A 57,671-nucleotide genomic window follows, 5' to 3' on the forward strand; every position below is an offset into this window, starting at 1 on the left:
TTGTAAAAAATGGATCGAATATCTTGTGCAGCACCTCAGTGCTCATCCCCGGCCCGCTGTCGGCAATTCTAATTATGACAGAATTCCTGTCAGTCACCTCTGTAGAAATTGTAATCGTAGGCTGTTGATGAGAGTTTTCCGGGCAATCTCTGGCTACGAGGAGAGCATCGATCGCATTTGTCAAAATATTCATAAATACCTGATTGAGTTGTCCGGCGTAGCATTCCACCAGGGGTAGAGAACCGTAGTCTTGAATCACCTCAATAGACGGTCGTTCCGGTCTATTTTTGAGGCGGTGTTGCAAAATCAGTAGGGTGCTGTTAATACCCTCATGGATATCCACTGCTTTAAAATCTGCTTCGTCCATCCGTGAAAAGTTCCGCAACGACAGGACAATTTGGCGGATGCGATCGGTACCCATTTTCATAGAAGACAGCATTTTGGGCAGGTCTTCTTGCAAGAACTCCAGGTCGATTTCTTCGGCTGCGAGTTGAATTTCGTCAGCAGGGTTAGGATAGTGCTGTTGATAAAGCTGCACGAACTTTAACAAATCTTGGGCGTATTGCTGTGTATGGACGAGGTTGCCGTGAATGAAGTTGACCGGGTTGTTAATTTCGTGGGCGACTCCACCAACCATTTGCCCTAAACTAGACATTTTTTCGCTATGAATTATCTGTGATTGGGTGCGTTGCAACTCACTTAGGGCGTTTTTGAGTTCAACGGTGCGGTGTTCCACCCGGTCTTCTAATTCTGCATTACTTTTTTCTAAGGCGGTAAACGATTCGCGCAGTTGTCTTGCCATCTGGTTAAAGGAGTTGGCAAGGGCGTTGAGTTCTTGAATACGGCTGTCTTCTACAGCTTGGTCGAAGTTGCCAGATGTTATTGCCTCACTCGCCCGATTCAGTCGCAGAATCGGACGCGCAATCCAGCCGGAGGTGAGAACGCCCATCCCACAAGCTACTCCCAATGCTGCTAAGCAGAGCAAGATTGTGGTGCGAGTATTGGCATCAATCTGTGCCATGAATTCGCTTTCTGGCACACTCACCACCACTAACCAATCCAATCCATATTGGTCGCGCCAAGGAGTGAGTTGCACATAGTAGAGTTCTCCCTGAAAATCAAGTCGGAGATCCGTGTCTTTAGAAATGGATTGAAACCCTTTGAAGCGTTGCTGGATTTGTTTGGCAATTCCCTGCACTATGGGATTGCCACTGTCGATCGCCTTCAAACGCCGAATCTCGTCTTTGACGGTGGTAAAGGGTTGTTCTTTCGCAGAGTTTGCGATCAACATTCCATTGCGCTCGATGATGAAAACCTGCCCTGAGCTACTGACATCTATATTCCGTAAGAAATCGCTCAGTTTCAACAGATGGATATCGGCTGCGACCATTCCTAGCAAGCGATTATTTGTGTCATAAATAGGGCGACCCGCCGAGGCAACAATATAAGGATGACCGGGATAATTCCAGGTATAGATCCGCGACCAAATAGGTTTACCTGCTCTCACGGGTTCGGTGTACCAGGTTTCAGTAAAGCTACCCCAATTAGCGACACTAACGATACCAGTACGATTACCGCGGTCATCGGTGGCGTAGGTTTGGAGATTGTTTAGAGGTTTGGGACTCGAATCATCGATCGTGACCGTTTTGCCGTCGTAGCGTCCGGCTCCGGTCCCATAACCAGTCGTCAGTCCGATGCCGATGTAAGTCAGGTCATAAGCCTGCATTTGGTGCCAAAAATACTTACCGACGGTTTGGCGATCGCGCACATCTAGCAATCCCATCTGAATCGCATCGGCGTTAATCCGAATCACTTGATGCGGAATAGATAAATAAGCATTCAGATGTTGATTCACCGTACTGCTGGTTCGATCCATCAACCGATCCGCCAGATCGTTTACCGCTTTCTGTCCATTTTTGAACGACAAATATCCCACCAGACCGACTGATCCAAAGATTTGCAAAACAAATGGCACGATCAGTATGAGCTGCAATGGGATCGCCTGACTTTTGCAGAAGTGACGTATGTTCATGCTAGAAAATTACTTTTCTTTTAGTGTGTTCTATTATCTACTGTTCCGTCGTATTTATAGACACAATATTGACTGCTTTAACTAAAAATATGACTCTTTTTATGCTTTACCGGAACATTGCCACCTCGTCGCGATCGAAAGTCCTCAGTGTGGCTGCAAAAGGGCGATCGCCCTTTTGTCGAAACCAGAGCGATCGACTTTAATGCAGAGTTTTCGCCGAGTTAAAATTGCGAATTCAAAGTTTAGTAAACGCAATGCGTGGCCGGATTGCTAATGGTTGCTAACTAGAATTGATTTGGGGATGTTGGTTAATAGTAGCGCCGATTACAAAACTTGCCTGGGGGCGATCGGAATTTCAATAATAAATTCGCTCCCCTCTCCGGGTGCAGAAACGCAAGTCAATTTTCCGCCATGAGAACTCACAACAATCGAGTGAGAAATAGACAATCCCAAACCAGTTCCCGAACCCACGGGCTTAGTTGTAAAAAATGGATCGAATATCTTGTGCAGCACCTCAGTGCTCATCCCCGGCCCGCTGTCGGCAATTCTAATTATGGCAGAATTCCTGTCTGTCACCTCTGTAGAAATTGTAATAGTAGGCTGTTTATGAGAGTTTTCCGGGCAATCTCTTGCTACGAGGAGAGCATCGATCGCATTTGTCAAAATATTCATAAATACCTGATTCAACTGAGACGCATAACAAGTAATTAGGGGTAGCGTGCTGTAATTTTTAATCACCTCAATTCCCAAACGCCCGCCCTCTTTTCTCAGGCGCGGTTGCAGCAACATCACCGTACTGTCGATGCCTTGATGGATATCTACCGACTTCATTTGCGCTTCGTCAAGGCGCGAGAAATTCCGCAAGCTTAGCACAATATCCCGGATTCTTTCCGCTCCTACTTTCATGGAATCCAGCAGCTTTTGCAAATCCTCGCTCAAGAATTCCAGCTCAATTGTTTCTATTTCTTCGAGAATTTCATCAGCAGGTTCTGGATAGTGCTGCTGGTAAAGCTCAATCAATTTTAGCAAGTCTTTAACGTATTCGCTAGCCGGATTAAGATTGCCGTAGATGAAACTTACAGGATTATTAATTTCGTGAGCTACACCAGCGACCATTTGCCCCAAACTCGACATCTTTTCCGTTTGGATTAATTGAGCTTGAGTTAGTTTAAGTTCGCGTAAAGTTTGTTCTAAACGCTCGTTTTTTTCATTTAACTCCTGCGTCCGCTCTTGCACTTTCTGTTCCACCGAATTGTAAAGTAGAGCATTTTCCAAAGAAATAGCAACTTGGGAAGAAAGCAACCTTAAAACTTCCAATCTGTGGGGAGTAAATGCTCCGACAGTCAAATTGTTTTCTAAATAAAGAATGCCGATTAGTTTGCCTTGATTGATGATGGGAGTACACAAAATAGATTGGAGTTTGTGTTTGGCGACGTAAGGATCTGCTGTAAATAGTCCCTCAGCCGCCGCATTGCTCAACACCAAATCCGAGCGAGTCCTTTCCACATAATTAATCACCGTCACAGGTAAATCCTGATAGCCTTCAACAGGCGTAAATTGCAGCACAGCTACATCTTCAGCAAATACTGAGGCTTTAGCTGAAATCAACAGTTGACCATCTCTGACTAAAATCAGAAAACCTAATTGAGCACCTGCATTTTCTAAGGATATTCTCATCAAAGAAGCGAGCAACTTATCGAGGACAATTTCGCTAGAAATCGCCAGAGATGCTTTCATTACCGTTGCCAAATCCAGGACTCTCGCATCGCTGCCAGTAGAAGTATGAATAGTTGTGGTAGTTTGATTGTTGTTAAAACTTCCGTTGATCGGCGTCATTTCCCGCAACTGCGGATACTTCTGCTCTAAATCTTCTACTTTGCGAACTGCACCCCAGCGCAAGTAGCACGAGTGAGCTTCGCGCAAGTGAATTTTGGCATATTGATACTTGCCTTTACTCAACCAAAACTTAGCTGCTAGTTCATTAGCTAGCGCTTCATTTTGGACAAACTCATTGTCTTGGGCTAAATTGATAGAAAAATCGTACAGTTCTACAGCTTCTGAATCTTTCTTGGAAATTCTGGCTATTTCTGCTTGTACTAAAAGATACTTGTGCAGAAAATTTTCGGCACAGTTGTCTGCCCAAATTTTCATCTGTTTTTGGTTTTCCTCTAACTTTTCCAAATATTCCTTTTGCTTCTCTTCTGAAACATTTGGGAAAACGGCGGCTAAAGTTAGAGAAAAGAAAAAATTCCATTCGGTAGCGGGTATGGCTCCGGTAATAAAAGATAGCTGTTTTTCTACTTCAAAAGCTAGTTGTAGCGCTTCGTTGAAGTTGCCGTACCAGTACATTACCTGGCATTTGCGAATCTGATAAAGGCACAGCGAGTACAAATTTTGATGAGCTTGGCAGTTGTGTACGTATTCAGCTTCGCTGATATCTTCGCTTTCAAATACAAACTTTTCAGGAGTTAGTTTGCTCAAGTTACGCAGGATTAACTCTACCCCTAATAAGATATCGGTTACGAGCTGATTTTTTGTTTTTTGGCTGAACTGCAAATACCTGCTCGTATCGACCAGAATTTGCGAGATTTCTTTACCTTGAAAAAATGAGTTAGCTATGCGGTTGGACAGGATATAACCCGCATACTCTAAATCTCCTGATTCTAAAGCTGCTTGATATCCTTCATTGCTGATCGCGTGGGAATCTTTGATGTGGTTGAACCAGTAATAAAAAATACTGACCAGGGATGAACAAGCTCTGCACTTCAAGCCGATATTACCAGATTTTTCGCTGAGATTCAGCGATAGCAAGCCGAATTGATAGGCAGCTTTGTAATCTCCCGAAACTGCGTTTAAGAACATACCGTAGCCAGCATAGCAAAGAGAGGCTTCGGGTACTAAACCATATTGTAGAGAAAGATTGACTCCTTTTAAAACGCTGACTTTCCACAAGTCTGGATTTTTGAGGTACGCCGATGTCAGCAAGTTTGTAATTAATTTGACTGCAACTTTTTTGTCGGGTACAGTCATTTCGGGGGCGTCAATCAGGGAAGCTATTTCTCTACCTGCTAAAATATTTGTGGCTGCTGCAAATTCTTCGGATATGACTTTTTGTAGCCCGTCTAGGGGCAAGTCAATTCCGAGCAAGTCCAAAGCTTTGATTCCGGCTTTAACGGCTTCTTCGTACTTCGCCCGCAGGGTGTACTGCACGATCAGCAGGTTGTAAATTTCTACCTTTTCTAAGGGCGATCGCGCTTTTTCCAGAGTTATATTAATAAATTCTTCAGACTTCTCGAAATAACCGTTTAAATACTCAACATTTGCCCGCTCCATGTGCAAGGCAAAGGCTAAATCGTAGTGGGCATCCCAAATATCGGCGCTCAAACCGTCCATGCCTGCGGTTAAATACTGCAAGGCAGCAACATAAGCAGTGGCATCTTTGGCTCTGCGGGCGGCGTCTAAATTCAGCGTTGCCAGTTCAATTAATTCTCGATCGTCTTTAATTAGCGATCGAGCCACATTCAAGTGATCGACTAATTCAAAAATTCTGTCAGCGCGATATTCAGCCGGGGTGTTTTCTAGGATTTGCCTGCCTATTTTCAGGTGAACTGCCTTTTTTTGCGAGTCGTCGATCAGAGCGTAAGCTGCTTGCTGTACGCGATCGTGCAAAAATTTATAATTCAGAATTAATAGCGGAAACAGCACGTAATCTAATGACTTGCTTTCCAATTCCGAAGTTGGCAGAATCAGTCCCGACTTAATCGCGGGCAACAGGTGAGAAAAAGTTTCCGAGGCTTCTTTTTCATTAATTAAAGAAAGAGTATTCAAGTCAAATTCGTTGCCCAAACAAGCCACCAACCGCAAAACTTGCTGCGTTGAGCTTGGCAGTTTTCTCAATTTTTGTACCATCAAATCTACTACATTGTCAGTGATAGCGCACTGCTCAATTTGAGTCATATCCCAATGCCAGCCGCCCTTGCTACCCGACTGTGGCGGGTGAAAAACTAGCAGGTTTTCCTGATACAATGTTTGTAGGAATTGATTGACAAAAAAAGGATTGCCGTCGGTTTTGCTGATTACCAATTCAGCTAACGGTTTGACAGATTCGCGATCGCTGTGCAAAGTCTCCGCAATCAAATGAGTTATGTTTTCCACCCCCAGCGGCGACAAAGCAATCTGATTAATGATAGCTTCCTGATTTCGCAGCGTCTCCAAAGTCATCATTAAAGGATGAGTAGGACTAACTTCATTATCCCGATAAGCACCAATTAAAAACAGATATTGCGTAGCTTCATCTGTCATCATCAATTCGATCAATTTGAGAGTAGCCGAATCAGCCCACTGCAAATCGTCGAGAAAAATGACCAGCGGATGTTCTGGCTGGCAAAATACGCGAATGAAATTTTGAAATACTAAATTAAAGCGGTTCAGAGATTCCGTCGGCCCCAATTCAGCTACAGGAGACTGAGCTCCGACAATTAGTTCAACTTCGGGAATGACATCAATAATAATTTGTCCGTTTTGACCGAAGGAAGTGCGGAGTTTTTCGCGCCAAACTGCTAATTGAGCCTCACTTTCAGTTAACAGTTGCCGCACCAATTCCGAAAAAGCGCTGACAACGGCAGAGTAAGGAATAGTCCGCTTGTACTGGTCAAACTTTCCCCAAATAAAATATCCACGTCTGCGGGTAATAGGTTTGTCTAAAATCTTCACCATTGCAGATTTTCCAATGCCGGAATAACCGGCAATCAGCATCATCTCGCTGCGGGATTTATGTTGTCCTCTCGCTAGGACTGACAAGGGAACTTCTTTTTTTGATTTGAACTCTTTTTTGATGACTGAAATTTGAGAATCGTCGGTGCGGTAGCCTCGATTATTTGTTGCTGCTACCCGTTCAAATGCCGCTAAAAGAGTTTCAACTTCTCGCTGTCTGCCGTAAAGTTTTTGAGGTATTTGAAATTTGTCGGAAATATCTTGGCTGCCGAGAGTAAAATCGGAAACAAACCCAGATGTTTGCCACTGAAACAGGCAGGATTCCAAATCTGCTTTTAGTCCCCAAGCACTTTGATAGCGCTCCTCAGCGGTTTTTGCTAACAATTTCATCACAATATCTGAAACAGCTTTAGGAATTTCTGGGGCTATTTCAGCGAGAGGTACTGGCTGTTTTGCGATGTGACAGTGAACTAACTCCATAGGATCTGTAGTGGGAAAAGGGAGTTGTCCTGCCAGGATTTCATAGAAGGTCACGCCGAGGGAATAAAAGTCGGTGCGGTAATCGACTACCCGGTTCATTCTACCGGTTTGTTCGGGAGACATATAGGCTAAGGTGCCTTCTAAAAAATTGGGATTTTTACTGGGAATATTTTCCAGGTTGGATGCTGTTGAAATGCTAAAATCTATGAGCTTCACTTGTCCTGTAGCAGGATTAAAAACTATATTAGAGGGGTTTATATCTTTATGAATTACATTTTTGCCGTGAATTTCTCCCAAAGTTTCAGCAACTTTGATGGCAGTAGTCAGAAATCCTAAAAGGGTAAATTTTTGGGAACCCATAAATATTTTTAAAGATTCCCCGCCAAAATCTTCTAAGATCATTGCCAGACTATTTCTAACCTGTTGCAACTTATACACTTTCACAACTCCGTCCAACAGGCTTAAGTTGGCAGTGATCTCATATTCGCGCTTGTATCTATTCAGTTCTTCAGGAGTCGGATAGTCTTCTTTGATAAGTTTGATAATAACAGGTTGGTTGTTCTGCTCGTTGTGGCCGCGGTAAACCAGGGAAGTGCTGCTTTCATAAATGAGAGCGAGAACTGCAACGCCGGGAATTGCCATCATAGTTGGGTTCTCTCAAATTAGGTGTGCTTGGTCAATGTTACAGGACTGACGCGCGGCGGGCTAGAAACCCGGTTTCTTCGTTGCTAGTCGTTGACAAACCCAAGATTTTTTCGGGTAAATCGGGTTTATTATCCTAAATCCTATGTTATTCTTCATTATCGCTCAAGAGCTATCTTTTGGGATGTGTGGGAAAGCAGGCCTTGACAGGAATGAGCTACTGCTGACAAAAGCACGCTGGGGCTTTCGTCACCTCCGCAGTTAGGTAAACAAAATCACAAATACAGGATTTGTGCAAGCATTTACTTTAATGCTCGATCGCCATGTTGACAACTAAATCATCTCAGATTCCAAGCAATCGCTTGACTTTAGTGGAGCGTCACCACATCTCGTGAAAATACGCAAGTGCTGAAAGATTTATTTTTTCCGGCGATCGGGCACGAATTTGGGGTGCTTCAAAACAACGGCCGATGCAAATCTTAACTATAATTGGCGACCGAGGCGCGGAGGGAGTTAAGTGTTGCTTCGGAAGCTGCAAGTTCCTTCAGTTCTATCTATTTTGACCATCGATTAACAATAGTGACATACTCCTACACCAACACAAGCTGTCACCATTGGTGTAGGCTTCTCAGTGACTCCAGCTATTGCTTCGGACATTGACTGAGCTTTAAGCACGGGATGACCCACCGCCCTATTTTTGATTCCTATTGCTGCATTATGATCGCGGTCTAGACTACACCCACAGTGAGGGCAGTCATGCCAACGAATATGCAGCTTTTTTGGTACTTTTTCGCCACAACTAGAGCAATCTTGTGAAGTATTGTAGGCACTTACTGGGATTACCAACACACCAGCATTTACGGCTTTATTTGTTAGAATCGACAGAAAGCTTGACCACCCAGCATCCAACACAGATTTAGCTAATTTTGTACGAGCCAGTCCTTTAATATTCAAATTTTCAACCGCAACAACATCATATTTTTTCAACAGCTCGTTAGCCGTCTTAAAATGAAAGTCTTTACGCTTCTCTGCTACTTTCTTGTGACATTTTCCCAGTTGCTTAACTGCTTTCTGTCTCCGGTTGCTACCTTTTTTACGACGCGATACTCGCTTCTGAATAGTTCGCAGACGTTTCCCGGCTTTGCGGTAATGTTGAGGAATTGCAACTGTTTCGCCCTCAGAGGTTGTCAAGAAATTCTTTAGCCCAACATCAATTCCAGTAATCTTTTGAGGATTAAAATCTGGTTTAATCGTAGGAACTGTTGAATCTTCTAGGGAGAGCGTAAGATAGTACCCATCAGCCTTTTTAGTGATAGAGACGGTTTTGATTTTGAATCCATTAGGTATGGAACGGTGTAAAACAACCTTAACTTTTCCAAGCATCGGCAAGTTAATTAAGTTATTTTGTAAACAACCGTCTTTAACTTGAGGATAAGTGAACGTGCGATAACGACTGCGTGGTTTAAATCTCGGTCTGCCACTACGCTTTCCGTTGCTATCACCTTTTAGGAAACGATCAAAAGATACCTTAACTCGCTTAACTACATCTTGAAGAACTTGAGAGTAAATCTCAGCATACCAAGGATGAGTTTTCTTGAGTTGAGGTAACGTTTTTTTCTGACTGTAATATTCGGGATTATCCCGCAGTTCGGGTAAATGGCAAACTAGCGGACACGCATTGATGGGAGAACGGTTTTGCTCGTACCAATTGAATCTATCAGCCAACAAGTAATTGTATTGAGCCCATAGCATCGACAGCCATCTGTCGATTTCAATGGCTTGTAACTTTGTTGGACGTAATCGATATTGGTAAGAGCTTCTCATTCCTTTGGCGTGGTCGGTACATATCAATTAGTGTTACTGTACCAGAATACTTTATTTACTGTCAAGTGCATGAGTAAAGTATATTGAAGTACAAAATAGACTCGTTAAACAAAGAGTTTGTTTGTTTCGTCATCCACCCGTCTAGCAATTCAAAACATAGTTTTGAATTGCTAGACGGGTGGAATCCTCACCTCACGCGCCTTTCATCCCACACTAATCGAAGCGATATAGTGCGGGGATTCCCGTCTGTTTAGCTAACTGACCGAAAGCATCTAGGATACAAGCCCCCGGCTTCATGGGTGGAGAAATAAAAAACCTGTATCCGATAAAGGAACCCCCGAATTTATCCGTGGGGTCAGTCGATTTTAGATTTTAGATTTTAGATTTTAGATTTACCCCACAGATAAATCTGGGAGCTTGAACTAGGGTCTACAATTTTTATCTTTCCACGACTCCTGTACGTGGCAGCGTATCCGTTTTTGGGCTGGGTCAAGGCTTCAATTCTTTAATCTTTAATCGAAAATCTCAAATCGCGCAATCGATTGACCGAAAGCATCCAGGAGACAAGCCCCCGAATTCATTCCTTCGCAGACTCAGGACCCAGAAATAAAAAACCTGTATCCGATGAAACTTGCCCCCCCAATTTATCCGTGGGGTCAATGCTTCAATTCTTTAATCTAAAATCTAAAATCTAAAATCTAAAATCGATTGACCGTTTGAGCAGAGTAAATTTGACAAAAAATGCAGAATTATTGCACCTTGTCTGGTGCGCGGCAGCGAACCCTACATTAATCAAATTTGCCTAACTCTTAAGAAAATTTTAGGAAAGATTAAGAATTATTGCCATAAAACCCAGGTAAAGTTGTTTGAATTGCGAGTCAAATGCCAAGCGGGCAAAGCGTTTGAGCATTTCCCAAATGTGTAAATCCTCAGAAACTTAGTATTTCTCAAGGATTCATCCGGTGAGAAAATCAGAAACAACCTTAAAATTTAGCAGTAATCGCCCGATCGGGCAATTCTCAACCAGCACCAGGAAAAAAACTATGAAATTGGCTTATTGGATGTACGCAGGCCCAGCCCACATCGGCACCTTGCGCGTCGCCACTTCCTTCAAAAACGTCCATGCAATCATGCACGCACCCATTGGAGACGACTATTTCAACGTCATGCGTTCCATGCTGGAGAGGGAACGGGATTTCACCCCGGTAACTACCAGCGTCGTTGACAGACACGTACTGGCGCGGGGTTCGCAAGAACGGGTGGTGGACAACATCACCCGCAAAGACAGAGAAGAACACCCAGATTTAATCGTGCTCACCCCGACTTGCACCTCCAGCATTCTGCAAGAAGACTTGGAAAACTTCGTGGAACGAGCTCAATTGGATGCCAAAGGCGATGTATTGCTGGCGGATGTTAACCATTACCGCGTCAACGAACTGCAAGCAGCCGATCGCACTTTGGATCAAATCGTCCAATTTTACATTAACAAAGCCCGCAAAAAAGGCGATTTAGTAGAAGCCAAAAGCGAAAAACCATCTGTCAACATTATCGGTATGTCTACCCTGGGTTTCCACAACCAGCACGACTGCACCGAGTTGAAACGTTTGATGGCAGATTTGGGCATTGAAGTCAACGAAGTTATTCCCGAAGGTGCTTCGGTTCATAACTTAAAAAGACTGCCGCGCGCCTGGTTTAACTTGGTTCCTTATCGGGAATTGGGGATGATGAGCGGGGAGTATTTGCAAAAAGAATTCGGTACGCCGATGGTGGATATTACGCCGATGGGTGTGGTGGAAACTGCGCGCTGTATCCGCAAGATTCAGCAAGTTTTGAATGCTCAAGGTGCGGATGTTGATTACGAAAATTTTATTGACCAACAAACGCGGTTTGTGTCGCAGGCTGCTTGGTTTTCGCGATCGATCGACTGCCAAAACTTAACCGGCAAAAAAGCCGTCGTATTTGGCGATAATACCCACGCTGCGGCGATGACGAAGATTTTGGCTCGCGAGATGGGAATCCACGTTGTGTGGGCAGGAACCTACTGCAAACACGATGCTGATTGGTTCCGGGAACAGGTAAGCGAGTATTGCGATGAAGTGCTGGTGACGGACGATCACGGGGCGATCGGAGATGCGATCGCCAAAGCGGAACCTTCGGCAATTTTCGGTACGCAAATGGAACGCCACGTAGGTAAGCGGTTGGATATTCCCTGCGGCGTAATTGCTGCACCGATTCACGTCCAAAATTTCCCGATCGGCTACAAGCCATTTTTGGGTTATGAAGGCACGAATCAGTGCGTTGATTTGGTCTACAATTCCTTCACTTTGGGAATGGAAGACCACTTGCTGGAAATCTTCGGCGGCCACGATACCAAGGAAGTGATTACGAAGGGTATTTCGGCTGACTCTGATATGGGTTGGACGAAGGATGGACAGGCTGAGTTGAATAAAATCCCTGGTTTTGTGCGGGGTAAGGTGAAGCGAAATACTGAGAAGTTTGCGCGCGATCGGGGGATTGATAAGATTACCGTTGAGGTGCTGTACGCAGCGAAGGAATCTGTCGGCGCGTAGTTTATTGTTGGGGTGGGCATTTGCCCACCTTGCAAAGTTTTGTTTTGGAGTTAAAATAAGTTAAGTTGCGATCGGTTTATGAACTACAAACTTGATGTGCCGCTATCTCCCAAACTAGAAAAGTATCGCGATCGAATCGAATTAACTATCAAACCCTATATTGAAATTACAATTGAAAACAACGAACCTGCGAACTGGTGGCAAAGTAAATTTGGTGGGTTGCCATACTTACCTAAAGGATTCGAGTATCCTAAAACTCCTAATGGCGATTGCTTCTTATTGCTTGCCCAAATCAACTTTTCCGAAGTACCGCATCTTGAAGGTTTTCCCGATCGAGGAATCTTGCAGTTTTATCTTCCAGATGATGAATTATGTCTTTATGGCTTATCTTTCGACTCTGGTGAAGATATTTTTCAAATTTTATATTTTCCTGAACCCGATCTCAACCTTGAGAATATCATCACCAATTATGATTTTTTGCCCAAATTTGAACGCGGGCCTATTTGGGGAAGTTGCAGTTTGCAGTTTACTAAAAAGTATGCGCCAATTAGTGATTGCGATGAGGGGCTTACAAAACTTTTAGGAGAAGATTTTTATCAATTATTTAGAGAAGACGAGCAACTCGAGGATGATTATATGGATCTATGCGCCCCTGGCGGTCATAAAATTGGTGGCTATCATGATTCTTTTCAATCACACGATCCTAGACCAGATTGCGAAAGCGATCCCTATAGCCTTTTATTTCAAATGGATACCGATGGAAATGAGGTAATAGATATTATGTGGGGCGATGGTGGCGTAGGTAACTTTTTTGTCAAAGAATCAGCATTACAAAAATTGGATTTTAGCGATGTTATCTACGAGTGGGATTGCGGTTGATTGAGGGTAAAAAATGGTATTTTGAGAGTTCTGGTATGGTGCGTCGCTATAAGATTTTCGATTGAGTTCGGAGATGTTAGATAGCGACGCACCCTACGGTATCTATGATGGATTTATCACAACAGCTTACCTGAGAAAACAGCCATCATCAAATAAGCGAATTATATGGATAAAACAGTAAAGATTCTCGAAGATTCCACAACTATTACGGGTTTCTACGATAAAGAAGCGGATGTTCTATATCTCTCGCTGGGAGAACCGCGCGAAGCTGTAGCTGTGGACATTAGCGATGGCGCGATCGCCCGCTATCATGAGGATAGTGAAACTATTGTCGGCATTACTTTAATTGGGTTGCGCCAGCGGGTATTGAAGGAATTGAACCGCAAACTGCACGTAACACCTCATCCCAATGGGTGGGCGGTGACAGAGGAAAATGTAGAGTCAAGTCAAAAGGTATTTCCCACTCAGGAAGCAGCGTTTAAATATGCAGTGGGTTCTGCAAAAGCTCAATGGCTTGATGTGGTAATTCACGGTGAAAATGGAGAAGTTCAGGAAACGATCAATCCAGCCATAGATGCGCTGTTGCAGCGTAGAAAGCGGCGGGAGTTTGAGTCCGGGAAACATGAATGTTTAGATAGTGTTTAGAGGCAGGGAAATAAAAGTGCGATCGCCCACGACAAAATTTGCTATAATAATTAAAAATCGTCGCGAACAAATTGCTAGAAATGCTAGAGAAACCCTAACCGCGTTCAAAGCCGGGAATGCCAAGCGCGGTACTCTAGAACAATTGAAAGCTGATTTACTTGGTAATTACGAATGAAAGCTATTCAGTTTTTACTGATGATGCTTTGACGACTAAAACTCCACCAACATAATGAACTTCGCACTCTTCATCCATATTTGCTGGTTTGCTGTTGCCAGTTTCCTCGCGTGGTGAAGATACTTCCTGCTTCCTCCGTTGCCATAACAAAAAATCAGCAAAGTTGAGGATTTCTTGCAGTTCGATTTCAGAGAAATTTTTCAGTTTGTCAACAATTTGTTCTTGAATAGGTATCACGGCTATTTTTTCCTTGCTTAACACTACCGCTAGATTCAGTTTATACTAATTCTCAAAACTCATGCAACAGTAGCTGTAGGGTGCGTCGCCACCTGCCAATCCTAAAAAAGAGCGACAATCTCCAAGCGACGCACCTTACCTGAAGCGTGAGCGTAAACAAACCAAAAACTCATAATTGTTGCAAGAGTTTGGAGAATTGGTATTAACACCAGGCATGAGCGATCGCCCTTTTCAAACCAAGTACGCGTGCGAAGCTATCCCGTTCGCGAAGCGTTCCCCGTAGGGTAGGGTAGGGAATCGCTCTCACTCCTCATTTTGACTATCTTCTTGCTCAACTTGCTCAAAACTCACTTTCTTATAAATAGCAGATAGAGGAACTTCTAGCTGAAAGGAATTAAACACTAATGCCGTATCTTCCTCATCATACTCGCTATACAACCATCTTTTATTCTCGGTCTTAGAATACTGCTCGATTTTGATTTTTGTTTGGTCAATCAGAATGTATTCTCGAAAAGAAGGAATAGTTTTGTAAAATGTAAACTTGTCAACTCGATCGTAGTTTTTAGTAGACTTTGATAAAACTTCCACAATAACTTGAGGGTTGGTAATCGTGTCTGTGCGATTGTTGCGGTACTCAGGTAGCCCAAAAATTACCATTACATCGGGATAAGTGTACAGTCGCACTTTTGGTATCCACAGACGCACGTCACCGATGAAGACATCATACTCTTGTTCTGGAAGAGCGAAATTTAAAGCAATGTAAACGTTTCCTGCGATCCGATTGTGATTCGTAGATCCGCCTGTCATAGGAATAATTTCGCCGTCGAGATATTCGCTTTTGTACTCTGCTGTTTCTTCCAGTGCTAAATATTGCTCTTCTGTGCAGTAACGTTGCTCGGTTGTTTGCAAAGTGCCTGTCATGTTGATGTTCTCCCGCAAGGATGTTGAACAAATATTTCTTTTGAGTACGCGCGTGCGAAGCTATCCCGTTCGCGAAGCGTTCCCGCAGGGTAGGGAATCGCTCACTTAAATGATAACCCGCATTTCCAAGAAAGCGATCGCCCTTATTCCTCCCCGCTTTCTTCTGGCTCATTTTCCGCCTCAAAATCCACCTTCTCATAGACATCAGCCAGCGCTACTTCAACTTGAAAGAAATTCAAAACTAGCGCCGCATCCTCCTCATCGTACTGACTATACGACCACCGCTTGTTTGCCAACTTACAATACTGTTCTACATAAACCTGAGATTGGTCAATCAGAATATACTCTTGAAATGTCGGCAGCGTTTGATAAAACTTAAACTTATCGCTGCGATCGTAAGCTTTCGTAGATTTCGATAAAACTTCCACAATCACTTGAGGATTCATCACCGTATCCTGGCGATTATTGAAATACTCAGGTGTCCCCGGAATTACCATCACATCGGGATAAGTATAAGTTCGCTTTTTCGGCAGCCACAGACGCACGTCGCCGAAAAACACTCTATAGTCCTGTTTTTTGAGGCCAAGACTTAATGCGATATAAATATTTCCAGCGATTTGATTGTGATTCGTAGTTCCACCTGTCATAGGAATAATTACTCCGTCGCGATATTCACTTTTATACTCTGCTGCTTCTTCCAGGGCTAGATATTCTTCGGGAGTGAAGTAGCGCTGTGCTGTTGGCTGTTCTGTTGCTTGTAGAATAGCTGTCACGGTTTTTTTCCCAACTCAATTGATATTTTGCGTCCAGTTTAACATTGCCCGAAAGTAGAGGCGGGCTCTCCTGCCCAACCCCTACACCCCACAACAAAAACCATTCTTTGGGGAACAGGCCGGAAAGCCTGTTTTTGATAAGATTCCAACATCTACGATCGCCCTCTTTCAACTAAGGGCGATCGCACGCTTATCAACTCGCAACCAAAATTAATCGATTGGATCGAAAACTAAGGTCAATCGAGCCGCGGGAAGCAGTTGTTGGAGAACTCGCAAATGACCCTCTGCATCTGACCAACTGCGAAAGCGACCGATAACGACCCTTTGTAGATTTGGAAGCAAACGAACCACGATCCACGGCTTGAGACGTTTCTCATACGGCATAATAGGTGTATCTCCTTGTTAATTGGAGCCATAGCCAGTCCTGAGCCCTCGGAAAGCATCGGACTGGCTTTTGACTGAGCCTTGATGGGATTAGAGGAATTGTAACATAATAAGCCCAAATATGTGTCAGTAGATTTTTAAGAATAGGGTAACAACACGATCGGGAGCGTAAGCTTGTACCATTAAGAGCGTTGGCAAACAAACAAACATTTACATTGAGCAAGCGCGTTCACGTTACCTTTCCTGATTACGTATATGAAGCTTTGGATCGATGGGCTGACAAGCAAGGCAGATCCACGGCTAACCTGATAGCCTTTCTCGTGGAAACGGCTTTATTGGAAGCCCAACAAAGGGGAGAAGTACCCTCTGGGCCTGAAGATCCCAAAAGCGACACGTAAACAGTTCCCTCGTGGGTTACGGGGGCGTGTCGCGCGATCGCACTTATCGAAATTGATGAAAACTAGCATCAGCGCCCGCAGTTGGCGCCCAATATTTAAAATCATTCTCTGCTTTGTCCTCGCGATCGCCTGTTAGTGCATAAGTCCTATCAGCAATCGAAAGTGCCAGTTATTTAATTGTCCGCCGGCTACTCAGTTGCAGGGAAACTCCCATAAAAATATCATTCTCAGTAACCAGCTTTCGACTATACATTCAATCCTATTGTGGGGCGGGCTTCTAGCCTGCCCCTAAAAGCTTATTGAGAATAGTGCCATCTCTCAGGGGAAACGGAAATTGCATCCCAGGATTTCCTCCTTGAGGCCAATTGTGAAAACTGTACTGTTCGCTCGCCCTCATCAATCCAACTTACCTAGATTAGACGCATCAACATATTTTAAAGGAATGACTTATGAACTTCACAGCAAGACTCACACAAACCAGCTTACTCGGTTTAATGCTATTTGCCAGCAATCCAGCGGCAACCTTAGCTTTAGGACAATCGAACACAAGCACTGCACCAACAGCGTCTCGCACTCAGTCTCCGATTGAAACCATACAAATAGCTAATGTATCCACTCCCCAAAAACAGGTTAGAGATTTTTGTGCTCGCAAAAGACAGACACTGGCAAACTATTTCGAGACCAGCAACTTTCGGATTTATCTGTGCTATAACCACGCCAATCAACTATATTACTACGGCGTTAAAAAGAGTAACGGCAGCACAATCGCCCTGCGTGCTCGTACTGAAGAGGGGACTGGTTACGTGGCCACAAATGGTGCCTACGATTACATCGTTACAGGAGCTAGCCTTAGTATTTATAACAAAGGCAAACGCATTCTCGAACAACGAGTGATTCGCTCCCTTTAGTATTTAAATGCGATCGGGCTTTAGAGCCCCGACTTTTTCAAAAAGCCGGGGCTCTAACAGAATATCTGGCTTGTCTGCTGAGGCAGACGAAAGTTTGTCTAATTTAACCTCGATCTCAAATGACCGGCGCTTCGCCACATTTGAGTTTGAGGTTAATATCGTTTCCGGTTGCATCGGAATAATAAAATCGAGTCAACAGTTAACACTCAACCATTCAGTTTTTCGACTCACAGTCAACAGTCAACAGTCAACAGTCAACAGTCAACAATAATTCCGGTGCAACCGGAATTGATATAACAGGTTTCAACCGCCGAATAATCTCAAAATAAAAAAAACCTCCCCAACAAGGAGAAGGGAGGGTGAAATGACAGTGAGAAACTTAAGTTTTTGCAGAATTAACAATAAGGAGTTACATCTTCGCCGCACTCGTCAGCCAAATAACACAAAGCTCGAAAGCGCAGCCCAACCACTTGCTCGTAAAGCGGATTTAACTTGCACAGTGGCGGAATGGATAATAAAGTGCGATCGCCCACGAGAGAAATTTCTACAATATCAGATGAGCCAATCTTGCTCTCATGCAAAAAATCATGTCAACCTCTACTCCAAGGGAGCATCCCGGTCTTGTGGCGCCCGTCGAGCCTTAAAATGGTTTACCGAAGCGTCCCCAATCCAGATTTAATCATCCCGCTCTCCTGCACAATTGCGGATGCTGCTTCCCCCAAAATTTTGTGTGCGGCAGTCGTCGGATGAATGCCGTCCCAAAACAAAAATCGATCGGGACTACCACAAACACCTCCACCCGATAAACACGCACTCGTCACATTAGTCAAGCCATATTTAGCCGGGTTTGCGATCGCTTCCCGATAAAGCGCATTAGCATCCAGAGTCGCAATCTTTAAGTCAGAATGCTGTTGACTTAATACCTTAACTGTTCGCCTCAAACCCTGATTGTGTGCTTGTGTTAATGCAGTCAGCCTTGCAGAATTAGCGCCTGTTCGCGTCGCCGGTAACTGCCCCAAATCTGGTAAATTTGCCAGCAGGATATTTTTGGCACCCACATCAGCAAGAGACGCGATCGCCCTCCCCACATTTTCAACGGGAACATTCGCATTATTTACCCCCTGCAAATAGTCATTTGCACCCGCCCACAGTACATACAGCGCATGAGGATTTGCCTGTTTTTGGGATTTAGTCCATGACTGAACTTGAGCTAACACACCAGGGACAAGGCTATTGCGATCGCTCCCCGTTGTTGCACCTCCATAGGCTAAATTAGTGACTCGTTCAGGCGGCAACTTTAGGCGATCGGCAAGATACTCTACCCAAACTTTACCATTCGAGTAACGCCCTTGAAAGTAAGTCGAACGAGGCGGATATTGACCCCCGCTCGATCGAAACACCATTCCCATATCCGAAAGGCTGTCCCCAAATACATATAGTTCATTGACAGCCTCAGAACTTTGAGCTGATAGGATGAGTGCAACCATAAAAGATAAAAGCGCAATAATTACGGCAAAAAACGTTTTTTTCAACACTTTGTATTAGTTATATTCTTGAAATATTTGATAAATTGTACCCGGTAATTACCGAGTTCGTGATTTTGACATTTAGTGTTAGTTATATTCTTGAAATCGCTTAAATATTTGCCCAAATTACTAATATATCAATTTTGTAAAAAATGTGGGGAGTAAACCTGAACTTTAATTGTGGGTTGCCCCACTCCACTGCTCAACCTACATAGATTGGTGATGTCCTTGACCAAGAATTTCAAAGGTGGTACCCGCCACGTGATTTATCCGTGGAACCAATCCAAAATCGAAAATCGAAAATCCTCAAGCCCCCGCATTTATCCCTGGGGTCGCCTCTAAAATCTAAAATCTAAAATCTAAAATCGATTGACACTTTTCTAATGGTATCTAGCTCATAGCGCTGTGGCGGGGGCAGAACCGTACATCTTTTGGGAGATTACCCAATAAAGTTACGCAAGAGGCGAACCACCAAAACCTCCCAAACAACTACCCTTGAGGTAAATATCAATAAAAAAAGAAGGGATTTAAAGCTGATTTACTCGACGATCAAGAAATTGAGCGCACTTTTTATCCCGGAAAGCCTGCACAAAACAAAAACCCTCCCCAACAAGGAGAAGGGAGGGTGAAAAGACAGTGAAAAATTTAAGTTTTTGCAGAATTAACAATAAGGAGTTACATCTTCGCCACACTCGTCCGCCAAATAACACAAAGCTCGAAAGCGCAGCCCAACCACTTGCTCGTAAAGCGGATTTAACTTGCACAGCGGCGGAATGGATAATAAAGTGCGATCGCCAATTTTGACTTCTCGCTCAAACGGACACTGGCTGGGAATAAACTTACACAGCAACCGAGCCAACTTTTGACTTTTAATTGCAGTGTTATCAAGCCATTGTTTTAGCGGATGCAAGGGGTCAAAGTGTGGATTTTGACCGTAAGGTTGAGAAATTGTAGCGACATTAACGGCGGTTTCTTGTTTGCCAAATCCTACCCAATGTGGCAGAGTTCGGTAGGAGACTGTATGCTCAAATACGTTCATTTTGCTCTCTTCCTCTTTTATAACGAGGTGCCAAGAACTCTCTGTAGAGCTTGTGCGATATTATCTACAATCAGTATCTACAGCATCTCGTTTTGCTTTACCGGATTGAACTTCTTAAATTTATGACTTAGGGCGAGAAAAGTAGTTCCTGATTTTTTAAAAGACGGTGTGCGCTCTAAAAAGTGTCCTCATTTCAAGCCCAACAATTGATTGATAGGGTAAAAATTCTGTCTTCTACGTTTTAGCTTCAACCTTCGGTTGACTCTCCTTTTGTAGTTCAATTACAATTGTGACGCATCCAGGTGAATTATCCTATACGTGAAAATGCGGAACTTTTAATAAAACTTATAATATTTCTAAATAAGCTCTGCTGCAAAAAACCCTGAAACCTTGACCCAACTATCTTTGCTCGCGATCGCTCAGAAACTCATACAATGAGAAATAATCGGTATCACCGCCCTCACCACCCATGAGCAACCCAGAAACCAAAGCTATCACCCGCGAATTGCAAAGCCACGCCGCCATTCTCGGCGGCTTCGTCTCCCTCCTCTGGATTATCGAAATTGTCGATGTATTCCTGTTCCGAGGCAGGCTGAATGCCTACGGAGTCCGCCCCCGCAGCCTCGACGGACTTCAAGGCATCCTGTTGATGCCTTTTCTGCATGGCAGTTTTGCTCACTTAGCCGCCAATACCCTCCCTTTTGTGACATTGGGTTGGTTGATAATGCTGCGAGAAATTAGCGACTTTTTTATTGTGAGTGCCGTCACTGTGCTAGTCAGCGGATTCGGAGTTTGGCTGACTGGCGCGCCCTATTCCGTTCACATTGGTGCCAGCGGATTAATCTTTGGTTACTTCGGCTTCTTGCTGCTACGGGGCTATTTTGAACGCAGCTTTACATCTATTTTGGTATCTTTAATTGTCGGTTTCTTCTACGGCAGTTTAATTTGGGGAGTTTTGCCCTCGCAGCCGGGAGTTTCCTGGCAAGCGCATTTCTTTGGCTTTGTCGGCGGCGTATTAACAGCTCAACTTTTGGGGCGGCAGAAACGGCGAATTAACTAGAATAAGACTGAGGCTGCATCCTATCATCACCTTGGTTTATTGCTCATAAATTATCTAAAAGCGTAGGTTTTTTGTCAATAAACCTGGTTTCTTGTGTAAGATCAAATCCACTCTTCATCGGAATAGTAAATTCGAGTTCAGTGTTCACGGCGTTAACAGTTGACTGTTCACGGCGTCAACAGTCAACAGTCAACAGTCAACATCATTCCGGTGTTACCGGAAATGATATAACACTTGCCTCCCGGATAGCAAGACTAACTGCTGACCAATAATTCAACGCGGGCCGGCAAGCACACAGTAAAAACCGAACCGCAACCTAACTCGCTTTCAACCTGCATATCACCACCCATCATCACGCAAAAGTGACGGCTAATAGTCAATCCCAAACCCGTGCCGCCATACTTGCGGGTAGTTGATGCGTCGCCCTGCATAAATGCTTGAAATAAATGCTGCAATTGTTCGGGGGGAATCCCAATGCCCGTATCAGCTACGCGAAAAATTATTGAGTCGGAAGGTTCTGCTATTTCTTGAGTGGTTAAGCTGTCATGTTTAACTCTTTCAATGCAGAGAGTAATAGTGCCATGTTCCGTAAATTTGGCTGCATTGCTCAGCAGGTTGAGCAATATTTGACGAGTTTTGGTAATGTCCGCATACATCATTCCCAAGTCCTCAGCACAATCAACTTCAAACTTATTAGAATTTTTATCTACCAAGGGTTTGACAGTAGAAACTACCTCGTCAATTAAATTAACCGGGTTGAAAGTTTCTAAGTAAAGTTCCATCCGCCCCGCTTCAATCTTAGAAATATCTAGAATGTCGCTAATTAAAGATAGCAAGTGTTTCCCCGCTGTTTGAATTTTTTGCAAGTCGGGGATAAAATCTTCGCAGCCTAAATCCTCGGCGTCTTCTTTGAGCATATCGCTGTAACCAATAATCGCGTTGAGGGGAGTTCGCAATTCGTGGCTCATATTAGCTAAAAAGGCGCTTTTGGCTTGGTTTGCAGCTTGAGCAGTTTGAGCGACTTTTTGGAATTCTTCTGCTAATTTTCGCTGGGTAATATCTTCAGCAATACCGACGATGCGGTAAATTTCTCCGGTTTGGCTGCGGACTGGAAAAGCCCGATCGCGCACCCAGCAAACTGAACCGTCCGAGCGCACTACCCGATACTCCTCATCATAATCGCCCCGCACCTGTTTCTCAAAAGCAGCCTTGACGCGATCGACATCCTCCGGGTGAATAGCATCCCAAAAAGCCTCCGCTTCTGACTGCAAACTCTGACAGCTCACATTCCATATTTTCTCGCAAGCCGGACTCACATAAACTAGCTGCTTTTGATTGGGTTCTCTAATCCAAAATACCTCATGAATATTTTCTGCCAACTGGCGAAACCGCTCCTCGCTGGCCCGCAACTTCTCCACAGCACTGTGAAATTCAGTCACATCCTGAATCAGCGATGCCACTCCGATGATGCTGCCGTCAGCATCAACCAAAGTCGTATTGTACCACTCGCACAGAATTATTTTGCCGTCTTTTCTGATGTTCTCGTTAAGGCTGGTAACTCCTCCTGTATTAGTCAGCAAAGTTATAGATAGTTGCCTGACATACTCCTTAGCACTTTCAGGAACTATGAGATCGACTCCGTGGCATCCCATTGCTTCCAAGCGGTTGTATCCAAAAATTCTTTCCGCTGACAAATTCCATTCCGCTACTTCAAAGTTTAGATTCCATTCAATCGCTCCCAAAGGAGTTTGGTGAAGATGGAGAGCCAGTTTTTGCTGCGAGTTTTTCAGAGAAATAATTAATTCATTTTTGTCGGCGATCGCAGATTGTACCCGATCTTCGAGAGTAGTAAACGACTCTTCCAATTGAGCGGCCATCATATTAAAAGAGCGAGCCAGGACACCCACCTCATCCTCCCGGTTTACAGACGCCATCAACCGGGAATCTACCACCATCCCGTCCCATTCTCCCCGGGACAAAGCCTCCGCAGCCTTGCTCAGACGCCGAATCGGTACAACAATCCACCTAGAAGTCAGAGCGCCAATCGCCGTTGCCAGCACCAAAGCACCCAGACACATCACCACAGTATACCGAGTGTTGGCATGAATCCTTTCCATAAAATCGGCTTCAGGAACCGTCACCACAATCAACCAGTCGAGGCCCCTGCTGTCTAAAAGCGGCGTCACCTGTAGAAATTGCCGTTGACCGTCGATCGTAAAATCTAACTGGCGAGATCTGTCAATTTTGTGCAAATCCCCGAAGTGTTCTGTCAAATAGCGGGCGGTCGATCGAATGAGAACATTCTTGCTGCTCGTTGCCACAATCCGTTTCGCAACACCATTGCTAACAATAAATGGCGGTTCCCTAGTAGAATTTGCCACCAATTGCCCAGACCTTTCTACAATAAAAGTCTGTCCTGATTTCCCAATTTTTAGAGTTTCCAAGAATTGATTGAGCTTGGCAAGGGCCAAGTCAGAACCCAGGATGCCAATCAGTTTACCATCATCGCCATAAACTGGTTGAGCAGCCGTAATCGCTAGTTTTGGAGCGTCAAAAAAATTATAGATTTTACTCCAAGTCGGTTTGCCTGCGCGCACCGGAGCTATGTACCAAGGTCGGACACGGGGGTCGTAGTTGAGAGTAGTTTTTAATAGCTTGGTTGGTTCCTCGAACTCGGACAGCGCGTAGCTATGCAAATTATAGCCAGTAGATGGATTAGAAATCTGAACTTGCAACTTGCCGTCGTCGAGGCGTTCAACTCCAATAAAATCTTTTTCTTCGGATGCGAATTGAATGTAGCTAATTTTATCAAAAATTTTGATTTGTTTGTAGAAGTAGCGTTGCAAACTCTCACTATCCTGCAGGTTCACAATGCCGAGACGGATGGCATCGAGATTGAGCTGATTGATTTGGTGTGGCGTTTCAATATAACTATTAATATGTTGCTGGATACGCGATGTGACTTCTGTCCGCAGTTGTGCGGCCACATCGTTGACGGCTATGCGCCCGTTCCGCAGCGACAGCCACCCCGTCAACCCTACCGCCGCGAAAGTCTGGAGGGCAAAAGGCACAACAAGGACGATGCGAATTGGCACTTTGCCTGACATTTTTAAAATTTGGTCGGTCAAATATCTGATTGGCATGATGAAGCAGAAATATTACGAACCCCGAACATTTCGGTAAAGTACAGCCTGATGAGCGCCGGTTTTGAAGTTGAGATGGTTTTAGTAGGCCAAGTGCTGTTAAGAGTTCGGAATTGGTCGCTGGCAACTGAATTTTTAACGACTGCCACCGCCATCTTAGCGCGATCGTCCGCTTTGAGAACAGGGGCAATCGAGATGAATGCGTATCAATCCTGGACTCACTCTACACGCTCATACTATTATAGATTTGAGATTCCAGAATTAAAGAATTCAGAAAGACTGGTTCTGTAAGGGTTTAGAATTTGCCGGCCGTTGCATTTTTTTTTGAACAGGTATCTCAAACCAGGTTTTTTTAGCGTTTTGGCGGTCTGCAACGAACTATTTTCGTGAAAAACAACCGATGGATCGCCGCCCGTGCGTCCAGCACTAACTATTTTTCCACTCCTGACGCGCGCTAATCAAACCAATCGAGTTTTTGGTTGACTCGTGCCTGAAATGACGTATTTTGGCGTTTCAACCCGGTGGCTGCGTCAGTTTTATTTTTCCGATAACGGTATCCAAAGTTATAAGTTTTCACAGCAACTGCAATTGATATCTCCACAAGCAGCTACTTTTGATAGAGTACAACTTAATTGCGACTGGGTACAATCAGCATAGTAGGATGCAACTAGCGGAGGCATGGATGATGAACGCAGTTATTGCTACTCTTGGCACTGCTCTCGGACTGAGCTCAATTTTTATCGGTTTGACGCCGGCGGTTCTCGCGCAACAAAGACTGCAACCAGCGCCCCAATATTCGGAAACGACTTTATCAGGCGACTCGTTGAGGACTGTGGAGGACAGAACCTTAGACTCGGACTACCAAAACTTGATTAGTGAACCAGAAACGGCGGCTAATTCTGCTAGAAGGGAAAGAAGCTTGGGCGACACATTTCGCCTCAAAATCGAGGGCCCATTGGAATTTATTACTACTCCTTCGGACGCCCAGCGTCAAGGAAATCCTTTACCTCCAAAACAAACCGACAGCGGTACAGAAGCGGGAGTTCAGCTTCTGCTAGGACTTTAGCAATTTTAAATGAATTCATTTGAAGCGAGCGATCGCGGAACCCTATTTTTGATTCTCCCAGTTCTTGTGACTGGGATCGCTTTTTTATCTGAGTTTTATCACAAGTTTTGTGCGGTTTCCATCACACTGGGTTCTTTTTTGTGAACCTAAGATTAGACCAATTAAACTTCCGATACAGACTGATTAGCTACATATCTTTACAATAGCGCATAAAACAGGCGGTGAAGGTGATGAGAAAGGCTCAACTGATCGATTATTTGCGGGGAGAGTTGGCAATATCGAATTCTGCGATCGCCGTTGCTCTCCGACACGGTGAACAAGATGCCAGCGAACTGCCGATGGTTCTGTGGCAGTACGGGTTAGTAACACTGGAACAATTAAACCTGATTTTTGATTGGATGGAAGCTCAGCCAACTTAGCAATTTAACTAATGCGAATGGGAAGTCCCGCGCTCTACCGAAGGTGAGCGTCGGGATGAAAATGAGTCAGAAAATAAATTGAGCGACAGCGAATCAATATCGTTTTTGTGCGCGTATGATATTTTTACCGGTATTCTGCACTCCTGATAAATGTATAAAGCTTACAAGTACAGAATTTATCCCACAGATGAGCAAGATGTCTTGCTGGCAAAGTCTTTTGGCTGTGCGAGATGGTTCTGGAATTATGCTTTGAATCTGTGTCAAGAAACTTACAAGAATACCGGGAAAGGACTATCGAGAGCATACATACAAGGTTTGCTCCCTGCACTCAAGAAAGAATACGAATGGTTGAAAGAACCCTATTCTCAATGCTTGCAGGTCGTTGCATTGAATTTATCTACTGCCTACAAAAACTTCTTTGACAAGAGGGCGATGCCACCCAAATTCAAAGCCAAGCACGACAGGCAGTCGATCAGTTATCCTCAAAATGTCAAATTTGACGGTGACTATATTAATTTACCTAAAATTGGTTTAGTTTTCTGTCGGCGGCACCGTGATTTCGAGGGCGACATCAAGACCGTTACCGTGTCTCGTAACCCAGACGGCAAACACTTTATTTCTGTTTTGACTGACGACGGGAAAGAAAAGCCTGAATCCGTCCCAGCAGGTAAAGCTATTGGCATTGATGTCGGGTTGACTCATTTTGCGATTACCAGTGATGGTTCTAAGTTTGGCAATCCCAAGCATTTTGTTAAACGTCAGCGGAACCTAAAACGTAAGCAGCAAAAGCTTTCTCGCAAAAAGAAAGGCAGTCAAAACAGGAAAAAGGCAAGACGGGCGGTGGCAAAAGTTCACTCCAAGATTGCCCGATGCCGGGAAGATTTTCTACAAAAGCTATCCCGCAAGATAGTTAACGAAAACCAAGTTATTGCAGTGGAAAATCTCAACATCAAAGGCATGGTAAAGAATCATAATCTAGCCAAAGCTATTAGTGATGCTGGCTGGGGTATGTTTTGTACCATGCTCAAGTACAAGTCCCAGAGCGAAGGAAAGCAATATGTCGAAATCGATAGATGGTTTCCGAGTTCTAAAACTTGCCATGTATGTCTAAATCGAGTTGAGAATCTCACTCTTGATATTAGAGCATGGAGTTGTCAGCATTGTGGTACTCACCACGATCGTGACGTAAACGCGGCAACCAATATTAGAAATGAAGCCTTGCGGATTTTGGCGTTAGGAACTAGCGCTTCTGCCTGTGGAGGGGATGTAAGTCGATCTGGTAAAACTTCGGTTTTGTGGGACGCCCCGCCCCGTTGAATCAGGAAGCCAGCGCTGTACCACTTAAGTGGTCAGCGTCTGGTAGTTCACAATCCTGATTTAAAAAATAGGGATATCGGATTGCAATTTTTTAACAAATAAAGCTTGCACAAACGGTCGTCGGAAAGTATAGGGTTCAGTGTTTAGGTTAAGGGTGGGTCTTATTTTGTCCCAATTAGAAAAATACAAATATACAGTAGGGACACAACACTGTTGTGTCCTCATTTTTGTTGCCGACTAAAATAAACTGTTTTCAATCTGTCGAAGAGGCGATCGCAGACGGCATCAAACAGACGGCATAAAACAAACCCCAGCAACTTTTAGGATGCCGGGGCTTGTCTTATTTAAGTTGGTGGCGGGAAGTGGATTTGAACCACTGACCTTCGGGTTATGAGCCCGACGAGCTACCAGGCTGCTCTATCCCGCGTCGCTTTTTGTCTCTTTACTAATATAAACATATCTTTCTGAAAATTGCAACCCCTCCATCAAAAAAACTTTTTAGATTGTGGGAGGGGTTGCTGAAATCGGCGAGCGAGTCTCGATCGCCCTAAAGCATCGAAACTTCCCCGATTACCTCCAATCGCTTGAATTCGCTCAGAGTGAGGTAAGTTTCCGCCAGAGTTTCGGCGATCGTCGGAGTAATCCACCCCAACTGCTTGAGCAAGTGAATCGCCACAGCAAATTGAGCACGCTTTCCTCCATCCGTCACCTTAATTGCCAAGCCCATGCCTTCGCCCACGCGGCCAATGCACTGCACCCCTTCGGCGCCGGACTTGCTCACCAATTCCCCTTGAGTCAAGCGCATCAGTTCCGTGTCAAATTTGCCCTCACCGGCAACCATCATCGGGTGATGAGTCATAGCGCGGACAATCCGCTCCATATCCACATTGTTGCCGGAGGCTAACTGAGCGTACAAAGACGCCATTTGCCCCAACTGCAACAGATAGGTAGGAGCGCCGCAGTCGTCGCGAGCGCTGATAAACTCTTCGGCAGGCATTGCCAGCAAGTCAGCCACTTTGCCCAAAATAAGCTGCTGGACAGGATGTTTGCGGCGTAAATAAGTGTCCAGAGGCCAGTGCAGTTGCTGACAGACAGCCAGCATTCCGGCGTGTTTCCCGGAGCAATTGTATTGCAGGGCGCTCTTTTTGCCTTCGGGAATGGGGCATTGAAGTTTAGAGGGGTCAATGTCGCAGCGCCACAGGACGTTAAATACCTGGCGCGATTGCTCGATCGTACCTTGATGGGAACTGCAAATAATCGCTAAATCTCGATCGGTCAATTCGTAGCGTTCTAAAGTGCCAGTCCCCGTCACCGCCAAAGCTTGAAAAGGCTTGAGTGAAGAACGGACAAATGAGGCCGTTTCCGAGTTACCAGCAACAGACAGAACGCGCCCGCGGTTGTCGCAGACAGCGGCCTGGGCGCGGTGCCTCGATTCCACAATACCTTCGCGCAGCAGTGTGACTTCCAGTTCGGGAGCTTGGGTTCGTTTTCCCCTTGTCATATCAATTTTAGATTTTAGATTTTAGATTTTAGATTGAGGCCGGTGGAAGTTTTGAGTTGCGAGCTGCCAGTTACGAGTTATAAAGTTAATCTTTCTGCGATCGTTTCTGACTCATGCACGGGAGTGTGCCGGCGTTGGCTGTGGGCGGCAATCTCAAAACTCAAAACTCCCTTCCCTTCCCGATTACAAACAACTCCAAGTTAGTCCCCCGGCAACCAGCAACACTGTCAAACCATAAAATGTCTGCCGCAGACGCCTGAGAATTGGTTCTAGTTGGTAGTTGACAATCAACTGGTCTTGAAGCAAAACTTCGGGAGTTTTAGGCCAAGATTGACAATCGTACCAGCCAGACTCTTCGTAGACGACCGTGGGATTTGAAAGGCGCGATCGCACGTAGAACCAACCCAAGTAGAGCCGCAGCAAAGCTAATCCTAGAATAAAACTGGCACCTGCGGCACCGCTGAGGACAAACTGAGCTGGATACTTGACAGGAGCAAAGCTAGAAGCAGCTATCGGCACCGATACCAAGCAACTCCAAGCCCACACCCAAGCTAGTTTTGCCAGGTATCCGGGCCAATTGAGTGTTACCCAGCTAAAAAACCAGGATTCTTTAAGTTCTTGGTATTCATTGATCGGCCGCTGTTCTTGCGGAACGGGACAAATAGAAGCTGAAACGTTTTTCACATTAGCCATCCTCACGGCGTGGGGGAAAAGTCAATGCGTTCGGCGTGTCCCCAGAACGCTTCTAAATTGTAGAACTCCCGCTCTTGAGGCTTCAAAATGTGAATGATCGCGTCGCCGTAGTCCATGACGACCCAACTAGCGTCTGATAGGCCTTGTGTACGCAGTGGCAAGCGTTGCCACTCTTCTTCCACTTGGTCTGCTATCGCTTGCGAGATGGCTCGTACCTGCACGTTGGAAAATCCGGTGATGATCGCAAAGTAGTCTGCCAAAAAGCATACTTCAGACACCCGGAGCAATACAATATCTACTGCTTTGCGGTCATCGGCTGCTTGGGCAACGGTCATGATCAGGCCACGAGCTTCGTCTGAGGAGGTGCCGTCGGTTGTTGTAGACTGGGCCCTGGAGTATTCGAGTTGAGTTAGATCTGACATTAAGTGTTTAATTTCCTAATTGATACGGTAAGGGGGAATCGGTGCGTTTTCGCGATCGGTTGTTGGCAGTTTGAGACGGGAAATAGGAGTTAGGTTGAAGCCAAAAGTAAGGACAGGATTGCTGATAAATTTTACTTTTAACTTGTGATTTGTTCGATCGACTTCTCCGTCGAATTTCCTGTTTCCGGCGATTCGCGGGCCATTTGCAGCGCCCAATTCCGCGTAAGTACGGTGCGGGGGTGGATGTAGCAGCGAGTTTCTAGCAAATATTTAAGAGAATAATCGCTAGTTTGCCACACGGCTGCATAAAGATTTTGCAAGCTTGCCTCGCGCAGTGCTTCTAGTTGGGCTGTGTTGCCGCGGCTTGGCTCTATGGTATCTGCTATGAATACGGTACAACTGAGCTGGCTCATGTTTGGTCTGCCGAGGGTGTGATTGGCGATTGCGTCCAAAATTTCTCGATCGACCACCCCGAATTCGTCTCTGGCGACGATCGCGCTTGCGTCTGCGTGCAGCAAATGCGGGTGTGCTTCCAATACTGAGTCTAACTCTAAACCTTCCTTCTGGGCCATTTGCAGCAGCAGTTGAGGTTTGAAGTATTTTGCCAAATCGTGCAACAAACCGGCCGATCGGGCTTTTGCTTCGTCGAGACCGTAATGGCGAGCCAAGTCACCTGCTACCTGTTCGACTCCGAGGATGTGTTTGATGCGGGCAGCAGGAACGCGCTCAGAGAGCCAAGCTAGGACGTTTTCGCGCGCGGGTGCAAGTGTCAAATATTAACTCCAAAATTGTATGAGCTACTATTTTAGCGTTTTGTTTCGATCGGCTGCTTGTATGGGTTATTTGGTGCTTGGGGAAGTGCCGAGGCCGGCGATATTGGTAGGTACTGCGGTGCTGTTGTTCGGGGTTGCGATCGGCTCTTTTGAAGCAAAATAGTTAAGTAGGTAGACTATCGATCGACAACAACCGAAATTTAGTTAATTTGGTTGAATTATGAGAAGGCCCAACTCATGCAGCAGTGGTGGTAGATACTGAGGCGTTTATATCGGATTAGGCTAATTTGATATTAATGCTGTTGAATCTGCCTTTTATTGAAGTAATTGGATCTGCAAGGGGCGATCGTATCAATAAACCTTCACTGCTAGCTAGTTTCACAGTTCCCCCTTAAATGCTTTGTCGAGGATAGATGGCAGCAGGGCATCCAGTTCGGCAGCAGTTTCGGTTTGCAGACGCTTGAGGGAGTTTACTTTTGATTGCAGGTTGTTGAGGTAGGCGACGATGCGACGTTGTTCGGAAAGGGGGGGGAGAGCAATTGGTAAAGCTTTTAATTGAGTAGCATTAACGTTAGCTTGACCAGTCATTTGTTTGCGTTCGCTAAACATATAGGTACGTCCAGCGGGGGAATTGATGTATGCAGCAACCAGTCTGGGATCGGCTCGTTCAAGATCAAGACGCAGACGAATAATGTAAGAAGCAAAAGCATATTCACCTTCAATATCAAAAACAGCGCATTTTCCGACAAGTTCAGCACTATTCGTCCTATTTACTAAAATATCACCTTTTTTAAGTAATAACTTTTGGCGTTCCTTTTCGGCTAAATGAAAATATTTTAAATCGCGTAAGTCTAAGCAGCCATTTTGAATGTTCCCCATTCTTAGAATAGGCGTTCCGGATTCATCCTCAGTTGTTCTCTCAGAAGTGCCATAGCAATCATCTAAGACATAATCTCCGAGCCTTCCTCCCGTCCAGCCCTCTTTTGCCCCCTTCAAAAAAAGATTAGAAATGGTTGTTTTAAGTAGACCATCAGCCTCCTCAGCACTCTGCCGCCGCAACCCCCGCGCCTCCTCTACCTTAGCTGCTAGTTCCTCTATCCGTGCGATAGCAGGGGCAATATGCTGAAGATGCAATGGCAGCTTAATTTCACGATAATTTTTTCTGAGTCTCACGGCTTCAAGAAACGCGGCTACTTCTTTTTGTTCGCTAAGGGGAACTGCAGGAAGTCTAAAGTTTTCAATTTGCCGTTTTGTAAGAGCTTGTCGAGTTGCGCCTTTCTGAATCGTATTAATTTCTTCTTGAGTAGCACTGTCATTGAGCCAGTACATCAAAAAGCGAGAGTCTAAAAGCTCTTTAATTGGACGTATAATACAGACGTGCTGGCTGACATTTGCAGGACATTGTTTTTCTGGAGCACAGCAAGAACGACCTATTGAGGCTCCAGTAATATTTAAGTAAACGTCACCAGGTAAAACACACGTTCCTGACATTGCTTCTTTTATTTCAGGAGGAATTCTTGCCAAATTTTCCTCGTTAAACTCATAGTGGCGAACGTTGAGGCTTCTTATAAACGGTATCCCATCAGAAACATAAATAGCTTTCCCTCCTTTAGGTGTAGATCCACTCCCTATTTTGGTACAAAATTTAAAGAGTTGATGGCTAAGACCATAATGCTGCGTAAGTGCTTGGAAGACGAAAGACTGTGCTGCCAAAATCACTGCATTTTTAAGTGCTCGTTCCTTAGATGCACTCAACTGTTTCATTTTAAACCTCTCTGTAACTCTTTACGAACTTCTGCAAGCAACTCCAAAATCCGCTGTTCTTTGACCCAGATATCGGCAACTAATTGCTCTGGCGGTAAATGCTCAAAATCATCTAGAACCTTAGGGTTTTTCTTGTCTAGGTTGAAAATAGCCCAGTAAATTGCATCACCCTTAGCCTGAAAATCCTTAGAAATTTGGCGCTGCTGCTGTTCCTCTTGTCGCGTTTCGGCTTGCTTGTCCTTAAGTAGTTTAATTTGTACTTTCTGAGCTTTAATGTGGTCAGGTGGAGCAAAGTCAAGAATAGAGGCGTTGAGCGTTTGGATTTGCCCGTCTAACTCCTTGACTTTTTTGGCGCACTGGTTGGCGATCGTCTCAGATTCTCTAGCAGCATCCCAATGGGGCTGCGCTTCAGTCTTGGCTTTGTCGTAAGTTTCCCTAAAGTTGTACTTCCAGGCGCGATCGCTTTCTTGGCGATTGTTCCACCACCCTAAGCACTCGTTAAACTCATCATCTTGAATTGGTTTGGTTTTGCTGTAATTCTTGCGACCGTCTGCGAGAGTTAACTCATAATACCAAATGTCTTCTGTCGTCCCTGAAGCATCAAAAAATAACAAATTGGTTGGGATGCCCGTATAAGGTGCAAAGACTCCATTTGGTAATCTAACAATCGTGTGCAGGTTAAAATCAGTTAGCAACCTTTCCTTAACTTTGGCACAAATCCCATCCCCGAATAGAGTACCGTTTGGGACTACGATTCCCGCCCGTCCCGATTTCTGTTTTTGCTTAAGCAAGCGCATAATTAACTGAATGAACAGCAGAGTCGTCTCCGATGTCTGCAATTCCGGGGGGAAATTCTTTTTAATTGTCTCCTCTTCTTCACCACCAAAGGGCGGATTAGTCAGGATGATATCAACTTGGTCTTTAACCCCAATCTGGTTGATAGCTCTGGCTAAACTATTTTTTCGCTCAACGTCTGGATACTCAACGCCGTGCAATAGTAAATTCATTTGAGCCAGCATAAATGGCAAGGGCTTGGCTTCAATTCCAGATAAAGTTGATTGCAGAATCTCCCAATCTTTAGGTTGACATTGTGCCTTGAGATGTTCGTAAGCTTCCACCAAAAACCCAGCCGTGCCACAAGCCGGGTCATGGATGGTTTCACCCAGTTGCGGGTTAAGCACTTTCACCATAAACCGCACTACGGGGCGGGGTGTGTAAAACTCGCCGGAATCGCCCGCAGCGTCCCGCATCTCCTTGAGCATCGACTCGTAGAGGTTGCTGAGGATGTTCACTTCTTCTGAGTTATCGAAGTGAATATCATTAACCTTGTTGACCACATCTCGCAGCAATGCACCACTAATCATGCGGTTGGTGACATCGTTAAAAACTTGGCGAATAACATCTTTGCGATCGCGCCCCGTCGCGCTTTGAAGACTCCGCAAATAAGCGAACAAACCAGGGCTTTTTGTCCCGTCCCGCAGCGTTACCTCATCATTGTTAATGAATTTGAGCAAATCATCGCCGCTCATCCCTTCATCATCAGCAGCCCAATCTCGCCAGCGGTAAGGCGATTCAATCAGCGGTTTGTACTTATCAACTTTTCCCTCTAAAAAGGCTTCTTCTTCTCTGACTTTTTCGGCATCATCTAATAGTTTAAGAAAAAGAATCCAAGTAAATTGGGGCAAACGGTCTAACTCCCCATTCATTCCCTTATCTTTCCGCATGATATCTCGTGCAGACTTAATCACGCTCCCCAGACGTTGAGCAGTGGTAACGGGTTTACTGTCACCGTTTGTTTTTGTGCGTTTGACCATGAATAATTAAGCTGTGTATAACAAAGTTTGTAACTGCTCGACTGCCTGCTTCAATTTATCTGCCCCCCCAAATTTAGCGGCAATTTCCCGCACATTGCCATACTTCTCAACCGCTTTCACCTTCAGAGATGCTGGCATTACCAACTGCTGCGGCCCACCTTGAGCGTAACCGTCAAGCAAAATTTCCAGGATTGCCTTAGCATCAGCGCTGTATTGGTCAAAAAAGTCTTTTTTCTGACGTTTTAGCCGTTCTGCTCGTTGCTGGCAAGTCATCACCGGGGCATTAAACGCAATGTGACACAGTAAATCAAAGGGGTCTGCGTCGGGCTGATTGGTAACGGTTTTCAAGTCCTCAAAGTCAATGCCTCGGTCTGCTAACTGGTCAATAATCTGCGATCGCTCCTCTGGATTTACCCACCGCTGCTGAATTTCCAGGGCAGATCGGTAGAGGATACGGACTTGTTCTTTGGTATAGTCTACCAGCTTGAAGGAACGAAGCCGATTACCGTTGGGGTCGAGTTCATAAACTACTTCGCCGATGACTTCGCACTGACCCCCATCAAAGTAGTATTTGCGTGGTGGTCTATCGTCATCATCAGGCACACCAGTAAAGCCGCGAGGGGCATCACCTTCAAGAGATTCAACTTCATCCACTTCGGGTTCTATGACTTGCTGGCTACCTTCAATTGTTTGCCCTTGATCATTCATTGCTTCGGTTTCAATCAAAGCGGGTTCGCCGTCAAAGCCTGGATCGGCAAACAAGCGGGTGCTATGGGTGTAGTCAAGGATGTTGAAGAACAGTTTGCCATTGTCCTCATCTACACGGGTGCCGCGCCCAACGACCTGTTTAAAGTCAGTCATCGATCGAATGACGCGCGCCAGGACAACGTTTTTGCAGGTGGGAATGTCTACACCAGTTGTCAGTAGCCGGGAAGTCACTGCGATCGCAGGTGTCTGGGTGAGTACGTCTTTAAATTTGTAGAGTTGCGATTTCCCCGTATCCCCAGCGGCGGAAGTGACGCGGCAAACGTAATCAGGATATTGCTTCGTCAAGTCAGCGTTGAGGTTGTTAAGCGTTGCCACCATTTCCAAAACGTGCTCTTCATCCACACAAAACACAATTGTTTTGCCAAAACGGTCAGTTTTCTTAAGGAAGTCTGTAATGTGTCGCGCGATCGCCCCTGTCCTGACTTTAAGAGAAACGGCCCGCTCAAAATCTCCCGTCTGGTACTCTTCATCTGGAATAGCACGCCCGTAGCGGTCAATGTCGTCAGGGTTAGGTCGCCACCCCAAAGCATCGTAACTGGTACTTACACGATGCACCCGATAAGGTGCTAAAAATCCATCTTCAATACCTTGGGCTAAGGAGTATGTATAAAGTGGATTGCTGAAATATTGGTAAGTATCAACATTGTCATCGCGTAAGGGTGTAGCAGTTAGCCCTAACTGGTAAGCCGGTTGGAAATATTCAAGAATTTCTCGCCAGTTGCTATCATCCCGCGCACTGCCCCGGTGACACTCATCAACCACAATAAAATCAAAGAAACCTGAGCTATATTCTCGATACAAACCAGGGTGATTTTTATCTTTAGCAATTGCCTGGTAAATAGCAAAATAAATTTCGCGGCTTTTGACGGCTTCCCCTTGGATTTTATGAATAATATCCTCTGGAAAAGCCGAGAAGTCTTTGAGCATCGGGTCATCTACTAGAATATTCCGGTCTGCTAAAAATAGAATCCTGGGTTTGCGGTGTTCGTCGGTTGCATTCCAGCCAAGATTCCACAACATTTGGCAGATTTGAAATGCAACAGTAGTTTTGCCCGTTCCAGTGGCGAGGGTTAGCAGCAAGCGTTTTTGGCGGCTGAGGATAGCTTTGAGGGCTCGGTGAATGGCGGTGCGCTGGTAATAACGAGGGATTTTCCCACCCGTAAAATCAAAGGGTGTCAGCAGTTCCTCTGCTACTTCATCGCTCAATCCCTCGAATTGTTTCAACCTTACCCATAACTCATTAGGACTGGGAAATGAGTCCATTTGAGTAATTAACCCAGTCGTATAGTCAAATTCATAAATGCTTTGCCCATTCGTCGAATAAGCAAACTTTAGTCCTAAAAGTTCGGCGTAATCTTTAGCTTGTTGAAGCCCGTCTTGAGCGTGTTTATATTTACGTTTGGCTTCAACAACAGCTAGAGGGAAGTCGCGAGTGTAACACAGAAGATAATCGGCAAATTTCCGTTTGCGACGGCGGACTTTTCCTCCTGTAGTCAAAATTCGCCCTGCATCAATATAGTATTGTTCTGTCAAAAAGTGAGGTTGTGTATCCCATTCTTGAAGTTTTGGCAGAACATATTTGCGACAAGTATCAGCTTCATTAGGGCCCATAGCCTTTACACTCAATTTGAATTAGGACAAGGTATCCCGCTCTCATTAATGCTGAGCATTATTATCCCACCTCGACTGCATTAAAGCATGACTATTTAACATCTCTTAACTACCCTCATTTGCCAGGGGGAGTGAAATGAGGCTATAAATTTTTGTCTTTCATCAAACTGTGGCAAATTCTGTCAAAGGTCTTTTGCTAGGATGATGAAACCCCAAAACAATATCGCCCTTAGAAATTCCTGCTGCTAGTAAATCATCAACTACGCACAAATCCGTCCAATCTTCTTCCACCCAAATTTTACCATCTTTAATCCGAAGATACATCGTAATATGGCGGAGCCGTTTTTTGCCATCCCAGCCCGAATGAAACCATAGATAGTGATCTCGTTCTTCGTCAAATGCTAGACGATGCTCTGGCTCTAATTCATCTAGTGCGATCGCCCCTTTGACGGTCATTTCATAATATCCAGTCAATATTTGTTTAATTGTAGTGCGATAGTATTCTAATTTATCCATTGCAGAATTTCCTCCTTTGCCATTTCAACTACCATTAACAAAACCTGATTTTCATTAGTAATTACTTGGATAGACTTGCGTTTAAAAAAATCTTGGTATACGATATCATCAATTGCCAAATAGAGCCTGTATTCTGGAGCCGTGAGTTGAATCAGATTTCGGTAGACAATGTATTGACCGAGTGCGCCGTGAAAATCATACATTAGCGATCGCCCAATAAAGCTCTTAATTTCAACAACTATTTTTTGTCCTTGGCGTTCTGCGGCGATCGGCTTTTCTGCTGCTATATCGGCATACAACTCCGCATCCTCATATTTGATGAAGTACGGGTCAGCCGTAATTATCCAACCATCTTTTAGCAGGGCATTTTTAACTGCATTGTGATAGGTGTCTTTGGCAGGCATTGTAAAAACAGTTAAATATTACTCGCTCTTTAAATACAGTAAATACATTATAACTCTTAAGAGTCGGTTTCACCAAGAAACAAATAACGGTCGGTACTTACTAACCTAATGAGCTTATTATTTCGGCAAAGGCTGCAACAGCTTATCACCATGACTTGCTGCAACCGCCGCAAATAAAGCTTCATAATGATTCAAAGCTTCCTCAAATCCGTAATTCTCTACAGCATAACTTCTGCCTTGCTCGCCCAACGCATCCACCTTAGCAGGGTGCAAGTACAAATCCTCAACAGCCTCCGCCAAAGCCTCCGGATCTTCCGGCGCTACCACCACCCCGCCACCGCTTTGCTGCACAGCTTTGTGGGCAGTACCGGTTTCGGGAACCGACGCCAAAATTGCCCTGCCGCTGGCGAGAATTACTTGAATTTTTGAAGGCATATTGAAGTTAGTAACGCGGCGCTTTTGTACAACTAAACTAACATCAGCAGCAGCTAACAATTCTGGCAATTTTTCTCGCGGTTCAAATGGTAGCAGCATTACATTATTAGCTTTGTAAGTTTCGCAATCTTGTTGCAAGCGCGCCAAGGCTGTTGATTCCCCCACAATTACAAAAGCGATTTCGGGTATGTGTTTCAAACGAGCCGCTGCTTGGACAACTGTTTGCAAGCCTTGAGTTAGGGCAATGTTGCCAGCATAAAGAACGACAAATTTGCCATTAAGTTTGTGAGTTTCTCGAAATGAGTTATTTTCCTTGGGTAAAGGGCGAATGAAATTAACATCAACCCAATTGGGAACGCAAACTATTTTTTCGGGGGGTACTCCTTGAGAGTGCAATTTGGTGACAAAACCGCTGTCGATGACGCTAACTTGGCTGGCTGTGCAGTATGCCAATTTTTCCAAAGCGTCAGCAATGCGAACTAGCAGTCCGTTTTTTTTGACCAAGCCGACGCGCACGGCTGCTTCTGAGACGATATCCTGAACGTTGAGGACGATCGGGCAAGCGCGAATCCAGCCGTAAAAGGCGACTGGGACGCAAATCGGTAAAGGGGGCATTGTCGAGAAAATCACGTCGGGACGCCAGCCTCTGAAGGCTTGGACGGCGCTGGAGACAACAAAACTGCCGTCTAGCACAAGTCGGTCTAGGAGGCTGGGGTGGGGGCCGTTGACGCGCAGATAGCTGCGCTGAATTGTGACGCCGTTGTGTTCTTCGGTAAGGTAAAATTGGCCCTCATATGGCGGATAAATCCGGCGCTGGGGATAGTTGGGCATTCCTGTGACGACTCGGACTTGGTGCCCGCGCTTGACTAGGCCTTGCGCTAGTTCTGTCATCAGGGGGGCAATGCCGATCGGCTCTGGATAATAGTTATAGGAATAAATTAGAATACGCATAATATTTATTTTGAAGCAAATTGTCCTGCAGCCGCTTGCATCGAGCCTGCACCCGCAGAATTGCAGAGGATGTGGTTGGGTTCCGGGTAGGACAATAAGGGGCGAGGGATCTTTCACTGCTTGGGAAAGAAGCCGCCCTTACCGGGCGGGTATCGCGCCCTCAGCTAATGTTTTTTCGCATTACCAGGCAGTTGCGGCGATCGTCGGTACGGATATACCGAAGCTCGTCTGTGAGCTTGTACATGAACACCAGTCCCCTTTCTCCGTCTCTGTCCAAAGGATCGCGCTGCTCTTGCATGATCGAGTGCAGCTTTGCTTCTAAGTTGAAGGGTTGACCCCTGTCCCAAATCCTAATTTCTAAGTAATCGGCAAACACTTTTACCTCAATGTCTATGGGCGTCGTGGGGGGCAAGTTCTGGTGAGCGTGGCGGACAGCGTTTGTAAAGCCTTCGTTGATTATCAGCCGACACTGCCACCAGAAATCCGCTGGTATCATTGGCAAAACGATATTCTCCAACCATTCCAAAACGGATGTTAAAGCATTCAGGTCTGTTTCAACCTGCAGGTGCCACTCGGCCTTTGGTTGCTTGTCTTTCATCTTTCTTCCCCCAGGTCGGCCCCCACCACCGCTGTACTCAGCGCCGGAGGGAGAGAAAAAGGAGGGCAAGGTCTTGGCAACATATTAGTTAAGTCAAGCTTGAGTTGAAGAAGCCCGTTTTGCCTCAAGGTGAGCATTCCTTTCGCACCATTTACTCGCACAGCAAATGAGAGACTTCCGATACTGTAAGCCGCCTCGGTAGGGCGTTTAAATAGGGAAAATTTCCGAGTCAGCTTGCGAGGCAGTGATTTAAGCTTCGACCGTGTTAGCAGTCGCTACTTTTCTAAACACAGGTGAGTTCTTCTCGTCCTCGAAAATCATGCTGGGAGCATTTGAGTATGACTGGAACTGGCTAATTGCTAATTATTAATGCTCTGATTGCAGAGCTGGCAACTAGCTGTGCATTTTCTGGGCGTGTGAATTTTAACACTTAATGCTAACGTAGGTATTGCTAGCGATCGTCTGCTTGACTAAGTATCAAGTTTGAGTTCCCGCCGCCCGTCGGCAACAGCACCTGAAAGTTCAGGGCTGGGTTGTTGAGGGCTCCTACACAGCGCCACTATTTTTGTTAAAAAGGACTGTTACAGTTTTAACAATTAGTTTCAAGTCATACACCAGGCTCCAGTTTTGTTGGTATTTTAAATCTAAACGGATGACATCTTCAAAATCGCGGACTTGAGAGCGACCGTTGACTTGCCATTCCCCGGTCATCCCGGGTTTGACATCCAAACGCTGCCACTGAGGGACTTCGTAGCGCTCAACTTCGTCTGGGGTAGGCGGTCTAGTGCCGACTAGACTCATTTCGCCTTTGAGCACGTTCCAAAACTGCGGCAGTTCGTCGAGGCTGGTTTTGCGTAAGATGCGCCCGACTTTGGTAATCCGCGGGTCGTTGTCATTTTTGAAAAATGCGCCAGAAGCTTGGTTTTTGATTTGGTCTTTCATGGCTTCGGCGTTGGTACACATCGATCGAAATTTCCAAATCCGAAATTGTCTGCCCATCCAGCCACAGCGGGTTTGACCGAAAAATATCGGGCCTGGATCGTTGATAGTGATGGCTGCAGCTATGGGTACAAGCAAAATTCCTGTAATCATCAAACCGACGATTGCCCCAACGATATCTATCAGCCGCTTCACCCACGATTGCACTGAAGGGTGGGTCATCGGTAGGTGATTGTCCGAGGGGTTAGTCTCTGTGGGAGTTGAGGTTGCAGAGGGCTGCTCGATCGTCAGCACTTGATCTAGGCTGGTGAGAGCAAATACTGCCATCACCTGTGGCTTGAGACTTCGGAGCACCAAGTCGCTGCCACGCTGTTTGGCAAATTTCAGATTGCTGACTAAAGCACCGATCCCGCTACTGTCGATGAATGTCGTCTGACTAAAGTCTAGGACAATCTTGCTGGGAACGGTGCTTCCCGAAAAAAGTTGCTGGCAGGTTGTCTTGAAGTTTACGGCTTCAAGTACGCTCAAGCGCACGGGTATGTGAACTGAGGGAATCTCGTCCGAGTACGTTACCCGAAAATCTGCCTCTGGGGTTTGACTGACCATGAAGTCCTGGTTTCAAATTTCAAGCTGATGTCTTTAGCCTATTCTGTCCTAGCAGATCCACCTTTACCAAATATTATGGTTAACAAAAGGCTAGCTTTATACAAACTTTACAAAAACGCCTGCCAAGTCGCCCGCCGAGAATGATATCAAAGGCAAAAATAGACTTATAGCCTTTCGAGCTCTCATATGAGGTACTCATGGGCATAGGGCATAGGCCTCCGTGGGCATAGGGCATAGGCCTCCGTGGGCATAGGGCATAGGGCATACCTCACCACGCTTGAGAACCGCTATAAGTCTATTTTTGCCAGTTTTGGCCCAAAGATTTTTGAACGCAGTCGCTGTCAAACTTTGACATCGGAATCAAGATTTTTGTGGATTCAGGCCCATTAATCTTGTCGTTAATAATTTTCGTGCCTCTCTTGCACCGGATAACTATCGCAGTTAACAGTTAACAGCTAACACAGAAGTCAACAGTTAACCGTTAACTGGAAAACCCCGTACCAAGCGTCGGGGGATGAGGTTAAGAATTGTAGACGTTTTCTGACTGGGATGTTTCGCGGGTGATGGGTTTGACTTTGGCTTTGGCTTTGGCTGCGTTGCGTTTGAGGGCCTGCAGACGAGCTTCGTATTTAGCCCGCTGCTGTTTTTTGGAGGTTTGCTCGATTAAGGTTTTTAAGGCGCTGCCGAGGCTTTTGTAGGCGTTTGGGAGAGTGTAGCCGAAGCGGGTGGCTAGGGCGAGGGCTTTTTCGTCGGCGTCTATTGCTTCTTTTAAACTTTTCTCTCCGTTGTTTTTTTGGAAAAGTCTCCAGCCGGAGACGCCGCACAGGGATAGGGCCAGTAACAGCAGCAAGCCGTCTTGCACCCAAAGTTCGCCGACGGCGCCGCCTAAACCAATGGCGAGGGCTGCCATTTCCCAACCGTCTCTGGGAATGGTGTCGTTTTGGATTCTGGCGACTTCGTGCCAAAATAGGAGGTTGCGCTGATCCATTGCTAGCTGTTCCCAGCGGATCAGGTCTATTTGGATTTCTACCTGGTCTTTGCCTATTTCTTCGCTGCGGATCAGGGTAGGATTAACTTCTATTGTTTTTTCTACTGTTACCCAACTTTGGAGTTCTGGGGGCAGTATGTTTTTCAAGCGCCGGATCTCACTCATCTCGGCTCTTGCTGTAGAGGTTGCATAGGATGTCATAGCTCCGGCCTATTGATTTTCCAAAGGTTAATATGTGTCTGTTTCTGGAGTATAGCAAACCTTGAATCCAAATATAGTCGAGTAACGGGGGTCGATCGACCAATAATTGCAATTTTACTTGATTTTACTCTCAGGGGGCGATCGCAACTGCCTGCTCGATCCTTGACTTTCGACTATTTCATCAACGGTTCGATTTCTTGCCGCAATTTCGACCAAGCAGACAAAACTTCTGGCTTAGAAGTTATGCCTTTTTGAACTAAAACAACTCCGTCCAATACTTCAGCAATTCCGTACAAACCTCGCCGTAGAGCTTCATCGGTAAAACGCACTCCCCCCCGAACTCTACCTCTGTCAACGGGAACTTTTAAATTGTTTTGCTGCAACTGCCACAAATCTAACAGCGCATAATCGACATCGACTACTTTTCCCTCTTCGTCTTTCATCTGCATCACTTCTAAACGGATGATGTTCCGGCGGTCCGAAAGGTGGGAAACGATATAACCGCTGGTAGAAACGCTAGCATCTTGGGGAATCAAACTTAAGACTTTTTTGAGATTAGCCGCGTGTCCGAGTTGAGCCGGCAAAGATTGATAAACCCAAGGTTGAAAAGAATAAGGAGAGATGAAATACAAAGCTCGATTCGGATTGGAAGTGTACGTAAGCAGTATTGACAGACCGATACATCCAATCCAGAAGCGGTGGAACCTGGGTTTGAATTTATCTTGATGTTGCGACCACCACAGGATTGTACCGTAAAATAACCCCGGAATTACAGCAAAGGTGTAGCGGGTGTTGATAGAAGTAGCTGCCTGATTAACAACTTGCAGCAACAGAACCAGTAAAGGAAAAACAGTCATTAACCAGGCGCTAGGAGTGATTACAGGTACAAATGCTAGCGGCAACCAATGACCTAAAAGATATAAAATTCGCCTACTTGCATCTTTGAAAAATACTTCTATTATAAGATGAGGTTGACTAATAATCGCCCAAAGCAGTTCTAGTGTTGACGGGTTCTCGGTTTTGACAAATTTTCTAAAGTAATTAGCTAAGTACAAGCGGGAATTGTCAACCGAAAACATCGGCATGATTGTATTAGTTATGAACACCACGTAGCTAAAGCTGATAGCGCACAAAGCTATGCCGACGCGGGGGTAGCGCCGACTGACAATTAAATACGCTCCGATGCCAAACAAGCTAATTCCAGCATCTTCGCGAGTGCCTAATGTTAAAACTGCGAACAGCCAAAATAGCGGCCAGCGCTGCTTTTCTAATGCGAGGAGCAAGCTAAATATAAATAGAGGAATTTGGCAGTGTTCGTAAAAATTTCCCAGCGTCGGCCCGATGACACCATTTGCTCCGTAATAGCTGGCTACTATCATTACCGACAGGGGAACTGATAGATAGTGTCTTGCTAAGAAATACAGCACTATTCCGGCTGCGGCAATTAAAGAAACTTGCAACACTATCAGGGTAATGGGAGATGGAAATAAGGCATAAATAGGCATCCAAATTAGAAAATCGATGACGAAGTGTTGCCCTAAATGAATGTAAAATGGGTAGGAAAGTTGTCTGTCCATCAGCGAAGCGCTGGAGGCGGCTGAGGACATTGAACTTTGAAAAAATCGACCGTGTATGCTATTCCAAAATACTTGGTTAAATAGACCGTGATCGTAGGTGGATAAGAAGCTTTCGTAGCGAATTATGCTAAAAGTTAAAACTAATACAAAAAAGATGGTTGCTAGGATTTTAACTTGACGCAATCCTGTTTGATTGTTCCAGTAGTAGAGAGGTTTAAATTTCATAGTTTTTGCTGAACGCGATATTTGCTGGGAGCATCTCACCTTTGCAGCCCTCCGCTAGAAATTGGAGTTTTGAGGCAGGAGGCAGGAGGCAGGAGGCAGAAGGAAAGAGGCAGAAGGAAAGGGGAAGAAGGAAAGAGGAAGAAGGAAGGAGCCAGAAGAAGGAAGGAGCCAGAAGAAGTATTTTTACAAATATGAGATGCTCCCTATTTGCTCTAAGGTTGACTGAAGTTGTGCTTAAATTCTGAAATAGAAATAAATTTGCCTTGGGTTTTCAGCTTTGTGAGGTATTTTTCTAGTTTGTCAACCATTTTGCTGCCTGAGTCTTTTTTGACGTAACCGGGTAATTTAAACTGGGAAATATCTGTGAATTCCCAGGGGTGAAAGTAGATGTTCAGATAAGAGTCGGTTTCTAGGGTTAGTTGGGTTGCTAATTCTATCATTGAGAGGGGGAAGTTTTTAAAGCTCAACCAAAATAAAGGAAATCTGATCAGAGGAGTGACTGAAATGGGAAGGTTGAGCAGTTTATTCGTATAATATGCAGTTCGGGGTTTAGATAGGTTGTTGTATCTGCCGGGGATGTAAGTTGGATTCATTGATGAGTTGTATTCGTAGCCTGCCTTTTCTATGTCTGCGTCGTCAACGGGCTGAAGTCTTGCCATCCTGAATCCAGTGATTTGAGTATTAGTTATTTGTTCTAAGGTTTGTTTAGATTTCTGTAAATCTTCTAGGCAAAATTGAGAGTGGTAAAAGCCGTGGGATGCGATTTCATGGTGTTGTGAAATTTCTCTGATTGTATCTGGGTTGTTGAGTGCAAAGTTAGCTGTGACAAAAAATGTGGCTGTAATATCTAATTTTTCTAGAAGTGCAATAATCTTTGACAATCCTCGATTAGAAATTTCAAACTTAATCTCGGATTCCAGGGGTTGACCGTATTCTTCGGGGATGTCAAATTCTTCTATGTCAAAGCTCAACAAAATTGATTTATTCATAGTAGCCTGCGCGGTCGTTGGCTCTAATTTTAAATAAGCAGAGGAGCATTTTTAGGGAATCTTTAAATATATTGACTTGAGATTTTTTGTAGATGTGGTGCTGGGAAACTTTGGCGGGAATTTCACCAATGGTATATCCTCTTTTTTTTGCTAAAAAAAGCAGCTCCGCATCAAATGAAAAGCCAGTAATTGTTTGGTTATTAAATATTTCTTGAGCTGGTATTTTGTTGAATCCTTTGAGTCCGGCTTGCATATCTCTATATGGGAGATTCAGAATTTTTCTAGAAATCCAGTTAAATATTTTGCCGGATATTTTTCGGAGTAAGGTAAGATTTCGGAAGTTTTCTCTATCGAGGTTTCTGCAACCAATTACGACATCAAATTCGTCTAATTTTTTGACTAAGGGTTCGAGGTGTTCGAGGGAGTATGCTAAGTCGCCATCCATGAAGCAAATGCAGTCGGCGTTTACAGATTCGCTGCCTTTTTTGACGGCATATCCTTTGCCTTGACGGTTGCTGTAAGAAATTAGTTTGATGTGATGTGTGGGGAAAGTTTTGAGTTTGTTGTCGAGAATTGGCAGTGTATTGTCGGTCGAGCCGTCATTAACAATAATAAAATTGTAACCATGATTTTTTTGAGAAAATTCTAAAATTATGTCAAAGGTTTGGGCTATGCAATTTGCTTCGTTGTAAACAGGCAGAATTACCGCTATCTTCATCATGGTTGTTGCACCGGGCTTTCGGTAAAATATGCTACCACCTCGCGACGTAAATCACAAGTAAAAAAATTACCGATAAAATTTTACAGGAAAATTTACAGATAAAATTTACAGATAAAATTTACAGATAAAATTTACAGATAAAATTTACAGATAAAATTTACAGATAAAATTTACAGATAAAATTTCTGGCGGGGAGAGGTATTGTTAACTGCGGAGAAGAAAATTGACTTCAACTTCGCCTTGAAAGTGCAAAGACGAAGTTGGACTTTTTGGAACCTTTGAACAGCGGGCAGTTTCGGGGTTGGAGGGTGCTGTCGGAATTGCTGCGATCGCCCCGCCCATACTGGCTAATCTATCTCAAATGATGATTTTTGAGCAAGGGGACGATCGCCACTCCTCTAGCACCATTTGTCAAGTGTGAACGGGGGTTGCCGGATAAGTGCGATCGAGACAAATTGTATCATGCTGGAGTTGATCCAGCTTATCTTTACGGAAAACGCGGGCGATCGACAATCTAGATTCTTCCAGCAGCCCGAAAAACCCTCTTACTCTCCCCCGAACCTTTTACCTCATGAGGTTGTAATTGTCAATGGTAAATTATTTAGTTAACAAATTGCCGGAGTATTTTCAACAGGGTATTACGCTCCGAAAAAAACGCATTATTAGCTTTTTACTAGCATTCATCCTAAGTTGCATCACTTATCAAGTAATCTTAGAAATCATCACAGTACAAATTCCGATTTTCGGCTTTCACGATATTGTTGACATTCAGAATCCCCAGGAAATACCGCCGCTGCGGCGAGAATTTCCCGGCGACTACAGCCAGCAAAACTTGGAAGCTTTTTTAGATTATTTAGTTAGCCATAACTATTGGTTTTTGTCATCCCAAGAGCTTTACAAGTATTTCATAGCCAATCCCAAAAAGCCGATGCCGAGTGAATATCGCGATCGCCCAAAAGTCATGATTACTTTTGACGACGGAAATAAAAGCATTTCTACGCACTTACTACCGATTTTAGAAACACTCGAAAATAAATACGGCAAAAAAACCAAAGTAGTTGTATTTATCAACTCCGGCTTCTTCGGTCATCATGACTCGCTCATAAAAAAAGTAACTTGTCAAGACTTGAGAGACGGAATGCAAAAAGGTTTTTATGATATTCAATCCCACGGACTGAATCACCAAAAGTTAACAAAAATGTCTCTGACCGCATTAGACCGAGAATTATCTGAAGATCAAATTAGATTGAGGAAATGCACCCAAGATTTAGACCCAAATCGAACAGTCGCCTCACACATAGCCTACCCGTTTGGCGCTGTCAACAAACAAGTTGACAAATACGTTGCCAAATATTTCTCATCAGGATACTTGTACGACACTTCAAAATTAAAACTGTGGTTTTTTCCACCCAATAAATACCGAATTTCGAGGTTAACAGTCAATAAAAAATACTCCGCAAAAAGACTCAGCAACCTAGCTTCAGGAAGCTGGCTGCACAAATTAATTGGCAAATAAGCCGGAGAGATTCTATTATTTTAGAACAAAAAAGATGTGTAGTAATATCCTGTCCCGTAAATTAACCGTTATTCCCCTCCGGGTTAGGTTCACCATTATCTATCAAAAATCGCAACAACTCCAGTAAACCCGCCCCGGCCGATATCTTGCGGTCAACCAACCCTACTTGATATAAATTAGAATCCCCAACATCAGAGGTAAAAGACATGGTGAAACAAGAAAATAGTTTAGCAGTTGCTGCCGTTTCCCAACGCGCAGACGCCCTGGATGCCCTGCGCGGACTAGCAGTTTTAGCGATGGTTTTATCCGGTACAATAGCCCGGAAAACATTGCCGGCGTGGATGTATCACGCCCAACTGCCACCGCCGGATCACATTTTTAATAACAAACTGCCGGGATTAACCTGGGTTGATTTAGTTTTCCCCTTCTTTTTGTTTGCAATGGGGGCTGCGATACCGCTAGCTTTGTCGCGCCGCATCGCCAAGGGATGGGATACAAAAAAAGTGATTTTATCTATTTTGCAAAGAGGCTTTTTGTTAGCGTCATTTGCGATATTTCTCCAGCACATTCGCCCGACTATAATTAACCCAGACGCCTCCATCCCGCAGAAGTGGTGGATGGCATTGTTTGGATTTTTAATATTATTTTTAATGTATGTTCGCTGGCCGTCCAGGTGGTCTGTGTGGCGGCGGAGATCCTTAACCCTTGCTGCTTGGAGTGCCGGGATTGGCTTCGTATCTCAGATCAAATATCCCAACGGTGTAGGATTTTTAGTTAGCCGTAGCGATATTATCTTGATGGTACTAGCAAATATGGCCGTTTTCGGCTCGCTAATTTGGTTTTTTACTCGTTCAAATATGTGGTTGCGAGTGGGATTTTTGGGTTTGCTGTTGGCGGCGCGACTGTCTTCTCAGACTGACGGTTGGATTAATTTAGTTTGGCGGTACTCTCCTGCACCTTGGCTGTTTCAATTTGATTATTTAAAGTATTTGTTTGTGGTGATTCCCGGTACGATTGTGGGGGATTTGCTGGGTCGGTGGATAGAGTATTCTTCGCCGGAAGAGGCGAGTTATGCTAGCTGGAAGAGTTGGCGCTATTTCAGCATTATGGTTTTGATGTTTACTGTCAATTTAGTATTGTTAATTGGACTGCAAGCTAGATGGGTATGGCAGACTGCATTAGTGACGGTGGTGCTGTGTTTCTGCGCTTTGGTTTTGTTGAGAAAGCCAGGGAATGTCACAGAAAATTTATTAAACCGCCTTTACAAATGGGGGTTTTATTGGGTGGTTTTGGGTTTGCTGTTTGAGCCTTATGAAGGCGGCATCAAGAAAGATTCAGCGACGATGAGTTACTTGTTTTTAACCGCTGGAATGGCTACTTTGCTGTTGATTGGGTTGATTATAATTATCGATGTGTTTCACAGAAAATGGTTTTTGCAGTTGTTTATTGATAACGGGGTGAATCCGATGATTGGCTATGCAGGATTTGCGAATATTATCTGGCCTATTCTGGTTTTAAGTAAATTGGAACCGGTGATTATTGAGATGACTTCAACCAATCCGTTTATGGGGTTTTTGAGGGGGTTGGGATATACGATTATTCTGGCGTTAATTGTCGTAGTGTGTACGAGGTTTAAACTGTTCTTGAGGACATAAATTTTGAGGTTTGTAGTAATAAGTTTAGTTTTTATTGATTCAAACTAAGGGAGAGGACTTCCGTCCTCTCTACGAAAATATTAAGATTGGAGCGACTTCAAAATACCGCTTTCCAACTGATAAATTGCTGCCATGATTCCGCTTTCAGGATTTGTGAGCAGGGACTTTTTGACATCTTTCAAGTATTCTACAATGTGTTCCCGCAAAATCGGTCTTTCTACTTTGACTGTGTGATTATAATCCCACAAATCCCAGATGATAATCCCGATGCCGACAATCGGGTCTATTAAACTTACTCCCAACTGACTAGCGACTGTACCGCCTGTTTTTGTGGCTACCTTGGCGGCCGCTTTGCTGGCAACTTTTGCCGTAACTTTACTACCAACTTTAGCTGCTACTCCCAAAATTAAGGGTTTAGCCACTAAGTAACCGCTACCGCCAACTAATACTTTTAATGATAAATTCGAGACATTTCCTTTATCGCTAATTGTAGTAGCAATATCGTTCAGATATTTGTCCCACTGTACTTGCGGTATATTATAACTGTTTTGAACTACTTTCACATTCTTGCTAACTTCTGATATATACAAATTAGCAGTATCTTGAGTGATTAATTGAAATCGCAGTTGAGCATTTTTGGGTGCCAGAACGCGGTTAGCAAATTCTCTTTGAAAGTCTTCAGTTAATTTTTCGGAAACAGCTTGAGATGCTGCTGTCATATCAAATCTGTTGAGTACGGCAGATTTCACGAAGTTAAAAGGTACGGTAAACTCCATCTTTTTTTGAGTGAAGTAATCAAAGTACCAATCGAGGAAACTGTTGTCAACCCGCGCGATTACTTCGGTTTCCCATTTGTCCAATTCTTTGGATGCGAAAGTTTCGGCTGTTATATGGGATTTTTGGATGGCGTTTTTAATGTCTTGGTTGACTTTGCTGAAATCGTGTGGCGGGGAGACTACAACTGCTGTGGTTCCGGTATTTGTTAGTGACTGGGAAATTAGAAAGTTACCTAATAGGGGAATGATGACTACTAAAATTACGATCGTCCAAATCATCGGTGTCACAGTTTTGATAAACTGACCGATAACTCTGAGACGTTCTGTTTTCTCTGAATAGCTAATTTCTTCCTTGTCTTGACTCATGGCGGTTTCTCAACTGATGAGAGTTTGGCTAGTTTCGATTATAGGCGATCGTACTTGCGATCGTGTTACGGGCGTGTGGCCTGAGATTCTGGAAAGGTTGGAGAAAAGTGCGCCCTTTCATCCCTGACTGTATAATAGTCATAGCCTGAGTTATAGCTCAGGTACTGACTTCCCCAAAAGTATAAAAAAAGATGGTTCAGAAAATAGCTCTATTTAATCACAAGGGCGGCGTTAGCAAAACAACCACTACATTTAATCTAGGATGGATGTTAGCCACCAAGGGAAAAAAAGTAATCTTAGTGGATGCAGATCCGCAATGCAACCTCACAGGTATGGTTTTGGGGTCTTCAACTAAGGAAGAGCTAGAGGAAGTCTATAAAAAAGAACAGAATATTAAATCAGGCTTAGCACCTGCATTTGAATCAAGACCTAAGCTAATTGAGGCTGTAGATTGTTTACCAGTGGAGGCCTGCGAGGGTCTGTTTTTGTTGCCTGGTCATGTGGGATTTGCTGAATATGAGGTAACATTAGGAATTGCACAAGAGCTAAGTGGTTCAATTCAAGCACTTCAAAACTTACCTGGTTCAATTTCATATCTTTTGCAAAAAACAGCAGATAAATTTGAGGCAGATTATATTTTGATTGATATGAGTCCAAGTTTAAGCTCAATCAATCAGAATCTACTGATGACCAGTGATTTTTTTATACTTCCTACCAGTCCTGACTTTTTTTCAGTAATGGCGATTGATTCTTTGGCAACAATTTTGCCAAAATGGTATGCTTGGGCTCAAAAAGCTTCTGAAATGAGGATTTTGCAAGATGCTGCCTATCCATTTCCAAAAGTTACACCGCGCTTTCTTGGGACTGTAGTTCAAAATTATCGAATAATACGTCAAGAACCCGCTGCTGCTTTTCAGAAGTGGATCAATGCCATTGAAGAAGCTGTTTCTACTAGATTAGTACCATCTTTGCAAATAAATAATATGCTACTAAATAATCAGATGTACAATTCTCAAGGAATTGGCAGTGATTTCTGCCTTGCAAAAATTTCTGACTTTAACAGCCTTATTGCTAAGTCTCAAGAGCATCAAACACCAGTTTTTGCCCTCACCTCTGAGCAAATAGAACAGAGTGGTATAGTTTTAACAGATGCTCTAAAAGCACAAAAACCCTTCAGAGAAGCTTTTTCCAAACTAGCAGACAGAGTTATTGGGTTAACGTGCCATGCAGTCAGCAATTGATCTATTTCGCATCAGTATTACCCGCGTTCGCGATTTAATTGCTGTGCATAATTCTCTAAAAGCTCAAGCTAGTAGTGTTCTCGATCTTTCAGATATGCTCAGAGCTGCACTTGTTCTAGCGGTTAGCGCTTTGGACTATTATATTCACGAAGTTGTTAGGATAGGAATGTTAGAAATTCACCGAGGCCAACGTCCTGAACCTCCAGCATTTTCGCGGTTTCAAATTTCACTGGGTAACGCTCGCGCTGGTATAAACGCAGGACAAAATATTGATTCCTGGCTAGAAGATGAAATTCGGCAACGCCACAGCTACAAAAGTTTTCAACAACCAGAAGCTATAGCTGATGCTATCCGGCTGATTAGCGATAAAAAGTTGTGGGAAGAAGTCTCTACTAACATGGGTAGCCCTGCTAGAAGTATAAAACAACAGCTAAGTCTGATTGTCGATCGCCGAAATAAAATTGCACATGAAGCCGATATAGATCCTACATTATCAATAGGCAATCGCTGGCCTATTGATGAACTATTAGTTAATGAAGCGGTTGATTTTATTGAGCAAGTTGTTGAGAGCATACACAACATTTTGTAACCCGCGACGATTAATTAAAAAAGCGATCGCACTCTTCATCCGCGTTAATCTGCGTTAATCTGCCTGCATCAGCGGTTCATAAAAAAATAAAAGAGCGTGAAGCGAAGCTATCCCGAAGGGAATCGCCCTTTAACCCTCCCTCAAACTCGATCGTCCTTATCTGATTATCTTTTAACCTGCTTTACTTAACACAACCAGAATGTACTGGTCAAGACTAACTCCTTCCCTTTCCGCTTTTTCTGCTAAACTCAAATGTAGAGATTTAGGAATTTGCAACGATAAATTTCCGCTATACTCAATTTCCGTTGTAGGTAAAGGAATCTCATCTTCACACTCATAAGCTGTTTCTATCCATAATTCCCTAGCTTCCTGAATATTCTCCATCGCTTCCGATAAAGTTTCACCCTGAGACATACAGCCAGGAAGGTCTTTGATTATAGCTGTATAACCTTCGGATTCTGGATAAAAACTGATAGGATATTTAAGACTCAAGTAATAGTCTAGAGATTTAAGCTTGACTTTCATCTTCTGATTCATTGCTCCATTCCTCCAGTTTTAATAGCACAACAATTTGCTTGACGTATACTCCTTTTACCTTCTTCCCACCTTTTTTAGAAACTGTAATTTTTAATCCATCAGCATTTCGGAAAGTATGGTGACTTCCTTTCGATCGCTTTTCTTCAAATCCAAAAGCTGTTAGAATATAGCACACATCGTCAAAGCGCACTTCTGGTGGATTTGCTAAAAATTGTTCTACCAGTTTTCCTAACTTGCCCAGGAAGTTTTACAGATGCTTGTACTATTCTAATAAATAAGGGCGGGCATTGCCCACCCTCGCTATGAATCAGGTGTAATTCAAAAATTAAACCTTCGCTTCATTCTTCACCAAATTACCCCAACCCAAATCCTTCAGCGAATTATTCCGGCGCAACGGACGAGTCACCAACTCCAAAATATCCCGCGCATTACCAAAGCCGTGAATCTGAGCAAAAGTAAACTCAACTGACCACTTAGTATTAATTCCCCGCGCTTCCAAAGGATTAGCGTGAGCCATACCAGTAATCACCAAGTCAATATTCTGCTCGTAAATCCGCTGCAACTGATTGTAATTGTCTGGTTTCTCCACAATCCGAGGAGTAGGAACTCCCATCTCGTGACAAGTCTTTTCTAACAAAGCCAACTCGGCCGCCTGATAGCGCTTGTCCATGTAAGGAATGCCGATTTCCGGGCAAGTCATGCCGCAGCGAATCAAGAAACGTGCTAAAGAAATCTCTAGCAAATTGTCGCCCATAAAGAAGACAGATTTGCCGCGAATTATTTGCAGGTAATCTTCCAAACCTGCCCAGATTTGCGCTTCCCGTTCGTCCAAACCTTTTGGTTCAATTCCCAACACTGAGCAAATCTTTTCAATCCAAGCGCGAGTTCCGTCAGGGCCGATGGGGAACGGAGCACCAATTAATTTACACTTACGGCGGCGCATCAAAGTGCTCGCAGTACGCGACAAGAACGGATTCATGCCTGATACATAATAACCTTCTTCCAAGACTGGCAATTCAGTGTAGCGCTTGGAAGGAAGCCAACCGGAAACTTTGATTCCTTGCTTCTTCAATTCTAAGGTTAGCTGAGTAACAACCGGGTCGGGCAAAGAACCAAAAAGTACCAGCGGCGTGTGCTTGACATATTCCGATTCATCTGCTGCAACTTCCTCTTTTTTCTTGCCGAAATTCAGCAGTTGAGAGATAGCATTGCGTTCTTGTTTCTGAGATTCCATCACGGGCGCTTTCTCAGGGCATTTAGCAGCCATTGCTGCCAAAACGGTATCTTCCCCTTGAGTAAAAGCGTAATCCAAGCCGTTAGCGCGGGCTGTGACGATGGGAATGCCAATTTCTGCTTCGAGTTTCGGTGCTAACCCTTCCAAATCCATTTTGATGATTTCGGTGGTGCAAGTGCCGATCCAGACAATTACACTGGGGTTACGATCGCGCTTAATTTGCAAGCACAGCCGCTTCAACTCATCATAATCGTTTAACTGAGCGGAAATATCGCCTTCTTCCAACTCAGCCATCGCATAGCGAGGCTCAGCAAAAATCATCACGCCCATTGCGTTTTGCAAGAAATAGCCGCAAGTCTTGGTACCGATGACCAAGAAAAAACTATCTTCAATTTTTTGATAAAGCCAAGCTACGCAACTAATCGGACAAAAAGTGTGATAATTGCCTGTTTCGCATTCAAAGTTTAAAGCTTCCGGTTCATTAGTAGTAATAGCAGTCATATCTCAAATCTTCTCCATTTAAATTGTTTTTCGTCTCGAACAGGACTTGCGGCGGAGCGAGGAAACACCTGGATTTTGCGATCGTCTCGGTGCGATCGCCCAGGAGAGGAATAGGCTGTTTTTCCTCTCAAACGCGAACAGCCGCAGTGGCGATCAAACACCTGCGAAAGCGCGATCGCGACGCACAGCGAACAATAAATAGAAATACCTATTTTGGGGCTAATTCCTGTGAAAAATAGATGCAGCCCATTCACTATTTCCGCAGCAGCCGCAGCATCCAAAATTTGAGCTAAAAAATTCTGCGCGAGGGCATATAATCCCTCACAGCAGGGATTTAGTGTTCTTCAACTCGCTCGCGGGAAAAAGCCTTTTGGCAGTTGTGAGTTTGAGCTAATTAAAAATTAACAACTCGCAACTCACAACTCACAAATAGAGCGGAAAACTTCCAGACTAGAAGAGATGCGGGCGATCGCAACAACCTCACTTAAAATCAGATAAAAAGCCGGAAATTTCTTCATCTTCATCGTCGGAATCCAAATCGCCGAGATCTAGAGCATCTAAATCATCTTCATCTGGATCTCCGGTAGTTGCTTCCCCCAGATCGTCGAGTCCGAGATCGTCGAGGTCATCGTCATCAGATACAGAGAAATCGTCAATACCGTCATCGTCCAAGTCGCCCAGATCCATGTCTAGGTCATCTGAGGTCGCTGTCCCAAAAGGATCGGGTATTTCTTCGGCGACAAACTCTGCATCTTCTTCCCCAAACGGATCGGAAATCCCCGATTCAAGATCTCCAGAGGTCAAAGTCCCAAATTGTGAGGCTTCATCTTCCTCGTCATCGCCGAGGTCGAGACCGCCCAAAGCCGAGGCTTCATCTTCCTCGTCATCATCGCCGAGGCCGAGACCGCCCAAAGCCAAGGCTTCATCTTCCTCGTCATCATCGCCGAGGCCGAGACCGCCCAAAGCCAAGGCTTCATCTTCCTCGTCATCGTCCATATCAAAATCCGATACGGCGTCTTCCTCATCGTCGCCCATATCAAAGTCAGATACGGCGTCTTCCTCATCGTCGCCCATATCGAAGTCAGATACGGCGTCTTCCTCATCGTCTTCGAGACCGAGACCGTCCAAAGCCGAGGCTTCTTCCTCGTCATCGTCCATGTCGAAGTCGGAGACCGCTTCTTCCTCGTCATCGTCCATGTCGAAGTCGGAGACCGCTTCTTCCTCATCGTCGTCCATATCGAAGTCGGAGACCGCTTCTTCCTCGTCATCGCCCAGGTCGAAGTCAGATACGGCATCTTCCTCGTCATCGCCCAGGTCGAAATCAGAGACTGCTTCTTCCTCAAACTCATCGAAGGATTCGTCGTCGGAACTCAGTGCTGACGCAGCAGCAGCCAGACCGGCCGCTCCGGCGACTCCGGCGACTACTCCGGCTGCTGCTAAGGCCGCACCGCCCAATTTATTAGATTTGGCATCAGCGGGTGCAGCAGTTGCAGTTTGAGCGGCTGCGGGTGCAGCAGTTGCAGTTTGAGGGACTGCGGGTGCAGCAGTTGCCTTTTGAGCGGCTGCGGGTGCAGCAGTTGCAGTTTGAGCGGCTGCGGGTGCAGTAGTTGCAGTTTGAGCGGCTGCGGGTGTTGGAGATGTGCCGATCGTCTGCGGCACGATATTTGAGGGCATACCCAGCGCGATGTCAGGGTCAAAATTTAGCCCCAACACTTCGATCAGGCTGTCTGCATCCGGCTTGAGTTTTGAGAAGGGCAGCATTAATTGCTGGAGTTCCGGCTCCAGGGCAGCCGCAATTCCCAGGATGAGGTAAGAAACAGGCCTTTTCCCGCCGTCGGGTGTGGCGACCGTGTTGTCAGCCGTCATGTGCAGGAGCAGCCAAGCCCGATTTACCTGGTAGTAGTCCAACCACTTCTGTTTGAGAGCAACTGAAAAAGTATCAAAAAAAGCCATAACCTCTTTATCCTCATCCTGATCGCTAGACCTATTAAACCATCATCAGGTCTAGCTCATCTTCCTCCTTCTTGACCACCGGTTGCACTGGATTTAGATAAAAATCTGAAAGTAAGGCGAATAATTCGCGATCGGGCGTGTCGTTGGGCACTACTCCTTCGGGCATTGCCAAAATCTGGTCAGCGATGTTGAGGTAGTAATCGCAGACGTAGTTGAGGGAAGGATCGCTTTCGGCCATCTCAAACAATGTTTTGCCTTTGACGCGAGAAACTCGGATGTCTTCAATCAGGGGCAGCACTTCCAGCACCGGCATGGGTACAGAGTCAATGTACTTGTCGATCAAGTCGCGCTTTGAGGTGCGGTTGCCAATTAAACCGGCGAGTCGCAACGGGTGAGTGCGGGCTTTTTCGCGGACTGAGGCGGCGATGCGGTTGGCCGCAAATAAAGCGTCGAACCCGTTGTCGGTAACAATCATGCAGTAATCGGCGTAGTTCAAGGGGGCTGCAAAACCGCCGCACACTACGTCACCGAGCACGTCGAACAGGATGATGTCGTATTCGTCGAAGGCATTGAGTTCTTTGAGCAGTTTGACGGTTTCGCCGACTACATAGCCGCCGCAGCCAGCTCCTGCGGGAGGGCCGCCTGCTTCTACGCAGTCAACGCCGCCGTAGCCTTTGTATATGACATCTTCTGGCCAAACGTCTTCGTAGTGATAGTCCTTTTGCTGAAGGGTGTCAATAATTGTGGGGATCAAGAAGCCAGTGAGGGTAAATGTGCTGTCGTGCTTTGGATCGCAACCGATTTGCAAAACTTTTTTGCCGCGCTTGGCTAGGGCAACGGAGATGTTGCAGCTTGTTGTCGATTTACCAATTCCACCTTTTCCGTAAACTGCTAGTTTCACTCTTGGTTCTCCTATAGGTTTCTATCAAAACGATGAGGGCTGGGGTTTCATGCTTTTTTTCGATCGCCCAATTGCAATAGCCCAATTGCAATAGCCCAATTGCAATGCCTTTACTGTCAGTCGATTGGAGATTTCAGATTTGAGATTAAAGAATCGACTCCACAGATGAATCTGGGGCTTCTCCCTAACTAAAATTTTCGATCTCGACGACTTTTGTTTGGGGCTTGTATCCGTCTTTGGGTTAGGCCAATTTTGGACTCGGCCCTTAGTCACCTCGTTGAAAGCATTATTAGCTAACTTGCGATGAAAAGAAAGGGGGCGTCTAAATGAAAATGCTAGTAAATTTGTTTATTTTGCATCTTTGGGAATCTTAACTGGTTTTTGGATTTAAAAATCTATTTTTAGATTTTTTTTAGATTCTTAATTAATTTTAGGATACTTTTTTAATATAAAGAGGTACAAAAATAAAACAAAAATTAACTTGTCAAACAATCTGGGCTTTTGGCTTTGGGGCTAGGATGCAGGCAGTTGATGGCTTGTGCGGCTAACTTGAACGGGCACAAAGGCGCTAGTGGATGAGGCAAAGGAGATAGTGAGTTGGGCCCATTTGGGTCAGGGGAGGGCAAAGTGATGTTAGCTTTCGGCTGTGGCGGGTGATTTTGCTGGGGTTTTGAGTGTTGTGTAAAAAATTGTGAATTTTTAGGAATTGGCGGGTGAGGGGGAGATTGGGGGAGCGGGAGAGTTGGAGAGTTGGA

At 44.7% G+C, this 57,671-nt stretch carries 50 protein-coding genes, 1 tRNA gene and 1 pseudogene; 18 read left to right on the plus strand and 34 right to left on the minus strand.

What is annotated here, in order from left to right; translation table 11 throughout:
- The 3 genes from QT990_RS02475 to QT990_RS02485 all read right to left on the minus strand — a co-directional run.
- Window positions 1–2,032, minus strand: a 2,032-nt coding sequence (locus QT990_RS02475; RefSeq protein ID WP_333464878.1) for a cache domain-containing protein, incomplete at its 3' end; no start/stop codon positions are given.
- Between the two features lie 324 nt (window positions 2,033–2,356).
- Window positions 2,357–7,870: an AAA family ATPase gene (locus QT990_RS02480; protein ID WP_333464879.1), complete on the minus strand. Its 5,514-nt coding sequence runs from the start codon at window positions 7,868–7,870 to the stop codon at window positions 2,357–2,359.
- A 567-nt stretch (window positions 7,871–8,437) separates the two neighbouring features.
- Entirely contained in the window at window positions 8,438–9,691 is a 1,254-nt protein-coding gene (locus tag QT990_RS02485) for a transposase (protein WP_333056613.1), read from the minus strand.
- Window positions 9,692–10,734: 1,043 nt separating this feature from the next.
- On the opposite strand from QT990_RS02485, the gene bchB reads away from it, so the two are divergent.
- The 4 genes from bchB to QT990_RS02505 all read left to right on the plus strand — a co-directional run bounded on the left by bchB (window position 10,735) and on the right by QT990_RS02505 (window position 13,960).
- Complete coding sequence (gene bchB / locus QT990_RS02490) at window positions 10,735–12,261, plus strand: ferredoxin:protochlorophyllide reductase (ATP-dependent) subunit B (protein ID WP_333288698.1); 1,527 nt, start codon at window positions 10,735–10,737, stop codon at window positions 12,259–12,261.
- A gap of 78 nt (window positions 12,262–12,339) precedes the next feature.
- Window positions 12,340–13,140: a DUF1963 domain-containing protein gene (locus QT990_RS02495; protein WP_333144258.1), complete on the plus strand. Its 801-nt coding sequence runs from the start codon at window positions 12,340–12,342 to the stop codon at window positions 13,138–13,140.
- Between the two features lie 165 nt (window positions 13,141–13,305).
- A complete protein-coding gene (locus QT990_RS02500; protein WP_333144257.1) occupies window positions 13,306–13,785 on the plus strand; it encodes a DUF2188 domain-containing protein in 480 nt (159 codons plus the stop codon).
- Window positions 13,778–13,960 carry a hypothetical protein gene (locus tag QT990_RS02505; protein ID WP_333308376.1) on the plus strand — a complete coding sequence of 61 codons (183 nt, stop codon included), beginning with the start codon at window positions 13,778–13,780 and terminating at the stop codon, window positions 13,958–13,960. Before QT990_RS02500 ends, QT990_RS02505 begins: the two co-directional genes overlap by 8 nt.
- A gap of 3 nt (window positions 13,961–13,963) precedes the next feature.
- On the opposite strand, the gene QT990_RS02510 is transcribed toward QT990_RS02505, so the two are convergent.
- The 3 genes from QT990_RS02510 to QT990_RS02520 all read right to left on the minus strand — a co-directional run bounded on the left by QT990_RS02510 (window position 13,964) and on the right by QT990_RS02520 (window position 15,891).
- Complete coding sequence (locus QT990_RS02510) at window positions 13,964–14,197, minus strand: hypothetical protein (protein WP_333144255.1); 234 nt, start codon at window positions 14,195–14,197, stop codon at window positions 13,964–13,966.
- 303 nt (window positions 14,198–14,500) lie between these two features.
- Window positions 14,501–15,118, minus strand: coding sequence for a Uma2 family endonuclease (locus QT990_RS02515; RefSeq protein WP_333144254.1), 618 nt, complete (start codon window positions 15,116–15,118; stop codon window positions 14,501–14,503).
- A gap of 143 nt (window positions 15,119–15,261) precedes the next feature.
- On the minus strand, window positions 15,262–15,891 hold the full coding sequence (locus tag QT990_RS02520; protein ID WP_333144253.1) for a Uma2 family endonuclease: 630 nt from the start codon (window positions 15,889–15,891) through the stop codon (window positions 15,262–15,264).
- Window positions 15,892–16,490: 599 nt separating this feature from the next.
- On the opposite strand from QT990_RS02520, the gene QT990_RS02525 reads away from it, so the two are divergent.
- Together QT990_RS02525 and QT990_RS02530 are read left to right on the plus strand one after the other, a co-directional pair.
- Window positions 16,491–16,673, plus strand: coding sequence for a ribbon-helix-helix domain-containing protein (locus QT990_RS02525; RefSeq protein WP_333144252.1), 183 nt, complete (start codon window positions 16,491–16,493; stop codon window positions 16,671–16,673).
- Between the two features lie 449 nt (window positions 16,674–17,122).
- Entirely contained in the window at window positions 17,123–17,581 is a 459-nt protein-coding gene (locus QT990_RS02530; protein WP_333144251.1) for a hypothetical protein, read from the plus strand.
- Between the two features lie 395 nt (window positions 17,582–17,976).
- Here QT990_RS02530 and QT990_RS02535 read toward each other — a convergent pair.
- The 3 genes and pseudogenes from QT990_RS02535 to QT990_RS02545 form a co-directional block, all read right to left on the minus strand.
- Window positions 17,977–18,111 (minus strand): annotated as a pseudogene (locus QT990_RS02535) (Mo-dependent nitrogenase C-terminal domain-containing protein); the annotation flags it as partial.
- Between the two features lie 120 nt (window positions 18,112–18,231).
- Window positions 18,232–19,068 (minus strand): SGNH/GDSL hydrolase family protein, encoded by an 837-nt coding sequence (locus QT990_RS02540; RefSeq protein WP_333300832.1) that lies wholly within the window; start codon window positions 19,066–19,068, stop codon window positions 18,232–18,234.
- A gap of 700 nt (window positions 19,069–19,768) precedes the next feature.
- Complete coding sequence (locus tag QT990_RS02545) at window positions 19,769–20,146, minus strand: Mo-dependent nitrogenase C-terminal domain-containing protein (RefSeq protein WP_333144249.1); 378 nt, start codon at window positions 20,144–20,146, stop codon at window positions 19,769–19,771.
- Between the two features lie 469 nt (window positions 20,147–20,615).
- Between QT990_RS02545 and QT990_RS02550 the strand changes: the two genes are divergently transcribed.
- Window positions 20,616–21,206, plus strand: coding sequence for a rhomboid family intramembrane serine protease (locus QT990_RS02550; protein WP_333408645.1), 591 nt, complete (start codon window positions 20,616–20,618; stop codon window positions 21,204–21,206).
- A gap of 254 nt (window positions 21,207–21,460) precedes the next feature.
- On the opposite strand, the gene QT990_RS02555 is transcribed toward QT990_RS02550, so the two are convergent.
- Entirely contained in the window at window positions 21,461–24,349 is a 2,889-nt protein-coding gene (locus QT990_RS02555) for a PAS domain S-box protein (RefSeq protein ID WP_445305431.1), read from the minus strand.
- 51 nt (window positions 24,350–24,400) lie between these two features.
- On the opposite strand from QT990_RS02555, the gene QT990_RS02560 reads away from it, so the two are divergent.
- From QT990_RS02560 to QT990_RS02575, 4 genes are all read left to right on the plus strand, one after another.
- Window positions 24,401–24,640 (plus strand): hypothetical protein, encoded by a 240-nt coding sequence (locus QT990_RS02560; protein ID WP_333144246.1) that lies wholly within the window; start codon window positions 24,401–24,403, stop codon window positions 24,638–24,640.
- Between the two features lie 391 nt (window positions 24,641–25,031).
- The gene (locus tag QT990_RS02565) at window positions 25,032–25,415 is read left to right on the plus strand and encodes a hypothetical protein (RefSeq protein WP_333300828.1); all 384 of its coding nucleotides are present in this window, start codon (window positions 25,032–25,034) and stop codon (window positions 25,413–25,415) included.
- Window positions 25,416–25,645: 230 nt separating this feature from the next.
- The gene (locus QT990_RS02570; RefSeq protein ID WP_333056627.1) at window positions 25,646–25,834 is read left to right on the plus strand and encodes a DUF2949 domain-containing protein; all 189 of its coding nucleotides are present in this window, start codon (window positions 25,646–25,648) and stop codon (window positions 25,832–25,834) included.
- Between the two features lie 150 nt (window positions 25,835–25,984).
- A complete protein-coding gene (locus tag QT990_RS02575; RefSeq protein ID WP_333144244.1) occupies window positions 25,985–27,151 on the plus strand; it encodes an RNA-guided endonuclease TnpB family protein in 1,167 nt (388 codons plus the stop codon).
- 350 nt (window positions 27,152–27,501) lie between these two features.
- On the opposite strand, the gene QT990_RS02580 is transcribed toward QT990_RS02575, so the two are convergent.
- The 5 genes from QT990_RS02580 to yqeK all read right to left on the minus strand — a co-directional run bounded on the left by QT990_RS02580 (window position 27,502) and on the right by yqeK (window position 30,540).
- A tRNA-Met gene (locus tag QT990_RS02580) sits at window positions 27,502–27,578 on the minus strand.
- Between the two features lie 120 nt (window positions 27,579–27,698).
- Window positions 27,699–28,652, minus strand: coding sequence for an asparaginase (locus QT990_RS02585; protein WP_333144243.1), 954 nt, complete (start codon window positions 28,650–28,652; stop codon window positions 27,699–27,701).
- A 183-nt stretch (window positions 28,653–28,835) separates the two neighbouring features.
- Entirely contained in the window at window positions 28,836–29,345 is a 510-nt protein-coding gene (locus QT990_RS02590) for a CGLD27 family protein (protein WP_333321612.1), read from the minus strand.
- A 2-nt stretch (window positions 29,346–29,347) separates the two neighbouring features.
- On the minus strand, window positions 29,348–29,767 hold the full coding sequence (rsfS, locus tag QT990_RS02595; RefSeq protein ID WP_333464881.1) for a ribosome silencing factor: 420 nt from the start codon (window positions 29,765–29,767) through the stop codon (window positions 29,348–29,350).
- A gap of 137 nt (window positions 29,768–29,904) precedes the next feature.
- A complete protein-coding gene (yqeK, locus tag QT990_RS02600) occupies window positions 29,905–30,540 on the minus strand; it encodes a bis(5'-nucleosyl)-tetraphosphatase (symmetrical) YqeK (RefSeq protein ID WP_333308383.1) in 636 nt (211 codons plus the stop codon).
- A gap of 19 nt (window positions 30,541–30,559) precedes the next feature.
- Between yqeK and QT990_RS02605 the strand changes: the two genes are divergently transcribed.
- Window positions 30,560–30,703: a hypothetical protein gene (locus QT990_RS02605; RefSeq protein ID WP_333308385.1), complete on the plus strand. Its 144-nt coding sequence runs from the start codon at window positions 30,560–30,562 to the stop codon at window positions 30,701–30,703.
- A gap of 215 nt (window positions 30,704–30,918) precedes the next feature.
- On the opposite strand, the gene QT990_RS02610 is transcribed toward QT990_RS02605, so the two are convergent.
- The 10 genes from QT990_RS02610 to QT990_RS02655 form a co-directional block, all read right to left on the minus strand.
- On the minus strand, window positions 30,919–32,304 hold the full coding sequence (locus QT990_RS02610) for a restriction endonuclease subunit S (RefSeq protein ID WP_333464882.1): 1,386 nt from the start codon (window positions 32,302–32,304) through the stop codon (window positions 30,919–30,921).
- Entirely contained in the window at window positions 32,301–34,118 is a 1,818-nt protein-coding gene (locus QT990_RS02615; RefSeq protein ID WP_333308389.1) for a class I SAM-dependent DNA methyltransferase, read from the minus strand. Before QT990_RS02615 ends, QT990_RS02610 begins: the two co-directional genes overlap by 4 nt.
- A gap of 6 nt (window positions 34,119–34,124) precedes the next feature.
- Entirely contained in the window at window positions 34,125–36,497 is a 2,373-nt protein-coding gene (gene hsdR / locus QT990_RS02620) for an EcoAI/FtnUII family type I restriction enzme subunit R (protein ID WP_333308391.1), read from the minus strand.
- Window positions 36,498–36,659: 162 nt separating this feature from the next.
- Window positions 36,660–37,013 (minus strand): XisI protein, encoded by a 354-nt coding sequence (locus QT990_RS02625; RefSeq protein WP_333464883.1) that lies wholly within the window; start codon window positions 37,011–37,013, stop codon window positions 36,660–36,662.
- Window positions 37,001–37,417, minus strand: coding sequence for a XisH family protein (locus QT990_RS02630; RefSeq protein WP_333464884.1), 417 nt, complete (start codon window positions 37,415–37,417; stop codon window positions 37,001–37,003). The genes QT990_RS02625 and QT990_RS02630 overlap by 13 nt, the downstream gene beginning before the upstream one ends.
- A gap of 117 nt (window positions 37,418–37,534) precedes the next feature.
- Window positions 37,535–38,803, minus strand: coding sequence for a glycosyltransferase family 4 protein (locus QT990_RS02635; RefSeq protein WP_333147321.1), 1,269 nt, complete (start codon window positions 38,801–38,803; stop codon window positions 37,535–37,537).
- A 160-nt stretch (window positions 38,804–38,963) separates the two neighbouring features.
- Window positions 38,964–39,401, minus strand: a complete 438-nt coding sequence (locus QT990_RS02640) for an ATP-binding protein (protein WP_333147319.1) — start codon at window positions 39,399–39,401, stop codon at window positions 38,964–38,966.
- Window positions 39,402–39,947: 546 nt separating this feature from the next.
- Entirely contained in the window at window positions 39,948–40,946 is a 999-nt protein-coding gene (locus QT990_RS02645; RefSeq protein ID WP_333408657.1) for a sugar transferase, read from the minus strand.
- 520 nt (window positions 40,947–41,466) lie between these two features.
- Window positions 41,467–42,135 carry a DUF3318 domain-containing protein gene (locus QT990_RS02650; RefSeq protein WP_333109239.1) on the minus strand — a complete coding sequence of 223 codons (669 nt, stop codon included), beginning with the start codon at window positions 42,133–42,135 and terminating at the stop codon, window positions 41,467–41,469.
- Window positions 42,136–42,308: 173 nt separating this feature from the next.
- Window positions 42,309–43,937 (minus strand): DUF2079 domain-containing protein, encoded by a 1,629-nt coding sequence (locus QT990_RS02655; RefSeq protein ID WP_333308396.1) that lies wholly within the window; start codon window positions 43,935–43,937, stop codon window positions 42,309–42,311.
- A gap of 21 nt (window positions 43,938–43,958) precedes the next feature.
- On the opposite strand from QT990_RS02655, the gene QT990_RS02660 reads away from it, so the two are divergent.
- Window positions 43,959–44,132 carry a hypothetical protein gene (locus QT990_RS02660; protein ID WP_333300842.1) on the plus strand — a complete coding sequence of 58 codons (174 nt, stop codon included), beginning with the start codon at window positions 43,959–43,961 and terminating at the stop codon, window positions 44,130–44,132.
- Between the two features lie 17 nt (window positions 44,133–44,149).
- Here QT990_RS02660 and QT990_RS02665 read toward each other — a convergent pair whose 3' ends face one another.
- Both QT990_RS02665 and QT990_RS02670 read right to left on the minus strand, forming a co-directional pair.
- The gene (locus tag QT990_RS02665) at window positions 44,150–44,926 is read right to left on the minus strand and encodes a polysaccharide deacetylase family protein (protein WP_333464885.1); all 777 of its coding nucleotides are present in this window, start codon (window positions 44,924–44,926) and stop codon (window positions 44,150–44,152) included.
- On the minus strand, window positions 44,919–45,647 hold the full coding sequence (locus QT990_RS02670) for a glycosyltransferase (RefSeq protein WP_333309426.1): 729 nt from the start codon (window positions 45,645–45,647) through the stop codon (window positions 44,919–44,921). The genes QT990_RS02665 and QT990_RS02670 overlap by 8 nt, the downstream gene beginning before the upstream one ends.
- 371 nt (window positions 45,648–46,018) lie before the next feature.
- On the opposite strand from QT990_RS02670, the gene QT990_RS02675 reads away from it, so the two are divergent.
- The 3 genes from QT990_RS02675 (at window position 46,019) to QT990_RS02685 (ending at window position 48,818) form a co-directional block, all read left to right on the plus strand.
- On the plus strand, window positions 46,019–46,165 hold the full coding sequence (locus QT990_RS02675; protein ID WP_333464886.1) for a hypothetical protein: 147 nt from the start codon (window positions 46,019–46,021) through the stop codon (window positions 46,163–46,165).
- Window positions 46,166–46,236: 71 nt separating this feature from the next.
- A complete protein-coding gene (locus tag QT990_RS02680) occupies window positions 46,237–47,163 on the plus strand; it encodes a polysaccharide deacetylase family protein (protein WP_333141140.1) in 927 nt (308 codons plus the stop codon).
- A gap of 206 nt (window positions 47,164–47,369) precedes the next feature.
- Complete coding sequence (locus QT990_RS02685) at window positions 47,370–48,818, plus strand: DUF5009 domain-containing protein (protein ID WP_333141136.1); 1,449 nt, start codon at window positions 47,370–47,372, stop codon at window positions 48,816–48,818.
- Between the two features lie 80 nt (window positions 48,819–48,898).
- Here the strand turns inward: QT990_RS02685 and QT990_RS02690 are convergent, their stop codons facing one another.
- Entirely contained in the window at window positions 48,899–49,960 is a 1,062-nt protein-coding gene (locus QT990_RS02690) for a hypothetical protein (RefSeq protein WP_333141134.1), read from the minus strand.
- A gap of 191 nt (window positions 49,961–50,151) precedes the next feature.
- Here QT990_RS02690 and QT990_RS02695 point away from each other — a divergent pair, with 191 nt between their 5' ends.
- Window positions 50,152–51,201, plus strand: coding sequence for an AAA family ATPase (locus QT990_RS02695; RefSeq protein WP_333141132.1), 1,050 nt, complete (start codon window positions 50,152–50,154; stop codon window positions 51,199–51,201).
- Window positions 51,185–51,790, plus strand: coding sequence for a HEPN domain-containing protein (locus QT990_RS02700; RefSeq protein WP_333141130.1), 606 nt, complete (start codon window positions 51,185–51,187; stop codon window positions 51,788–51,790). Before QT990_RS02695 ends, QT990_RS02700 begins: the two co-directional genes overlap by 17 nt.
- 171 nt (window positions 51,791–51,961) lie before the next feature.
- On the opposite strand, the gene QT990_RS02705 is transcribed toward QT990_RS02700, so the two are convergent.
- The 6 genes from QT990_RS02705 to bchL all read right to left on the minus strand — a co-directional run bounded on the left by QT990_RS02705 (window position 51,962) and on the right by bchL (window position 56,916).
- Complete coding sequence (locus QT990_RS02705; RefSeq protein ID WP_333309422.1) at window positions 51,962–52,315, minus strand: type II toxin-antitoxin system HicB family antitoxin; 354 nt, start codon at window positions 52,313–52,315, stop codon at window positions 51,962–51,964.
- A complete protein-coding gene (locus QT990_RS02710; protein ID WP_333300844.1) occupies window positions 52,299–52,517 on the minus strand; it encodes a type II toxin-antitoxin system HicA family toxin in 219 nt (72 codons plus the stop codon). The genes QT990_RS02705 and QT990_RS02710 overlap by 17 nt, the downstream gene beginning before the upstream one ends.
- 135 nt (window positions 52,518–52,652) lie before the next feature.
- The gene (locus QT990_RS02715; RefSeq protein ID WP_199292772.1) at window positions 52,653–54,062 is read right to left on the minus strand and encodes a ferredoxin:protochlorophyllide reductase (ATP-dependent) subunit N; all 1,410 of its coding nucleotides are present in this window, start codon (window positions 54,060–54,062) and stop codon (window positions 52,653–52,655) included.
- Complete coding sequence (locus QT990_RS02720; protein ID WP_333141124.1) at window positions 54,059–54,343, minus strand: hypothetical protein; 285 nt, start codon at window positions 54,341–54,343, stop codon at window positions 54,059–54,061. Before QT990_RS02720 ends, QT990_RS02715 begins: the two co-directional genes overlap by 4 nt.
- Window positions 54,344–54,542: 199 nt before the next feature.
- Window positions 54,543–56,015 (minus strand): DUF5331 domain-containing protein, encoded by a 1,473-nt coding sequence (locus QT990_RS02725; RefSeq protein ID WP_333141122.1) that lies wholly within the window; start codon window positions 56,013–56,015, stop codon window positions 54,543–54,545.
- A 34-nt stretch (window positions 56,016–56,049) separates the two neighbouring features.
- Window positions 56,050–56,916, minus strand: coding sequence for a ferredoxin:protochlorophyllide reductase (ATP-dependent) iron-sulfur ATP-binding protein (gene bchL, locus QT990_RS02730; protein ID WP_006634709.1), 867 nt, complete (start codon window positions 56,914–56,916; stop codon window positions 56,050–56,052).
- Window positions 56,917–57,671: the final 755 nt, after the last annotated feature.

Origin of the sequence: Microcoleus sp. T3_B1 (assembly GCF_036700445.1) — a bacterium.
Classification (GTDB): domain Bacteria; phylum Cyanobacteriota; class Cyanobacteriia; order Cyanobacteriales; family Microcoleaceae; genus Microcoleus.

Coding starts and splice junctions, on each gene's coding strand:
- QT990_RS02480 (WP_333464879.1), bottom strand. CDS start 7,870: ATGATGGCAATTCCCGGCGTTGCAGTTCTCGCTCTCATTTATGAAAGC.
- QT990_RS02485 (WP_333056613.1), bottom strand. CDS start 9,691: ATGAGAAGCTCTTACCAATATCGATTACGTCCAACAAAGTTACAAGCC.
- bchB (WP_333288698.1), top strand. CDS start 10,735: ATGAAATTGGCTTATTGGATGTACGCAGGCCCAGCCCACATCGGCACC.
- QT990_RS02495 (WP_333144258.1), top strand. CDS start 12,340: ATGAACTACAAACTTGATGTGCCGCTATCTCCCAAACTAGAAAAGTAT.
- QT990_RS02500 (WP_333144257.1), top strand. CDS start 13,306: ATGGATAAAACAGTAAAGATTCTCGAAGATTCCACAACTATTACGGGT.
- QT990_RS02515 (WP_333144254.1), bottom strand. CDS start 15,118: ATGACAGGCACTTTGCAAACAACCGAGCAACGTTACTGCACAGAAGAG.
- QT990_RS02530 (WP_333144251.1), top strand. CDS start 17,123: ATGAACTTCACAGCAAGACTCACACAAACCAGCTTACTCGGTTTAATG.
- QT990_RS02540 (WP_333300832.1), bottom strand. CDS start 19,068: ATGGTTGCACTCATCCTATCAGCTCAAAGTTCTGAGGCTGTCAATGAA.
- QT990_RS02545 (WP_333144249.1), bottom strand. CDS start 20,146: ATGAACGTATTTGAGCATACAGTCTCCTACCGAACTCTGCCACATTGG.
- QT990_RS02550 (WP_333408645.1), top strand. CDS start 20,616: ATGAGCAACCCAGAAACCAAAGCTATCACCCGCGAATTGCAAAGCCAC.
- QT990_RS02555 (WP_445305431.1), bottom strand. CDS start 24,349: ATGCCAATCAGATATTTGACCGACCAAATTTTAAAAATGTCAGGCAAA.
- QT990_RS02560 (WP_333144246.1), top strand. CDS start 24,401: ATGAGCGCCGGTTTTGAAGTTGAGATGGTTTTAGTAGGCCAAGTGCTG.
- QT990_RS02565 (WP_333300828.1), top strand. CDS start 25,032: ATGATGAACGCAGTTATTGCTACTCTTGGCACTGCTCTCGGACTGAGC.
- QT990_RS02570 (WP_333056627.1), top strand. CDS start 25,646: ATGAGAAAGGCTCAACTGATCGATTATTTGCGGGGAGAGTTGGCAATA.
- QT990_RS02575 (WP_333144244.1), top strand. CDS start 25,985: ATGTATAAAGCTTACAAGTACAGAATTTATCCCACAGATGAGCAAGAT.
- QT990_RS02585 (WP_333144243.1), bottom strand. CDS start 28,652: ATGACAAGGGGAAAACGAACCCAAGCTCCCGAACTGGAAGTCACACTG.
- QT990_RS02590 (WP_333321612.1), bottom strand. CDS start 29,345: ATGGCTAATGTGAAAAACGTTTCAGCTTCTATTTGTCCCGTTCCGCAA.
- rsfS (WP_333464881.1), bottom strand. CDS start 29,767: ATGTCAGATCTAACTCAACTCGAATACTCCAGGGCCCAGTCTACAACA.
- QT990_RS02605 (WP_333308385.1), top strand. CDS start 30,560: ATGAGCTACTATTTTAGCGTTTTGTTTCGATCGGCTGCTTGTATGGGT.
- QT990_RS02610 (WP_333464882.1), bottom strand. CDS start 32,304: ATGAAACAGTTGAGTGCATCTAAGGAACGAGCACTTAAAAATGCAGTG.
- QT990_RS02615 (WP_333308389.1), bottom strand. CDS start 34,118: ATGGTCAAACGCACAAAAACAAACGGTGACAGTAAACCCGTTACCACT.
- hsdR (WP_333308391.1), bottom strand. CDS start 36,497: ATGGGCCCTAATGAAGCTGATACTTGTCGCAAATATGTTCTGCCAAAA.
- QT990_RS02625 (WP_333464883.1), bottom strand. CDS start 37,013: ATGGATAAATTAGAATACTATCGCACTACAATTAAACAAATATTGACT.
- QT990_RS02630 (WP_333464884.1), bottom strand. CDS start 37,417: ATGCCTGCCAAAGACACCTATCACAATGCAGTTAAAAATGCCCTGCTA.
- QT990_RS02635 (WP_333147321.1), bottom strand. CDS start 38,803: ATGCGTATTCTAATTTATTCCTATAACTATTATCCAGAGCCGATCGGC.
- QT990_RS02640 (WP_333147319.1), bottom strand. CDS start 39,401: ATGAAAGACAAGCAACCAAAGGCCGAGTGGCACCTGCAGGTTGAAACA.
- QT990_RS02645 (WP_333408657.1), bottom strand. CDS start 40,946: ATGGTCAGTCAAACCCCAGAGGCAGATTTTCGGGTAACGTACTCGGAC.
- QT990_RS02650 (WP_333109239.1), bottom strand. CDS start 42,135: ATGACATCCTATGCAACCTCTACAGCAAGAGCCGAGATGAGTGAGATC.
- QT990_RS02655 (WP_333308396.1), bottom strand. CDS start 43,937: ATGAAATTTAAACCTCTCTACTACTGGAACAATCAAACAGGATTGCGT.
- QT990_RS02665 (WP_333464885.1), bottom strand. CDS start 44,926: ATGAATAAATCAATTTTGTTGAGCTTTGACATAGAAGAATTTGACATC.
- QT990_RS02670 (WP_333309426.1), bottom strand. CDS start 45,647: ATGATGAAGATAGCGGTAATTCTGCCTGTTTACAACGAAGCAAATTGC.
- QT990_RS02680 (WP_333141140.1), top strand. CDS start 46,237: ATGGTAAATTATTTAGTTAACAAATTGCCGGAGTATTTTCAACAGGGT.
- QT990_RS02685 (WP_333141136.1), top strand. CDS start 47,370: ATGGTGAAACAAGAAAATAGTTTAGCAGTTGCTGCCGTTTCCCAACGC.
- QT990_RS02690 (WP_333141134.1), bottom strand. CDS start 49,960: ATGAGTCAAGACAAGGAAGAAATTAGCTATTCAGAGAAAACAGAACGT.
- QT990_RS02695 (WP_333141132.1), top strand. CDS start 50,152: ATGGTTCAGAAAATAGCTCTATTTAATCACAAGGGCGGCGTTAGCAAA.
- QT990_RS02700 (WP_333141130.1), top strand. CDS start 51,185: ATGCAGTCAGCAATTGATCTATTTCGCATCAGTATTACCCGCGTTCGC.
- QT990_RS02705 (WP_333309422.1), bottom strand. CDS start 52,315: ATGAAAGTCAAGCTTAAATCTCTAGACTATTACTTGAGTCTTAAATAT.
- QT990_RS02715 (WP_199292772.1), bottom strand. CDS start 54,062: ATGACTGCTATTACTACTAATGAACCGGAAGCTTTAAACTTTGAATGC.
- QT990_RS02725 (WP_333141122.1), bottom strand. CDS start 56,015: ATGGCTTTTTTTGATACTTTTTCAGTTGCTCTCAAACAGAAGTGGTTG.